Origin of the sequence: Algoriphagus halophilus, from assembly GCF_900129785.1 — a bacterium.
GTDB lineage: Bacteria > Bacteroidota > Bacteroidia > Cytophagales > Cyclobacteriaceae > Algoriphagus > Algoriphagus halophilus.
Genome location: NZ_FSRC01000001.1, coordinates 2,249,190 through 2,306,860 on the forward strand (window position 1 = coordinate 2,249,190; position 57,671 = coordinate 2,306,860).

Annotated in this window: 41 protein-coding genes (2 of these 41 cut by a window edge); 3 read left to right on the forward strand and 38 right to left on the reverse strand. The window is 39.2% G+C overall.

The features are described from left to right. The 15 genes from BUR11_RS09520 to BUR11_RS09590 all read right to left on the reverse strand — a co-directional run. Positions 1-104, reverse strand: the 5' portion of a protein-coding gene (locus tag BUR11_RS09520; protein WP_074224587.1) for a glycosyl hydrolase family 18 protein. Its footprint begins 2,332 nt before the window's first position; the window shows 104 of its 2,436 coding nt (coding positions 1-104); it begins with the start codon at positions 102-104; its stop codon lies beyond the left edge, outside the window. Positions 105-138: 34 nt separating this feature from the next. Next, positions 139-4,395: a contractile injection system tape measure protein gene (locus BUR11_RS20920; RefSeq protein WP_084560910.1), complete on the reverse strand. Its 4,257-nt coding sequence runs from the start codon at positions 4,393-4,395 to the stop codon at positions 139-141. Then, positions 4,396-7,254, reverse strand: a complete 2,859-nt coding sequence (locus tag BUR11_RS09530; protein ID WP_074224588.1) for a hypothetical protein — start codon at positions 7,252-7,254, stop codon at positions 4,396-4,398. Continuing rightward, complete coding sequence (locus BUR11_RS09535; protein WP_084560911.1) at positions 7,255-8,010, reverse strand: hypothetical protein; 756 nt, start codon at positions 8,008-8,010, stop codon at positions 7,255-7,257. 19 nt (positions 8,011-8,029) lie between these two features. Next, positions 8,030-11,605: a hypothetical protein gene (locus BUR11_RS09540; RefSeq protein ID WP_074224589.1), complete on the reverse strand. Its 3,576-nt coding sequence runs from the start codon at positions 11,603-11,605 to the stop codon at positions 8,030-8,032. A gap of 14 nt (positions 11,606-11,619) precedes the next feature. Beyond that, positions 11,620-12,033 (reverse strand): GPW/gp25 family protein, encoded by a 414-nt coding sequence (locus tag BUR11_RS09545; RefSeq protein ID WP_074224590.1) that lies wholly within the window; start codon positions 12,031-12,033, stop codon positions 11,620-11,622. 5 nt (positions 12,034-12,038) lie between these two features. Next, complete coding sequence (locus BUR11_RS09550) at positions 12,039-12,338, reverse strand: PAAR domain-containing protein (protein WP_074224591.1); 300 nt, start codon at positions 12,336-12,338, stop codon at positions 12,039-12,041. 7 nt (positions 12,339-12,345) lie between these two features. After that, positions 12,346-14,139: a phage baseplate assembly protein V gene (locus tag BUR11_RS09555; protein WP_074224592.1), complete on the reverse strand. Its 1,794-nt coding sequence runs from the start codon at positions 14,137-14,139 to the stop codon at positions 12,346-12,348. Between the two features lie 4 nt (positions 14,140-14,143). Beyond that, positions 14,144-14,806, reverse strand: coding sequence for a CIS tube protein (locus tag BUR11_RS09560; protein WP_074224593.1), 663 nt, complete (start codon positions 14,804-14,806; stop codon positions 14,144-14,146). 1 nt (position 14,807) lies between these two features. Continuing rightward, positions 14,808-14,990, reverse strand: coding sequence for a DUF5908 family protein (locus BUR11_RS09565; protein WP_074224594.1), 183 nt, complete (start codon positions 14,988-14,990; stop codon positions 14,808-14,810). A gap of 1 nt (position 14,991) precedes the next feature. Continuing rightward, the gene (locus tag BUR11_RS09570; protein WP_074224595.1) at positions 14,992-15,447 is read right to left on the reverse strand and encodes a phage tail protein; all 456 of its coding nucleotides are present in this window, start codon (positions 15,445-15,447) and stop codon (positions 14,992-14,994) included. A 2-nt stretch (positions 15,448-15,449) separates the two neighbouring features. After that, positions 15,450-15,905 carry a phage tail protein gene (locus tag BUR11_RS09575; RefSeq protein ID WP_074224596.1) on the reverse strand — a complete coding sequence of 152 codons (456 nt, stop codon included), beginning with the start codon at positions 15,903-15,905 and terminating at the stop codon, positions 15,450-15,452. A gap of 40 nt (positions 15,906-15,945) precedes the next feature. Further along, entirely contained in the window at positions 15,946-17,532 is a 1,587-nt protein-coding gene (locus tag BUR11_RS09580) for a phage tail sheath family protein (RefSeq protein WP_074224597.1), read from the reverse strand. 30 nt (positions 17,533-17,562) lie between these two features. After that, positions 17,563-18,423 carry a hypothetical protein gene (locus BUR11_RS09585; protein WP_143185906.1) on the reverse strand — a complete coding sequence of 287 codons (861 nt, stop codon included), beginning with the start codon at positions 18,421-18,423 and terminating at the stop codon, positions 17,563-17,565. A gap of 133 nt (positions 18,424-18,556) precedes the next feature. After that, entirely contained in the window at positions 18,557-19,138 is a 582-nt protein-coding gene (locus BUR11_RS09590; RefSeq protein WP_074224599.1) for a DUF4255 domain-containing protein, read from the reverse strand. 161 nt (positions 19,139-19,299) lie between these two features. Here BUR11_RS09590 and BUR11_RS09595 point away from each other — a divergent pair, with 161 nt between their 5' ends. Then, positions 19,300-19,662: a hypothetical protein gene (locus BUR11_RS09595; RefSeq protein ID WP_074224600.1), complete on the forward strand. Its 363-nt coding sequence runs from the start codon at positions 19,300-19,302 to the stop codon at positions 19,660-19,662. Here BUR11_RS09595 and BUR11_RS09600 read toward each other — a convergent pair. Then, on the reverse strand, positions 19,651-21,009 hold the full coding sequence (locus BUR11_RS09600; protein ID WP_074224601.1) for an ATP-binding protein: 1,359 nt from the start codon (positions 21,007-21,009) through the stop codon (positions 19,651-19,653). The genes BUR11_RS09595 and BUR11_RS09600 overlap by 12 nt on opposite strands. Positions 21,010-21,067: 58 nt before the next feature. Continuing rightward, entirely contained in the window at positions 21,068-22,975 is a 1,908-nt protein-coding gene (locus BUR11_RS20925; RefSeq protein ID WP_084560912.1) for an eCIS core domain-containing protein, read from the reverse strand. 714 nt (positions 22,976-23,689) lie between these two features. Here BUR11_RS20925 and BUR11_RS09610 point away from each other — a divergent pair. Continuing rightward, positions 23,690-24,505, forward strand: a complete 816-nt coding sequence (locus tag BUR11_RS09610) for a PAS domain-containing protein (protein ID WP_074224602.1) — start codon at positions 23,690-23,692, stop codon at positions 24,503-24,505. A 12-nt stretch (positions 24,506-24,517) separates the two neighbouring features. Here the strand turns inward: BUR11_RS09610 and BUR11_RS09615 are convergent, their stop codons facing one another. The 12 genes from BUR11_RS09615 to BUR11_RS09675 all read right to left on the reverse strand — a co-directional run bounded on the left by BUR11_RS09615 (position 24,518) and on the right by BUR11_RS09675 (position 41,451). Further along, positions 24,518-25,024, reverse strand: a complete 507-nt coding sequence (locus BUR11_RS09615) for a PH domain-containing protein (RefSeq protein ID WP_074224603.1) — start codon at positions 25,022-25,024, stop codon at positions 24,518-24,520. Positions 25,025-25,085: 61 nt separating this feature from the next. Next, positions 25,086-25,820: a polysaccharide deacetylase family protein gene (locus tag BUR11_RS09620; protein WP_074224604.1), complete on the reverse strand. Its 735-nt coding sequence runs from the start codon at positions 25,818-25,820 to the stop codon at positions 25,086-25,088. Next, the gene (locus BUR11_RS09625) at positions 25,813-27,600 is read right to left on the reverse strand and encodes a glycoside hydrolase family 9 protein (RefSeq protein WP_074224605.1); all 1,788 of its coding nucleotides are present in this window, start codon (positions 27,598-27,600) and stop codon (positions 25,813-25,815) included. The genes BUR11_RS09620 and BUR11_RS09625 overlap by 8 nt, the downstream gene beginning before the upstream one ends. Before the next feature lie 307 nt (positions 27,601-27,907). Then, positions 27,908-30,166 (reverse strand): glycoside hydrolase family 20 protein, encoded by a 2,259-nt coding sequence (locus tag BUR11_RS09630; RefSeq protein ID WP_074224606.1) that lies wholly within the window; start codon positions 30,164-30,166, stop codon positions 27,908-27,910. Between the two features lie 154 nt (positions 30,167-30,320). Further along, positions 30,321-31,877, reverse strand: a complete 1,557-nt coding sequence (locus tag BUR11_RS09635; RefSeq protein ID WP_074224607.1) for a family 43 glycosylhydrolase — start codon at positions 31,875-31,877, stop codon at positions 30,321-30,323. A 34-nt stretch (positions 31,878-31,911) separates the two neighbouring features. Continuing rightward, entirely contained in the window at positions 31,912-33,252 is a 1,341-nt protein-coding gene (locus BUR11_RS09640; RefSeq protein WP_159439216.1) for a DUF3748 domain-containing protein, read from the reverse strand. A 713-nt stretch (positions 33,253-33,965) separates the two neighbouring features. Next, on the reverse strand, positions 33,966-35,012 hold the full coding sequence (locus tag BUR11_RS09645) for a nucleotidyl transferase AbiEii/AbiGii toxin family protein (protein WP_074224608.1): 1,047 nt from the start codon (positions 35,010-35,012) through the stop codon (positions 33,966-33,968). Next, positions 34,999-35,604 (reverse strand): DUF6088 family protein, encoded by a 606-nt coding sequence (locus BUR11_RS09650; protein WP_143185908.1) that lies wholly within the window; start codon positions 35,602-35,604, stop codon positions 34,999-35,001. Before BUR11_RS09650 ends, BUR11_RS09645 begins: the two co-directional genes overlap by 14 nt. A 428-nt stretch (positions 35,605-36,032) precedes the next feature. Then, positions 36,033-38,000, reverse strand: coding sequence for an FG-GAP repeat domain-containing protein (locus BUR11_RS09655; RefSeq protein ID WP_074224610.1), 1,968 nt, complete (start codon positions 37,998-38,000; stop codon positions 36,033-36,035). Between the two features lie 169 nt (positions 38,001-38,169). After that, on the reverse strand, positions 38,170-39,513 hold the full coding sequence (locus BUR11_RS09660; RefSeq protein ID WP_074224611.1) for a Gfo/Idh/MocA family protein: 1,344 nt from the start codon (positions 39,511-39,513) through the stop codon (positions 38,170-38,172). A gap of 497 nt (positions 39,514-40,010) precedes the next feature. Continuing rightward, a complete protein-coding gene (locus BUR11_RS09670) occupies positions 40,011-40,700 on the reverse strand; it encodes a sugar transferase (protein WP_074224613.1) in 690 nt (229 codons plus the stop codon). Beyond that, positions 40,684-41,451, reverse strand: coding sequence for a WecB/TagA/CpsF family glycosyltransferase (locus BUR11_RS09675; RefSeq protein WP_074224614.1), 768 nt, complete (start codon positions 41,449-41,451; stop codon positions 40,684-40,686). Before BUR11_RS09675 ends, BUR11_RS09670 begins: the two co-directional genes overlap by 17 nt. A gap of 787 nt (positions 41,452-42,238) precedes the next feature. Between BUR11_RS09675 and BUR11_RS09680 the strand changes: the two genes are divergently transcribed. Then, complete coding sequence (locus BUR11_RS09680; RefSeq protein ID WP_074224615.1) at positions 42,239-46,273, forward strand: Ig-like domain-containing protein; 4,035 nt, start codon at positions 42,239-42,241, stop codon at positions 46,271-46,273. Positions 46,274-46,279: 6 nt separating this feature from the next. Here BUR11_RS09680 and BUR11_RS09685 read toward each other — a convergent pair whose 3' ends face one another. The 9 genes in view from BUR11_RS09685 to BUR11_RS09725 are tightly spaced (at most 10 nt apart) and all read right to left on the reverse strand, a layout consistent with a single transcriptional unit that may run on beyond the window. Continuing rightward, positions 46,280-47,443: a glycosyltransferase gene (locus tag BUR11_RS09685; protein WP_074224616.1), complete on the reverse strand. Its 1,164-nt coding sequence runs from the start codon at positions 47,441-47,443 to the stop codon at positions 46,280-46,282. A gap of 3 nt (positions 47,444-47,446) precedes the next feature. Then, the gene (locus BUR11_RS09690; RefSeq protein ID WP_074224617.1) at positions 47,447-48,490 is read right to left on the reverse strand and encodes a glycosyltransferase; all 1,044 of its coding nucleotides are present in this window, start codon (positions 48,488-48,490) and stop codon (positions 47,447-47,449) included. Positions 48,491-48,496: 6 nt separating this feature from the next. Beyond that, complete coding sequence (locus BUR11_RS09695; RefSeq protein WP_074224618.1) at positions 48,497-49,651, reverse strand: glycosyltransferase; 1,155 nt, start codon at positions 49,649-49,651, stop codon at positions 48,497-48,499. Positions 49,652-49,661: 10 nt separating this feature from the next. Beyond that, positions 49,662-51,017 carry a glycosyltransferase family protein gene (locus tag BUR11_RS09700; protein WP_074224619.1) on the reverse strand — a complete coding sequence of 452 codons (1,356 nt, stop codon included), beginning with the start codon at positions 51,015-51,017 and terminating at the stop codon, positions 49,662-49,664. Beyond that, positions 51,004-52,320, reverse strand: coding sequence for a hypothetical protein (locus BUR11_RS09705; RefSeq protein ID WP_074224620.1), 1,317 nt, complete (start codon positions 52,318-52,320; stop codon positions 51,004-51,006). Before BUR11_RS09705 ends, BUR11_RS09700 begins: the two co-directional genes overlap by 14 nt. After that, positions 52,317-53,525, reverse strand: a complete 1,209-nt coding sequence (locus BUR11_RS09710; protein ID WP_074224621.1) for a glycosyltransferase — start codon at positions 53,523-53,525, stop codon at positions 52,317-52,319. Before BUR11_RS09710 ends, BUR11_RS09705 begins: the two co-directional genes overlap by 4 nt. Further along, a complete protein-coding gene (locus tag BUR11_RS09715; RefSeq protein WP_074224622.1) occupies positions 53,522-54,439 on the reverse strand; it encodes an alpha-1,2-fucosyltransferase in 918 nt (305 codons plus the stop codon). The genes BUR11_RS09710 and BUR11_RS09715 overlap by 4 nt, the downstream gene beginning before the upstream one ends. 9 nt (positions 54,440-54,448) lie before the next feature. Beyond that, positions 54,449-55,843 (reverse strand): lipopolysaccharide biosynthesis protein, encoded by a 1,395-nt coding sequence (locus BUR11_RS09720; RefSeq protein WP_074224623.1) that lies wholly within the window; start codon positions 55,841-55,843, stop codon positions 54,449-54,451. 10 nt (positions 55,844-55,853) lie between these two features. Further along, positions 55,854-57,671, reverse strand: the 3' portion of a protein-coding gene (locus BUR11_RS09725) for a GumC family protein (RefSeq protein ID WP_074224624.1). The gene runs 498 nt beyond the window's last position; the window shows 1,818 of its 2,316 coding nt (coding positions 499-2,316); its start codon lies beyond the right edge, outside the window — the gene reads right to left on this strand; it ends in the stop codon at positions 55,854-55,856.

Consider the following 57,671-nt stretch of genomic DNA (forward strand, 5'->3'; position numbering starts at 1 on the left):
ACAATTTTAGATGGTGGGATTTCGGTCTGGGCATAATTCTTCGTCGAAACACAAAAAAACATGATCAAAAACCCAACCCAAAAAATAGAATAGGAGCATTTCATACGATAAAATTTAGCCGTTGCTTTCATAGTAATATCATCTCCAGTTTATCTCGATTCCTTTCTTCATCCAGGGTAGTTTGACCATAGATATTCCCCAAGGAATACTATCCAATAATACATCCACGCTCTTCTTTTCCACTACCAAAATCAGTGAACTAAAGCCATGTTCAAGTCTTCCTTCCCGTTGTAAAAATGTTTCCCTTACTGCATCATGAGACACGTTTTTCATTTTTTCCCAATTACTTTTCATGCCTCCCAACATGGCTTCTCCCATGCTTTTTTCATGCTCCGTTAGTTCAATCTCTGCCTCCAAATGCTCCTCCGGAGAAATCCCGGTCAAAAACTTATTGAGAACGAGTTCGTATTCCGGAAAATCTGTATGCCCATATGCGATGTATTGTAAGAGGTGGCAGGCCCTATGTTGTGCCTCTTGAGAAACAAAGCCTGTATTTTCAAGCCATTCCAATTTGGTGAGGAGCATCGTTAAAAATGGCCAGCAAAGTACCAGTCCACCATTTTTTACAAACATTTGATCCCCTTCTTTTAGGTCAACACTGTTATTTTCTTCCATTAATTCAACCTTTAAAAATTGTTCTACCGAAGTTACCACTAGTGAGTCTACCCTACTTTTAAAAGAATCCTGCTTATAGGCCTGGTGAAGAATTGATTTCCAAGGGTAGCCGGAAAAATTCTTGAGTAAATAATGATAGAATAGCAAATAATACCGGGAATCAATCTGCGAATTACCTGACCTGACCTGAAACCATGCAAATGAATAAACTAACCACCGCCACTTGGCAGGGTTGACATTTTTAATGTAAACAAAAGGAGCCAACTCTAAGAGTTTAAGGATGTATTCCTTTTGCCTGGAATCGGAAAAGAGCGATTCAAAAACTCTTCGATCTCCAAACTTCAAAAGCATTTCACGAAGAGGTTCCAAATATTCATCCCCTGCATCCTGTAAAGTCTCAAATAGATTAGGATTTGTATTTTGATAGGAGTTTACTTCCTCGCCCTTAGAGTATTTTTGGATATCTAAATTCTTCTTTAATTCATTCTTGGAATTACCCTGATCATCGAATGAAGCAATTAACTGCTGAAAACCTGGTATTTCCTGACTGAGCTTTTTGGTACTTTTAAGTAGCAATAGAATTGAGTTCCTCTGTGTCAGCCCTTGTTTTGAAAGTAGGCTTTCCAAGGTCCTTGAGTCCAGTTGATATCCCAATAATTTTCGTTGAGAATCAGTGGCATGATCAACCAGGGAGATATATTCCATTAAAAACACTGAAAGGTTTTTGATGGGGCTCCACCAAGGCAAAAACCCTCTCTCTTTTATAAAACCAAAAGTTTCACTCCATCGAAGTAACTCTGCCACTTTGTTTACTGAAGCGGCATCCTGAATGGACTCTAAATGTTTTAAGAAATGTGACTTAATCCTTGAATCCAATTGACTTGATTGCTCGACTTTTATCTTCAGGTAGGTTTGACTAATCACTTCCTTGTTTTCCCAAATCAATCTATTGACTACTTTCTTGGTGAAAAAATCCAGGTATCCGTCCAAAGAAATCTGATCGGAAAGCGCCCTCCCTTCCCTCAAGAAATCGAGCATTAATTCCTCCAGGTTGGATGGTAGGATAATGTTTGTAGATAAGAAGTCTAAAAAAAATGAATGCACACGAAGTAAGCTGTTAGCCAGCTCCTGCTTAAAAGGTCTGTTTTCCAATAAAGCTGAAACCTGTTCATGAAAAGATAGGGGCCTCTTTTGAGGAATGATGGATGGAGGAGGCAATTCCAAAGACTTCTTTTTTGACTCGAGAAAAAGTCTAGTTTCATTGGGAAAAACAGTGGTCAATTGTTGCCATTCCTTGGGCTTAAGATGGGTGAAAAACACTTCTAAAAGGGCTATACTAATTTTCCCTATGGTCATTTGATCGCCCTGGTTTAGGAGCTGTGCTTCATAAATCAAGGCCCAAATTCTTCTTACCTCTAACCGTACTTTCTGTGAATCAACCATCGAATGCTCACCTTTCTTAACCAAATCAGTAAGATCACCGAGACTCGAATTGATGCGTTTCGAAATGATTGCTCCAAGAACCCCTTTCACCTCTCCATCACTTGCTGCATCTCTCAGAAAAGGATAAAACAAAGCCTGCAACTCAGCCAGATCTTTTCTGGCGGTAAATTTCACCGCTGATAAAAATGGGAGTTTAGCATCCTTGGCAAAAAATGTTTTTGGGTAATTTCTGAAGTTCCTCACCTGTGAAAGAGGAACCAGACTTAAAAATAGTTGCAAATGGAATGTCTTTGATTCCAGTGCATTTTGGGGATGGATTACTTCTAAGATCCGTCTCCACAAAAATTGATTTTGATGATTTCGCTTTGCATGGGAAAGGACTATTTTGTTAATCAAGGTCAATCCTGCCTTGAGCTTTTCCACTGTATGTTCGGAGCTGACTTTATGGAGCTCTCCAAATTCGGAAACCACTAGTTTAAGTTGATCTTCTTTACTGATGGAACGCCCTTGAAACAAAGATTTTAATTCTTCAAAATAACTCCCCATCTGTGGCAAGGAGCGGGATAAGGCCTTTAATAAATCATCCAAATCAACGGTTCCCAGTAAGCCGAGTAACCGTTCTTTTGCCGCTGTAGACTGCGTGTGATAACTGGATAATATTGATGTCACGAACGCATGGTTTGTTGCAACCAATAAATTCATTCCCTGCTGGAGATCAGAGAGACTTAAGTCTTGATGATCGGTCGGTAAAACACCAATTTTTAAATAGCTCTCAATAAGATTTAAATAATTTCTCCATAGGAGTTCATTGGATAAATTCTCTATCTGTTTCCTATTTTCTTGGTGTGGCTTTTGAATATGATTCTGGGGTTCCTCAGGCATCAAAGTGGCTGCTAACAAGATTGTTTCAGGGTTTTTCAGATTTACTTTCTCCGCTATTTTCATTACCTCGCCCCATACCTGAAATGGACTAGATGATACATTGGTGAACGCCTTTGCCAATCCCCCAAACCAGGCTCGGATCGATTCATCATTAATTCTAGTACTAAATGAAATATAGGATCTTATCCCATTGATTATCAATTGGTTTTTACTTTCAATAAAATCAATTCCTTTCAAGGGATGAAGCAGTATGCTATCCAGCAAAAATGACCAAGAGTCGGACTGATCTCCAGCAAGCATAGAAATGATCTGTTGAAGCTGAGTTTCAGAAAGTCGCTCTAAAAAATCAGGATGTGTTGAAATCACATACTTCAATTTAGAGGCATTGGACAAAGCATCCCACCCTTTAAGATCTGTCAAATATGCCAATTGATAGGAATCCAATAATTCAACCCACTCATCTGACACTTGAGTTTCTGGTTTAACAACATCCTCCTGATTAATTGAATTTTTCTTAATTAAGGATACCACCTCCTTCAAGTCTTTGAGCACAAAACTTTGGTCCGCATAGGTTTCTATCGCTGCCTCCAACCTTTTTAATAAAGTGGAAAAACTCAGGTTGTAATGAGCAGCGATCTGTTCTAGCATCTTCTGGGAAAATGCGACTCGGTTCATTTTTGGACCACTGTTCTTTAGGATAAAATTTAAAATAAAGTAGTTAAGTGCCTTCTCAGTGAGATTGATTTGGGTCTCCTCTTTTTCCTCTTTTAATCGAACCTTCCTGATATGGTGCTTATAAGATATAATCCAAGCTCCTTCAACCGGCTCTAAAATCCGGATTAGTTTTTCAACCTGCTCATTATCCATCCCGTAGGCAATCCGTTTCCTTGCATTTTCATTGGAGGCACCCAGATTCAATACAATGGATTTAAGTGATTCTGGTTCCTGCTCAATTAATTGATCTACCAATTCCATCAATTCAAGCTGATTACCCAGCCAGGAAGGGAAATACCCTTTTTGGAGAAATTGGAAAAATGCCTCGAGTAAAAATTCGATATTACTTCCACCGGTACGGTTTATGGATTTGATAGAGGAGGCGTATTTAGAACTCAATATGCCCGATAAGCTTTGTTTTAATGCTTTCTGAATTAGCTCATCCAACGAGTTCTCAAGTTCAAATGGAGTAATCTTTCCTAAATCAATGGATAGTTCATCTAGCTCCAATAAAACTTTTCCGGGCAAAACCTCCTCCAAAACAGTTTCGATGCATTGAGATAATTTGCTGAAAAACACGCTTTCTAAAAACTCATTGGATTTTTTGGCCTGATTCAAGTTGGAATAAGAAAAATCCAACGCTAGGTGTTCGATGATATGAGATGAGGAGTTTTGCATCATTTATCTTTCCTCCTCCCATTTGTGAAGCAATCGAAACAAACTTAAAGAAGTGGAATACAGCTTTTCGCTTTTTTGAATGAGCGCCTCTTTCCAAGCAAAGAATCTTTTTTGAAACTCTTTCATCTCATCCAGGTTTTTCCAATAAACCGATAAATTCAAGTGTGCTGGGATTCTGTTTTTGGCCAAGGTCTCCACATAATGCCTGAAATGAATCTCTTGGAATCTTGCGGGCCAATCTGGTAAAATCAGACTTGTCTTTAGATTGAAAAATGATTCTCCGATAATATCTTTTGAGGGAAGCCTTCTTGCTAAAACCAGTTTGTTCTGCTGCACTCTCCCTTCCTTACTGAGCGTCCCCGTCAATCTGATCTTTTCTACCTCTTTTAACGCTAACACCCCTTGTAACTCCACATCCCCATTCATTAAATAAACCAATCGACGGGTTTCTTCCCATAAATTCTCCACCAATTGATTTTTGGGAAGGGATCCTACCAGCATAGCAGTGGCCAAGGCTTTGCCTTCCTCACTTTTTAGGGTTACTTGAATACCATCGACCTGATAGTTTGAAATGGAAATAGCTGCTTGAAAAAATTCATTTAGCAATTGATTTCTATCTTTTAACGCTTGGTTCCAGTTGGAAGTAAAGGTAACCTCCCCTTTTTCATTGCTCAGATAAAACCCATATTCGGAACCCTTTAGCATCTCTTTCAACAGAATATGATCTACTAAGAAGAGTCCTTCCGAATCCAGATTCATCATCCGGATATGCTGAATGGTAGCTCCAATCCTCCTAAATCCTTCATTCAGTTTTTTGCCTTCCCAGATTCTTACCCAATTAGTAGAAGTCTTTTGGAATAAAATTTCCCAGTTTCTCAACAGTGATTTCTTTTGAGAAATCATATAACTATCCGATTGAAGGGGATTTGCAAAGAGAGTCTTGACTGGTATTTTACCAAAACTCAATCGTTCAGAATTGGAAGGTTCGTTGATCTTCTCCCATTCGTGTTGATTTAAAGAACGATAGGTATTCGTTAATTTGCTCTTATCAAGGTGGGTTTTGGAGGTGGAAAGCTGCTCATCATAGGAAGATGGGTGATGCTTTTCAATCTCTCCTATTAAAGACTCCTGAATTTTACTGATACCAGCCTTCAGGGCAATCAATTTTTCAATCCCATAGGTCTCAGAAGCTTTTTTGCCAGAAAATCTTTGACCAATTCCACGGTAATAATTAAAGCGATCAATTTTTTCCAGTAGGCTTGCTTTGGCGTTTATCAACGATTCCTGAAAACGCTGTTCAGAGGATATCAGGTTTACCTGCCTTGCTACTTTAAAGGGAACTTCACTCAAGTCCTCGCCAAACCTCCCCAGAAAATGATCTAAAATCCTATTCTTCCGGTCATACTTTTGTTGAATTTTCTCTCCTGAAAAATGATTCAAGGATTCGTTGGTCCCTGTCATCTCATCAGGAACACCAGAAGTATCCAGCAATTCTGAAAGGCCAACCACCGAACTTATCTTCTGGGAAAAGTAAGTAGGGCCATCTACGCCTGATTTAGGATCTATTAATTCTGAAAAATTGGATAATTGAGACAGGTAATTGCCCATCAATTGCTCCATCAACAATAAGTATCCTTTCAGCTGATTTGCTTTTGCTTTTCGTTCCTCCGGATCTTGAGAGGACAATCCCTCTTTCCCAATGCCATAGATTCTTGGAAAGTGATGGGATATGGATGTGTAGTTTCCCAAATTCCTAAATCTCCCCTTCAACTTGCTATCAAGGAAACTGTCCTTATACAAATCATGCTGATACTGCCGGAAATTTTTAGACCACAATTCCAATAAAAATTCATCTACCATAGATTGGTTAATCAACTGTGGGTTTTCGTTGACTCGGATTTTCAGTGTATGGTAAATCGCATCAGGATTGGTGATTTTGGTAATCAGATTGAAATATTTCCCTTCCCCAACCTGTTGGGGATCTTCTCCATTTGCAAGTTTTAACTCTAGGTTCCAAGTTTTTTTTACCCCGGCTATCTTTGAAAAAATGCTTTGAAAATTATCTTCGAGTAAGCCTCTCGCTCTAGGTTTCAATTCTTTTGATTTAATAAAACCGCCTTGAAGCTTTGGCCCAGAAAAAATCTCCTTCAAGCTGAGCCCTTCTATCATCAACTCTTCAAAACTGGAATAGGCAACGGTTTGATAGAGGTACTTTTCCAATTCAAAGAGGATTTCTGCCATCACCTTATTGGGCTCAAGCTCCTCTTTAATTTCTATCTCCGCACTCAAGACAAAAGGTTCGGGTTTTAATAAAACCACCTCTTCAAAATACTCTCCCAGATTCCTAACTCCCTCCAAATACGCACGCAGGGATTTTAAAAAACCTTCCTCCCTACTTGGGTTTTGTTCCAGTTCTTTGGAAAATGCCAATGAGGGCATAATCTCCAATTTATAGAGGCCATTTAAGGATTCTGCTTTATACTCCTCTTGAAGAGGAATCAACCAGGCATTTTGAATCTCCTCAAAAGAATCAATGATCAACTTTCTAAAATCTACTAGCGTAACCGGGTGATTACTAAAAACAGCTGAGGGTGAATGGAATGAATTTTTACGGGGGCTAATGAGGCCTTTGGGAGGGGTAGCAAGAATATCCTCGATTGGGAAATTTGTCCGAAAAGCAATATCTGTGAGACCAAAGCATAGTTGCTCTAAAATGGTTACTCCTGGGTCATGGGCGTTATAGTCTGTCCACTCCTCCCCACTTAGTTTTTGGACATAACTTAGCCCCAATTTTTTCAATTCAAAAAAATCTTCAGCAATCGCAAGTTTCTCGTTTTTTAAAAGGGGTTTGCTTTTGGCCATTTAAAAATTAGTTAAAAAATCATCATCCCAAATTTTTGATATCTGATAATATATTTCACAATCGCCCCCATAATTACTAAGGGTTCTGATTTGAAGTCCATAGTCAAAAGTATCCCCCACCCATTTCAGACTGATTTTGTTCCACCAATACCCGTAATAAGCACATGTCTTTGTGATTTTAGGTTTGGACTTCCCATAGGTACTCAAAGCAGTTGCATGAAGTAGTGCATACTTTCCTTGTTGCTTCTTTCCTGCATAGGCCATGATTTCAAATCCTTGGCAACCTGTCAGGCCACTGAGGATCTGATGCCATTTTCCATCGGCTGGGACCCGATCACTTTTGAAACTTCCAACTCTTCCCTTGGAAGCTATTAAGCCGTTGACATCTAATTTTTGGGTTGGAAACATGGTGCCGATTCCTATGTTTCCTTCTTTTTGAAAGTATATAGTGGGAAGATCCGAATCTCCTTCCCGAAGGATCAAGCCCTTGGTTTCTCCCTTTCCATTGGAAATAATCCAACTCGACTTCTTGTCTTTGAGACTATCATAAAAACTGAGTAATTTTTCCTCATTTCCAACTGGAAAAATCATCAATCCATCCTCCTCCGTTTTGTTGATTCCATCATCTACTTTATTGAACATAGAATCAATCAAAATCACAAAATGATTTTCTAAGGGAAGGGCTCCACCTCTAAAATACTTTTTAAGCTGCTCCCGATTATTAATTACTATTCTACCAGAATTTAGTTCTTCCATGGAGGGTTCTTTTTCTTATTTATTTAATAATAAAGTCCGAGTCTATCGTCAAATCACCAATCCCAGCCAATTTGGGCTCTTCCAATCGGTCTTCAGTGATAATTTCAATGAGGTGATCTTCCGCTGAAGTGAGTATGGCGTAAGGAGTAATCGTCCTGAGTAACTCTATTTTGAATTCTGATTTTGCTGTATCTATAATTTTGTGATTCCCCTGAACATCAATAATCTGCAATACCGACAATCTGGTTACAAACTCCACATAGGGTCTATTCTCTATAAATCTCTGGATTTCAGATATATAAATCGAATTGATAAAACCTTTACCACTGATATCCTTGACCGGATCAGGAGCGAGAAATGCAATCAGCTCTTTTTCTAAAAGATCTCTAAAATATCCTGCTCTTAAATCATCTGTAAAGTTTACCGCACACCTTACTTTTAGTTTTTCAAACACTGGATTACATACCTCCACCTTGGAAAATGCGGATAGGAAACCTTTGAGATAGGACTTAATATCCTGAAGTAATCCAAAAGGCACCCTGAGTGATGAAACAATATCCTGAGAAGAATCAAATGAAGCAGGAACCACTACCACCTGCACATTGCTTCCACAAACGATGCTTTCAGGATAATCACTTCGGCCGTAGACCATCACTCTCCCTATTTCGGGAAATTCTTCCAAGATTAACCGTTCCATATCCCAGCCATCAATGGCCCTATTTCGATGTCTAAGCAACTCACTGGTTGAGGCCTTCAGTTGATCTTCTATCAGAAAATCCGAAAGGAACCGAAGGCCAAATGGACCTGAAACTTTATCAATGGCTTTCACACTTGGAATGGCAATTTTGGTCACTTCCCTTTTGACAACTCCCTGCTGTTTAATCAAACCATCGGATTCCTGAATCTTACAAGCATTGATAAAAATTGATTTGATCCGTGCATTCAGGTCTGAATTCCCTTCGTTGGAAATCCTTAGCCAAAATTTTCCCCGGGGTAGTTTTGTATTTTCGGTACTGATTTGGGAAGGAAATTTAATGCGGATGATTCCAGGATGGATCAATCCCTTGGTACTGTCCTCCAACAACATATTCCCTAGTTGATACCATACATTATCCTCCAAATATTCCCAGGTTATTTTTGGGGCTTTGGTAATGGTATGAAGAAAAAAGGCCGGTATGAGGTCTATTCCTATGCTGATTATTTCATTCGGCTGCACATTTGTTAAGCCCAACAGCAAATTCCCTTTCTGGTTTATTTGAGGCAATAAATAGGCGAAATCCTTTTTCTTTCCTGGATACACCTGATCATATCCAAAAGGATAAACATGAAATAATTTAACTGCCTCTTGGGTATTTGGACTATACCGAGCTAAATTTTCTTTGGCTCGATTAGAATAAGAAATATCAAAATGGTCAATTACCGGGGTATAGGGCACATTCGGAATTTCCTTATGCTTTCTAAAAAACAAACCTGTACGAACTGAAGCAGCTGTGTACAATTCCGGATAAATATCATGACCAAATGCCAAGTCTTTAGGTTCGGAAAATTTGAGGTAGAAAGAAGGTTCTAAAAGATTGGTTTGATCTCTTCCTAAGGCCGGAAAAATGGAAGGGTTCAATAAATCCAAATTCACATCCACCTGCTTTTTGGAAACCAGATACAATCCATCTACTTTCTTTTCAGTTTCAAATAAGTTGAAAACCTGTGTTTTTTGATCACTTTTTTTTCCTTTCAAATGGCCATCCACTGAAAGTATTTCTGCCTTAAAACTATCATTTTTGATTTCTCCAGGATATACTTCGTACAGGGTTTCAAAACCTCCTCGGGCAAGCGGCAATCCGGACCAGTAAATAGTAATGGAAAGTTTTTCCAAAAAACTGGATAAAATAAGAGGGCTTTTCACCTTTAGGTAGGAGTCATAAGAAGGTATAGGCCCGAACGGTTGAAATGGATTGCTTGTGTCTAAATTCCCTAATTGGTTAGAAAACTGTACTCCAGAGCTAACCTCCGAACTTTTTGTCAAAACCTCCACTTCTACAACTTCCAACAACTCCAATGGAGTCATGGGAGGCAAAGAAGCTTTGTTATTTACTTTTAATTTAATGCAAGGCCAAATAGGCCCTTTCAGGCCAAAATGGATTTTCGGATCAAAGGGAACTAATTTTTTCTTTTCCCCTTCTGGCTCTACGATCAATTCAAGGGTATTTTCTTCAAAATGAAATAGGAAATAACTGTAATCTAAATCCACCCATCCATCTTTGCCGGTAATAGAAGTGATGAATGCATCATTAATAAAAGCCTGGATAAAAGAATTGATCTCTTGTCTAATCCCTCCCTCAGATTTTTCTTTCTCACTTAATAAGGCCTCCATGATCTCCTCAAATTGAACCAATGAATCAGGAGTGAATTTTATGGAAATATGTATTTTATGTTTTCCATCGGCCAAGTTTAAGACGGGAGATGTAATTACAAAACCTAATTCACTGGGATTCATATTCCTTTCAAACCGACCCAAGTCGTCCTGATCTTCTCCCATCACCAAAGGATATCCCTCCAACCTTCCTGAAAAATCTATCGTTTCTTGCCCCTCCCCAATAAACAAGCAGGAATCATAAATGGAGTTTAATTCGCTGTGGTCATTTAATATATTATCCGAAAAAGGCTGGTAAGAATTTCTATAGATGGTCCAAACTTCTGAAATTTTTGCAGCGCTCAGGTTCACCGGAGTCAAGGTATGGAAGCTCACCGTTTCCTTGTTGGAAAAGGTGAGGTCAACAGGAACTCCCATCTCCAGTTGATCCAATTGTTTGGAACTGATTCCAACATAGGCTGTTGCTGGTTTCTTCTCCTTTTCAGTTTGTCCCAACACCTCCTGGTAATAATAATCAAGGTGCCTTTCCAACAGCTTGTTGAGTTCTTGTTGGGCCAATTGAAAAAGCTTTAGGAAACTCAAAATCAATCCTAAATGAGGTGGATGAAAATTAGGCTCTACTTGACTGAATTCGAATTTTTGGGATGCTTTTTCCTGAACAAACATCAGGTTCTTAAAAAACATTTTAAAGGACTCGTTCAGGTCTATGCTTGGATCATCGATTACTTCTTCGGCAGTCAAATCAAAGTCCTGAGGGGAATAGCGATGCTGTTGAGGAATCAATCTTTTGATTCTGGGGATTAAAAAATTGGAAGCATTGAGTATCTCCTTAAGCAAGGCCCCATGGTATTCTGATTCAATTAACAGTTCTTTCCAAATAAATAAGTTCTTGACCAATGAGAGGGAATTTGCCGTTAACTCTTCCTGAATTGTTTTTCGCTTTTTTGCTCCTGACTCTTTCCTGAGAAACTCTAGTTCTTCATGCTTTTTTTTGTAAAAATTCAAATCCATTTCTGCAATGGAGCCAATGATAAAAACCGAATCACTCATCAACATTGACTTCCAAGTGGCACTTGGAGTATTCATCAGATCAAAGAATTTCACTTTTTCAGCATACTTTAAAGTGAATTGAACCAAATCCAAAAAGGTACGCTCATCCGTCTTTACATAAGACGGATCCAGTACAGTTAATAACCTCCCTTTTTGATTAATTCCTTTCTTCATACACGGATGATTCTTTAAATATTGGTTCCTTCATTAAAATAGAAGGGGTAAACCATGTTGCTTCTGGTATTGGTAATGATGATGGTATAGTCAATAAAGATTTTTAGTATCCCCTCCATAAATTGAGACTTATCAAATTTTATCTCCTTCACTTTTATCCTTGGTTCAAAATATAGCAGTGCATCTGAAATGGTATCCTTTAACATGGTATACAAGGTGGGGTCATTGGATTCAAAGACATAAGAAATCAGATCACACCCGAACTTGGGATACATTACCCGTTCAGTGGGAATGGTGCCTAATATGATCCGAATGCTTTCTTTGATATCCTCTTCCCCGGCCACCATTTTCAACTTCCTGGAGTCTTTGTCAAAAGACGGAGGAAAAGCCCAGCCAACACCTAAAAATGACTTGTCGTTTGAGTCCATATTTTTTACCCTCCTATCATTACCGTGGGACATCCAAGAACTATTGACCCTCCATGAGCGGTGGTATCCCCCATTCTCGCCGCGGGGCTACCTTCTATCATCACGGTCGCCGAACCCATCACAATGGTATCCGGTGGACCTACACATACTAAACTATCTCCCATTTTTGCGGCAGGTAATTTGCCGATTAATACAGTGGGAGCTCCCGGCCCAACAATAGGCCCTCCTACATGGGGTATCGGTGGTAATCCTGGGGTTACCATTGGGCATGTATGCATATCTGTTAATCTAGCTGCTAAAGGCATATTCTTTTTAATTGATCATAACCATTGCTCCCTTAACTGTCGTTTGTCCTGATGCGGAAAGCTCAGCCGAGGCATTCCCAGAAGCTTTAAATCCTGTATCTGCCGACATCTCCACATTCATACCTGAGCCCTTTAAATCTGAGGTGGCAGAAAGATCGATCGTTCCGGTAGCACTCATCTTTATATCCCCTGTGGCTTCTATCGTAATATCTTTTGGACTTGAGAGAGCAATGCCACTTTCGTCCATGGTCATTGTATTCCCATTTACATCAGTCAATTTGATGTTTTTGTCTTGATCCGATAAGACTACTTCATGACCGTCAGGCGTCTTCACCGTCAGGATCTTCTGCTCATCTTCAAATGTGATGGAAATCCCGGACTTGGAATAAATGGATTTGATTTCATTGTTTTCTGAAGGAGTCTCTTTTGGTTTGTTTATACTGGAATACAAACTTCCTGTGATCACTGGGAATCGAGGGTCATTTCCAAGGAAGTTCACCAACACCTCATCTCCAATTTCAGGGAAGAAAAAAAAGCCGGCATCGGCACTTGCATAAGGAAAAGCCAGCCGAGCCCAAATTTTATTCTCACTATTGGAATTATTGAAGGCGGGTAATTGAAGCTCCACCCTAAATTCATTATCAGGATCACTATCAATTTTGGTTACCACCCCTATTTGATACCCAGCGGCAGAAGGGGTTAGTCCGATGGCTTTGTTGTCATCAATATCTGGTAAAGAGGAATGCCACCGGGAATTAGATCCCAAATAAATGGTGGTTGACCATTGGCCATCAATTAATTCTTGAAACACTTTGGAAACAAAACCTTTCCCATTGAACCGGTCAGAAAAATTGGATAATTCAACAAAATCTCCGGCTTTGATACTGGTAGTCCCTACCACTTTGACCTTTCCTTGGATCTTCGACAACACAGATTTGCTAATCCAACTATCGGAATAAGTCTTAAATTCCTCAGACCCCACCTTTCCAGAAGTGTATTTACTCATTTTTGGGATGGACAAGCTCCCCGAAATACTGTTTGCTGTCAAATTTCCCTGGCTCAAGGAATCACTCAAACTTCCTGTTTCCAAGATGACCGCCTGGGTACTTTGATCCCATCCAGTAAATTCAAATTCTGAGAAAAGATTTTCTCCATTCAGGTCTAAATCCACCTCAATGACCACTAGGTCAGCTGAAATAGTAATGTCACTGGCAGTACCAAAATCAAATTTTTTAATCGATATACTGTTTTCGGAGGTGCATACATAGCAATTGCTCACTTCGGAACGAATCACTAAAAAGTCCCAGTCTGTACAATTATGCTGGACTACAGGATAAGGATAGGTAGTGAGCGGATCACTGCTAATAGAAACTCCGGTAGTACTGGCCATCGCGGAAAATAAATCACTATCTGCTTGTTGATCCAGAATGGCATTGGACCGGGTCTTGGTCAATAAAAAAGATTTGTCCTTACATAGAACTTGAATGTAAGAGGAGTTCTTTTTGACGATGAGTCGTTGGCTGACAACCACCCCTTTAAAAGCAAGACTTCTATCATCTGCATATCCCAAATTGATTTCTATCTCTTTTCCTGGAATAAAATTATCCCCATTGCTATTCGCAAAAGGCTCATTGACCAGGCCAAAAGAACCACCATCTGCAATTTTGATGACAGCATTGGTAATTCTGTTGATCTCTTGTTCAACTGTGATGGAAATCACTTCAATGGAACCATCTATGACAGATCCATCAATTTTTATTTCAAAACTTACCGGTTCGGAATTTTCTTCCAGCTGGGCCATGAGTTTACACGATTGGTGGAAAAATTATTTGATCTCCAGGAAGGATGTCCCTAAAGTTGCTGATGCCATTGAACTTGGCCACTTGAATATAATATTTGCTGTCACCATAAATCTTATAGCACATAGCAGGTAAGTGATCCCCGGATTTCACTTCCCGAACATGGGTCAAATCCGCTGAATTCTTATTCTCCAATAAAGCCTTTTTCTTCGCTGTAATGGAATAGATAAACCCGCACTTCACTTCTGCTCTCAGGGGCGTTCCATCTGTATCCATCATGGTATAGTTGGGCTCCCATGATTGTAATCTTCCTTGAAACAAGAATTGGGTCCCCCAAAATATCTTGATGTAATTGGGCTCATGAATATCCCCGTTATAGGTATAAATCAGATCCTTTAAATTTTGGATCTGAAGGTCTACCTTTTCGGAGTTGAGGATTCCCGTCCCATCAAAAAAGAAATCCATCGTAAAAACTTTTGGACCTGCCCCACGGAATTTGGTTGATTCATAGGAAGAACCAATGGGTGACAAAACGGTAGAATACTTAATTTCTGATTTATCCTTGTACTTTTCAGGATTGACCAACACTTCATACTCCCCTATCTGACCGGAAAAATCAGGCTCTTTATAAGCCACCAATTTCATTTTGGTAAGTTTACCTGTATCCATTTCAACGCATCAAATAATTTTCAAGGGCCTCATTCATTTTTTCGAGACATTCCTCTTTAATTTCCTTTTTCATCTCTTCCATGGTTTGTTCTAACCGACTCTCAGAAATTGGGGAGGTAGGTTCAAGGGCCTCCTCATTCAACACCTCTCCTTTGATAGTCAATTGTTTAATAATCAGAGTCATATCAAGAATCTTTTGTGAATTTGGTATACTTTAATGTCAACGTCTCAATGGCGAGCTCATTCTTCGTACTGTTTAATGGAGATAACTCCCAGGAAATAGGAAACGCTTTCTCGACTGTCCAGGACGCCATACTTTCACGGTTTGGGCCCAAAAGGATGATTTGTAAATTCAAGGGTTCAAACTTGAATTTCTCCAAGGCATCTCTACACCAATTCGTAAGTTCCTCATTCGGCAAAAGGCACCTTTTCAGTACCAAATCCTGAAACACGGGAGGGTTGGGGAGATAATGAACATATTCATTATCTCCTCCCTCTTTTTTCTCCGTTACTTTGACAGAAACTTTAAGACCGGAAACCTCCTGAAAACTGCTTTCCATATCGCCATATTTTAAAAATTTGACGCTAAAGTGAAAAGCAGTGGGTGGAGCATACCCATCTTGAAAAAAACCGTAGTCCATTGTTAACTATTTGCAATCACCAAGCCTTCGTGTGATATTTCAATGGTTTCTATGGCTACTTCATTCCCGTCAGATTTCATATCTGTAGAACTGATTTTTGTCGGCCAAGCATTATTCAAAGTCCAAACCATGGTTGGATTTCCTGACTCATCCAAAAGCTTGATCACCACAGTCTGTCTTTCGATGGTATTCATCTTGATTTGATTATACCAGTCCCAGAAGTTGTTGTCTTTCACAAAGACTCCTTTCTTCATGGTCACTTTATTGTTCTTAACGATTCCCGGCATGTTGATCGTTGAAAAAATCGGGCTGTTACCATGTCTATACTCTATAGGTTGTGTCTCGATTTCCAATCCGCTTACCTCTTGGAAAGACATATTCGTATTGCTACTTCCCCAATCTACCGTAAAATAAAATTTCGGTAATGGCCATACATTATCTTGTTTTTCACCTGCCATAATTAGTACTATTTAAAGAATTAAGTTTGTTAAAATTGAATTAGGATTTTTGCATTTGCTGCTCGAAGGTCACCACGATAAATTCTGCTGGTCTGACAATCGCCAGTTTCACGGAAATCAACATTCTACCTTCCAGAATATCCAGGGCAGTCATGGTGGTACCTAATCCTATTTGAACATCAAAAGCATCTTCAGGAGAGGATCCTGCCAATGCACCTTGTTTCCATTTTTCATTCAAAAAGTTGGAAATCATACTTTTTACGGTCACCCAAGTATTCGCATCATTCGGCTCGAAAACATAGCCTCTTAATGCCAACTTGATGGATTGCTCCAACATGATAATCGTTCTTCGAACATTGATGTATCTCCAGTCTAAACTGTTTCCATCCAAGGTTCTACCTCCCCAAACCAGGGTTCCTACTCCAGGGAAAGTTCTGATCGCATTGATGGATTTTCCTGATACCGCATTGACATTCAGATCCTGTTGTTGGTCATGCGTGATGTTCACTGCAGGCTTCACCACATTATTCAAACTCACGTTTGCAGGAGCCTTCCAAACACCTCTGCTATTGTCTACCATGGTATAAATACCAGCAATGGCACCAGCAGTCGGAAGTAAATTCATAATGGCTCTCAACTCATCCAATAATGCTGAATAAGTCGGACTGGTTGCCATCAGTCCAAGGTGTAAATTCGTTTCTTTATTGGATTTATATTGCGGCAAGGCTGCTGCAGCATCTTCATCGGATATATCCGGCTTATCTGCTTTAAGCTTTGCCAAAAATTCATCATCTGTTTTAGGAAAAGTAGAAACCAAATTCTTTGCCTTTTCCTCAGGAAGGATCGCTGAAAGATCTACTGAATCGTCAAAATTCTTGAAAGAAACTTCGGGTTTTTGTACCACATTGGTATTTAACCAGGGATAGTAGGATGCAGAATAACTCAAATTCTCTGAGCCAATATTCTCTCTGAAGAAATTCACATTATCCACATCCATCTCACGTTTGTTATAGCCGTCAAATAAATCCAAAATCGCAAATCGGTTTTGCATTTTGGAACAATGGGCCATCGCTTGCTTATAGATCTCGTAGGCATCAGCTCCAAGTGCTACTGCGTCAGGAATCACAATCATGGTAGGCTCTTGTTCCTTGACCAACTTAGCCAAACCTCCTTCGATCAGTTTGCCATCTTCACCTTTTGAAGTACCCAATAATTGATCTTTGTCGATTTTCAAGCCTTCTTTTCCGCCATAAGTGCCTACGGAAACGATGTAACAGGTACCTCCACCATTGGAATAAAATAACCTGAGGCTATTATAGAGGTAAAAAAGGTTGTCATCTTTGTAAGTGATCGTTTTATCTCCATCACTCAATGAAAAAAGATTTCTATCACCTGGTTTAGGATCTTCTAATGTGAATTTAGGACTAAAACCACCACCAAAAAGCTCTAAATAATCTGCATAAGATGTAATTCTTGTGGGCTCATTCACAAGAGATTTTCCGTTTCTCGATGCCTTTTCCGTATATCCAATAAATGCCGGGATAGCAGTTGCTACCTCGACCACTGAGCCAGGAAAAGCATTTTTTTCAACAATGTAGACTCCGGGAGTCATTAGATTTTGTGCCATAAAATAGAAATAGTTAAAATTTAAAATTGATTATATAAAAATGTGAGAGTAAAGAATCCCCTCTTTGGAAGGGTCCGGATAAATCATGTCGGCATTCGCTTTTGGCAACGTTTTAGTCACAATTTTCCCTGTTTTTTTTTCTGGATTATATTGATCTAAGAGTTGAAATCTGTATTCCTCTTCACTGCTTAGTGGAATGGGTATATCTGACTGCAAGCACGAAAATTTAAGCGTTGGGGAAACCTGCACTTCCGATTTAGAAAATAAAAGTTCTTTCGAATTGAGGTCAAGAATGGTTAAATCGGCGAACTTCTCATAAAACTTCTCAGCCAGGATATACCTCCATACCGTGGATCTTCGTTGAAAATCCGCATGAAATTCCTTCGTCCCATTGGTGACGAAATCCTGATAAATCAGGCCAAGGTTCAGAGAAACGATGATATGTGGTACCCGAAAGCTTCCTTCATTCAAATAGTAGCATGAAATTGCTTTCCCATTGGATTTAAACTCATAAAATCCTTCTTCTAAATCCTCGGGAATACGATCCACATCCTCAAACTCAAAAACCACATTTTTAAAGGAATCCAATAGGGTGATCTTACCAGAGAAGCCCGCTAACTGATTTTTAAGTTTGGGAAAATCAACGATGGGAAAAATATCTTCGGATGTTACTTTCTCGCCTATTTGAAGTGTCTCTTGATTGGGCTTATCCAAAATATTAGATAAGAACAACACCTCATGACCTAATCTAAAACGATCTAAATCTGTATAATTTAGAAATTTAGAGTCTTTGATGCTGAGGTGAAAATTCAGGTTTGTTCTTTCATTTTTTAGGACTTCCAAATCTGAACAGAGCAGATGAAATCCTGCAGGGCTGTTCTTCAATAGCATGGAATAATTAGTTAAAATTTTCGCCGTCCTATTTGAATAGGATAGTTCAAACCCAGTAAATCCAGAGGAGGGGAAATAGCTATGAAAAAACGTAACGGAGGCTATATGGGAAAAAATCTCATTCATTATAGTATCATTCTCTTGAATTTTCCCCTGTAGTACTTACTGCTGGTACAAAACCGGTCATTGGCGAATCATCAATTGCTATTAAACTGATTTTATAAATGGAAGAAGGCAATATCTTGGCCCCTATGGAAGACCAAATATGGCTCATGCTATCAAAGCTCAATGAACAAAGTTCAAAGCTTATTTTTTCTATTTTTTTTGAAACCCCTGCTCCAAAACTACTGGTATCAATTATCCTGTTTTTATTAAAAAAGCTAACTATCTGGGAGAGGTAGTTTAATCCCTCTATGTATTTTTTGTTTCTAAAATTTGCACAGAAAACGACGTGTAGATGGAGGTATAATATGGGGGATTTACTTTGAAATCCAGCCCCGTCAAAAGCTCCTAATCGAGAGGAGTGGTTTTTCAGGGAAGGCTCTTCCCCTAAATTGAGCAGAAACATCACGACTTTATCATCCACTTCTAAAGGAGAACTTCCATCCAGATCAACCAAATTAGAGATAACTACCTTATTTTCAGAAAATCCATGCTGATTCTTAAAATTCTGATTGATAAGATCCCTAACATGAACCATCACCGTGTCGATCATTAACCTAAAATTTAAAACGAAAAATACCCATCCAAAAATGCTGTACCATGGGTTCTATCCTGTTATATTATAAACAAAGAAGGTATAATACAAGGATTTCTCACAAAAGAATTTCATATTTATATATTCCTCAAAATACTTAAATCTGCATATATACCATCATGTATTATTTATTGATTTTTATAATAATAATTTTGCTTTTGGTTTTATTTTTTATTTGGAGATACTATTCAAAAAAGAATGAGTTTTTAGCACAGCAATTATTAAAAAGAGACCAAGAGTTATTTGAATTCAAACATGCATTAGATCAAGAGAAATCACATGGGCGAGAATATTTATTGCAAACAGAAAATTTAAAGATCCAATTGACAGAAAAAACCGATGATATTTTAGAAAAGGAAAAAGAGATCAAATCCTTATATATTTTGATAGAAAACCTGAAACAAAAAAACAGAAAAGAGGAGGATGATATTATCGTAGAATATTTTTCTGAAAAAACTAAATCAAAGGAATCACGCGATTAAACTTTTACCTTCTTTGATTTTTTCGATTTTGATTCCATTTTTTAAATCATGTTGCAGAATCACGCTACTTTTCCTGGCCATACATTTTAGCAAACAAAAATGAAGTACGTTGATGATGGACGCAGCAGAAAGCTCGTATTTCTCGGCGACTCTATCTAAATCGATGGCAGGTTCGTATTCAAATTCATTCCCTAATGCCGTATTCCATAGATGAAGTCGCTGGGAAAAGTCTGGAAGTTCAAAATCCAACACCAATTGAAATCTCCTAAAAAAAGCCTCATCTATGTTATTTTTGAAATTGGTACAAAGAATTACCAATCCTCTGTAATCCTCTATTCTTTGCAATAAAAATGAAACTTCCTGATTGGCATATCGATCATGTGAATCGGAAGTTTGACTTCTTTTCCCAAATAAGGAGTCCGCTTCATCAAAAAATAAAATCCAGTTTTTGTTCTCCGCTAGATCAAATACTTTGGAAAGATTTTTTTCAGTTTCTCCTATATATTTGGACACTACCATGGACAAATCCACTCTATAAACATCCATTTGACAGGATTTACCGAGTAAGCTTGCTGTGAGCGTTTTACCTGTTCCCGGAGGTCCTGTAAAAAGCACTTTAAAACCTGGCTTTATTCTTCTTCCAAAATCGAAAGCACTTTTCAGTTTATACCCATGTTCCAACCAATTTTTAATTTCTATCACGCCTTCCATCACAGATTCATTGACAATTAAATCTGACCATTCCTGTTCTGTTTCCACCTTACAGGCTGGAAACTCCTGGTCAAAATTCGGGGTATAGGTGCCTCCCGTGGTTAAGTAGGTGAGGTATTCTTTGGAAATCCTCAACGTGCCGCTTAAAAAGGGTTCCCCAGGATTAGGAGAATCTATGAACAGGATGTTTTTCCGAAAAAAAAAGTGATCTTTTTCGAACATGGATTGAAGACGGAACCTTTTGTTTAAACCAGTACCTGCCAATAAAAACATGATTGTTTCACCGGTAGGTAATATGCCACGATGTTTTTCGCCTTTGACTCCACCAAATTCGGTGAAGGGCAAATCAAAATTTTGATTTTTTATCTGAAGAATATCTAATTGGGCGGGTTTGATATGAGGTATCAATGCAAGCAACAACACCAACCGTTCCTCCATGGTCATCTCATTTTCCGCAATCAATTTCGCATAATTGCTAGATTCCGGCGGGTATGAAGGAATCGCAAGTTGGTCTAATGCCGATTCCTGTTCCGACAGTTCAAAAGTGATTTTTCCCCGGAGTAACCAAAGCTTTTGAAACCACTCCAGTTCACTTTCCAAACAGGTTGCATTTGCCTCAGAAATCAAATTATCCATTCTAAAAATCAATTGTTCTATAGTTCCTAATGCTTTTTCTCATCATGCTATTGGAAAATCACCCCAGTTTCCCTCCGATTTGAGAGAGGACTGAGGAGGCAATTAACAGACTATTCTCATTATTCAGGTCTACTTTAGCCAAGGTCTCATAAAAAAACTGAGTTTCAGGATAACGGTTACTACTTTCTTTACCTGAAGCATCTTTTGCAATAGAAATGGCTACCCTCAATTTAGCATCAGTGGAATCCGCACTTTTTAACTCTTTACTCATCTTTTTAATCCCTGTAGGGGTCCAGCCCCAAGAAGTAAAATTACTCCAGGATTTCCCCAGCGCTCCTTCAAGCGTATTGACCAGTTGACCCTTCGCTGCCCCAATTTTCTCTTCCTTTTTACCTCTTCCTTCGACAACAGATGACAAGGCCTTTCCTATTGAGCTAAGTCCCTCTGAAATGGTTTGATCTCGAATCAAAGGTTTACTGATTTTAATGTAATCTATGGCCATGCTACATTTCTGGGGGAACCCTTGTTTCGCCTCCTCATTCAAATCAAAAATATAAACTGATCGAGGACCATTAATACTGTTTAATGCATATTCCAATGCCTCTATTTCATCCTTGTATCGAGCCATGTCTGCATTTTCATTGATGGCCTCTTTTAGAAAATCTAATTTCTTTCTTGCGACCAAAAATGCTTGTTTTTGACTATTCATCCGTTTACCAAAGTCATACTCATCTCTCAGTTTACCCACATTTGCTCCTAACACCTCTCCTATATCCCCCGAAGTATCCACGATCTGCTGCTTTGCTTTGGCTATTTCACTTAAAGCTTCCTTTCTAATCTTATATAGCTCATAAAGTGTGTTGATGTCATCGGTAGTCAAGTTTAGTAGAAACCCGGAACTTCCTTGGCTCTTTTCAGCTTCTTCTTTACTTGGCTTCGGTTTTGGTCTTGCTTTGGCTTTTTCTTTTTGCCTGGATCTACTTTTTGAACTGACAACTTCTTCCTCTTGGCTAGGTTCACCCTCTGAATTAAAAGCTAATTCCTTTGCCAATTCCCAACCACTGCTTAAGACAGAACCGAGTGCATTACTTCCTAGCCTGGCAGCTTCTTGCGCCATCTCCAATTTTTCTTCCGTGGACATTCTTGACCACAACTCTTTTAAAGCCGCTTTTCGAATCTCAGCAGGATAATCGGTTTCCTCTCCTTTCAACAAACTTTCTGCCTTCCCTGAAGCTTTTTCCTTCGCGATCTTGCCATATTTTTGCTCCCAATCATTACCCAATGCGCTTAAAACTTTTAGAATCTCTACTGTTTCATCCTTCAATTGGTCAATTCGTTCGTCTGTTTGGGGACGCAATCCTGCATCATTGACCAATTGGGTCACATGGGATACCGCTTTCAATTGAATGGAACTGGTATTCTCAAACTTTGCCTCTAAAGCCTGAGCCCCCATTTTATCCGCTTCCTTTTCCAGTCCTGCATCATCATTGATAGGAACCGAATCTTTTAACTGCATGGTTGGCTTGACTCTTCCCTGCTTTTGCTGCACCACATGCCAGGCTTCATGTGGCAAATGTTGTTCTTGACCGGGTGCTAAATGGATATCCGTACCCTGTGCATAAGCATGTGCCTGAAGCTGTTTGGGTTTATCTGAATTCCGATGGACCTGTACATCATCCATGGATATTCCTGACAGGCTTTCAATTCCAGATTTCAAATGATCCGGTAAACCTGTATTGTTTTTCTTTTGTTGGATCACATGGTTCCCTCCTGTATCCATTGAAGCATGGTCAGTTGGGTTAAAGGAAGGTGGCAACGAATGAGCATTAGCCATGTCTTTCACTTTCCTTTGAGTCTGAGATTCCGGCCTGTTATCTACCTGGGATTTTAAACCCGCCGGAGATTTTTGGGGGGAAATATTTGCTGTTCTTGGCTTGTCCTTTGAAAATAATGCTTGCTTACTCATACATCCAATCGAAAAATTTTAGAAAAAAAACCAACCCCAATGAAGGGAGTATATAAAAGATCACTCATCCTAAATTAGACAAATAAGTTTTAAAATCAATTGTCGCAGAAACCCCTAGTTCTAAAAACGTTATCTCCTCCCCCGAACATTGGGCTTGTCAAAAGTTGAGTTTTCATCCGATTAGCGAAGGAAAGTGAATACTCCAAAGCGTTCAAGACCAAGTCGAGCGGTTAGTTTGGACCAACCGGTCTTGAGCCGTTTTCCGTATTCACTTTTGTCCTGCTTAACGGTTGAAAAGCATAAAAATCTTCATTTTAATGCGTTCAGTTTTCTTGACTTTACTAGCTTCCATAACACGATATCGATTTTCCATTTCCTGCTCCATCGCTGTTTCCATCTATAAAAAGTAGTAGGGTTTACTTCCTTCTCAGGGTAGATTTTTTCTACTTTTTATGCCTTCCCCGTAAGGTTTGATCGAATTGAAAAACTGCGCTTCTGCAAATCCCAATCTTTTCACCATAACAAATTGATAGTTGATCATTACCCTTCGTATTTTAAATGGCTGACTTTTCGGAAAGCCACACGCTCCTTCTGACAACCCAATTTTTCACTGGTAGAAAATGAAAGAATAATTATTTTATTCTAAAGTGGGTTCATAACAAAGTTTATTCAAATATCTTTAAGCGAAAATTACTTCCTTGCCAGGTAAGGGCTATGTCAAAATCTTCTACTATAAATAAACCTTGGACTATTTCACTTATCTATTTAATAGTAGGTATATGCTGGATTTTCTTTAGTGACAAGGCTGCGGAATATTTAGTCAGCAATGATATTAGGGAAATGTCCAGGTATCAATTGGCAAAAGGAATTTTCTTTGTCATCGTCACCAGCCTTTTGCTGTTTATCCTGATTTATCGATTGTACAGTCAAGTCAATCAAAGGAAACAGGAACTTGAGTTACTTTTCACCAATCCCAATCTGGGGATTTTAAAACTGGATGAAATGGGATATGTCACCTATATCAGTGAGAATATCCGCAAAATCACGGGATACAAAGCATCGGAAATAGAAGGAAAACATATAATCCACTTTTCTCCTGTCGAATGGAAGGAAATAGACCTAGAAGAACTGAAGTTAATTTCCAAATCAAAAGGAAATGAAGGATTCACTTTTACCAAGCGGATTTTATGTAAAAATGGAGAGATTATTATTCTTAAAGCATACGGAATGAAAGTCGTAAATGAGCGGATTAAATCCGTCAGTTATATTACCACCTTTCAAAACATCACCGATCAGGTCAAATTCTTAAACAGGCTTGAATCTCAAAACAAGAAATTGAAAGATATCGCTTTTGAACATTCCCATGTGGTCCGGGCTCCTCTAGCAAGAATTATGGGAATCACTGATCTGATCCAGAATCACGAGTTAGACCCTGTTGAAAAAAAAGAGTTGCTCTACAATTTAAAATTATCCAGTGTAGAGTTGGACCAGGCATTGAAGGAAATCAACCTAAAAATGAATGAGGTTTGATATCTCTCTGAATCAGCTTATTTTTTGATTTAAATACTGGGTGAATTGAAGGTTATCCGGTGTGATGATTATCTGCGTCTCGTCCTTCTTTTTAATGAGTACTTTATTCTTTCTTTGGGTAGCAAATAAAATCACCCTCCCTAGTTTAGGAATATAAAACCTTCCAAAATAGCCAAATAATCCCCCTACTCCGAAAGTCCTAATAGTACCTCTGGTCTCTTCCTTTGAAAGCTCTTTCACTTCGATGATTTCAGGAAGGCGTATGTGGACATTTCCAATAATCCTTTTGATGGTAAGTGTTCCATCACCAATCTCATAACCCTGAGGTGAAAAAACCCAGGTGCCGAACAGCACTAGAATTAAAAACACGAGTATAAATACATGGAGATAAAAGCTTGTGGTATCAGTTTCTGAATCCATAATGATGAGGAAACTGCGCTGCCCCAAATAAATGAAAAGTAAAATAATAAACACTGTAATGCCTTTGGCAAGCGTATCTAAAGATGCTTTAAATTTCATTGTTTACGTTTTTTTTCGGTTGAGATGTTTCAAGATGCCAGGTTTTCTAAACCCATTTTAGTTACCTGGATAGTTTTGCAAACTTATATCCTTTACCCTCGAGTCCATTAATTAATCCTTCCAATTGCAGGTAGAATTTATCCTCCCTTTTGGGGTCCGTACCTGGGTGAATTAACAAATGAAATCCGTTCAACCCAGCCTTCGATTCATACTCGTAAACACTTTCAAGAATCGTAGATGAATCGACATAATTGTCCATGTCAGGACTGGTATAATCAGCATTTGACCTTGTCCCTGCGCTGAAATTAATGGTAAGCTGCCCCAACCCTTTCGCAATCTCCACGACTTTCTTATTGTACCATTCGTAGGGAGGCAAGAATATATCAGGATGGACTCCCAGATTCCCCAACTCCTTCAAATTATCCATGATGTCCTGCCTGATCAACTGTTCATCCACTAATAAGCTATCTCGGTTTCCCCAATCACAGTACAATAAGTGTTGATCAGAATGGGCTCCCAGGTAATGCCCCCCTTTCGCTATCTTTTTCACCAGTTCCTGATTAGACCGTACAAATTCTCCCGTAAAAAAGAAGGATCCTTTTATTTCATATTTTGTTAGAACCGAAAGAACATGCTCAAAACCTTCCTGGTAATCATGCCCGGAGAAAATCAGGTAAATGTTTTTCTCCTTTTGGTCTGATCTGGTCAAAGCTCCATAGGCATCATAGGTTACTTGTCCTTGAACAAAAGAAACACTGCAACTAAAACACAGTAAGAGCCCCCAGACTTTATTCATGATTCAAATAAGTAAGAATCATTAGCAGCTCTGCGGATCCATCCAGGGTAGGTTCATTGGTGCTATAATCCATCCAATCATCCATGTATTTAATATGATCCGGCTGCAAATGCGCATATTCATCCGGTTCTGAAAGTTCAATTCCCAACATATTCTCATGAATACTTGACCAGATGGGGCCATCTACCAGGCTTCCTGCAATGGAGGTATCCAACAATCTCCAAAAGGGCATATGCACATCCAAGGGGGAATCCGCATGTTCCGGAAGCCCGGTAATCATGCTGGAACTCCATGGGTTTAATCCCAGCAACCAGTTGACATGATTGACCAAAAGAGGTCGGTATTTGGTTGAACCAGTCATTTCTTCGTACAACATGGCTTGGGTAGCTACTGCCGCTGCCAGGTTATTGGAACACCAAATAAATAAATGCCCCACACCATAGGGATTCTGATCTGCTCGTTTTTTTACCTGCTCCAGGTTTTGTTCGAAGTAGGCCACCATCTGCTTTTTGTCTTCTTCTTTCCCGATTTGCCAAAGTGCGTAATGCCCCATGTTTAAGAACGGATACATTTCGTAATGGCTGGCAGAATCACGTTCCATCCAGGACCATTCTTTGATAATGGATGCATATCTTCTGGCATCCTCCAAATATTCTTTCTCTTTTGAAATTTTAAACAACTCTGCAGCCCCCCACTCCATGTCATCCGCCCAGGTGTTTTCCTCATACCGATAGGGGGCACTAAAACTATTCCCCTGCTGAAAGCCTTCTTGTTTCTTCCCCGTTTGGTAAAGTTCTACGGCTGCCTTCAAGCATTTCTCGGCAAATTCATGAAACTCAGGAAAACTAATGAATACTTGATATCCCAAGGCGAGGGTGGCAGCTGACCTACCCGCAAGGTTCCCAATACCTGTGGCTTCGCTTTTGTATTGAGAAAGTCCTTGTGGTTTGCCAGTTGCAAAATAGACGGGCCTAAAACGATTGGACCCCCATCCATAATCTGCATTGTCCTCATGAGGTAGCTTAAAGCCTCTATGGTCTCGGTCATCAGCCACTTGATGGTATAATTCACTGGGTCCAGGATGTAATTTCAGGATCCATTCCAAGCCCCACTTGGCTTCATCCAAAATATCAGGAAGCTCATTCTTCATCGGAAGACCTTGCTCATTTACTTCATCCATAAACCGCTCAGGCCTCATTTGATAAGTCATCAAGAGTCTGGCAGTGGTATTACTGCTGGTGATCAAATATTTCAGCTGATCTCCGGCATCGTGCCAACCTCCTGTCGCATCCATTCTGGTGGAATCAGACCATATCCCGAAAAAACTCAATCCATCTTCCTGATGACAGTACTCTTCGGTAAAGGGATTAAACCCGCATCTTTGTGTCCTGATGAATGAGACGACCTCCTCTTGCCAGGCAGGATAAGCCCCTATCCGAAAATGCTCACTTTTGACAGTCAATTCCGGCAACTCCAAATAGAACTCTCCTTCCTCCATAAACCCAGAAAAATCAACTTCATAATAGAAGGAAAAAGGACTCCATGGATTGCCCTTTTTTTGAAGTTCCAATCGTTCTTTTGTTTGACCGGCAGACGTTTTTAAATATACTTCTATTGTCCCTAGATCGACTTTGCTCAGCAGCAATGCTGTTTTAGGCATATCTGAAAGATACCCTTGTAGGTTGACTCGAAATTCCACATCCGGGGCAGCCATCAGTTCCGTGGAACGTAGTATAAAAACAAGGACAACCAGAACAATAGGGAGATTTTTGAAATTCATAGGGAACAAATGAAGTGGACCAAGGGTGTTTTAAAAATAGATCTAGCTGAGAAAATACTTCATTCATTACTCATAAAAAAGAGATTCTAACTAAAATACCTTTAGAATTAACATCATTTAATTTTTGGGGGAACCGAATCCCACCAAACCATCCTATTGCAGCATTTAAGCATGATCAATTTCATTTCGGGAGAACGTTTCCTGGATGATCACGAATCCAAACAGCATGGTACATAGTCTCACCAAACCAGACAGACTAAAAAAGGGACCGACATGATCCCCTCTTGAAAATCCCTGATTGAATAGTTTATTGGATGACTAACTCATCCACAAACATAAATCCGGACTGGGTGTTTTTTGCAACCACTTGAACATACCTGGCTCTTTTCCCTTCCAGTGAGCCATCAAAATGATGGAAAATCAAGCCTTTTTCTTCAGGGGAAATGGGATGATTCAACGTCAACACTTTTTCATAGGTTTCCCCATCCCCAGAAATGGAAACTTCTACCGAGCCAGGAAGGAACACGCCCGGTCCTATTACTTGCATAAAAGTGGCGGAGAAAGAAGACAGGTCATGGACTTCTTCCAGGTCTACCACGACATCCAGGTCATTGGTAAATCCCTGCCAAAAACCGTCATTGTAAGAGTCTCCTCCCCTCAATCCATTGGTGAGGCTTCCAGCATCTCCTGCCGGATAAGATGGGTTCCAGGCCTTATGATAAACTACAGGTTTGCCTATGGCTAGATGATAATCCACCTGCTTTCGCAAAATCGGCTCTTTGGCCTTCCCCTCCTCAAATACTGCTGCCACAATGGAAGCACTTCCATTGACAAAAAACTCCCCCTCATACCGGTTCGAAGCAGCGCTTGGCATACTGCCATCGGTGGTATAATAGATGATTGGATCATTCAAGTCCGTTTCAAATGAAACACCGATCCTTTTATTTTCAAGGTCCACATTCATAAAGGGAATCAAGGCATTACTTTGCTTATACTCATAGTTCACCCCCATGTACTCCAGTCGATCCAATTGGCTGGGCAGTCTTCTTTTAAAGGAATCCCAATCCTGAATGGAAGCGGGAGACCAGGCTCTTTCGGCAAGCGCCAATACATTGGGGAATAACATCGCATCAGCCAAGTCCTCGGAAGGAATGGTTTCCGTCCACAGACTTGCTTGCAGACCTTTGATCTGATGGGATAGCTCCTCTGGAAATTTAGCTCCTAAGAGCTTCTTATTGTAGATGTCAAACAGTTTGGAATTGGGACTCGAAAAGTAAAAAGGATCTCCGGGGGTTAAAATCAAATCATTCCCATTCTTTACTACGTTGTCAGGGACTTCAGCCACCCAATTTCTCCAATACATCACATTCAGACTCGCATCAATTCCCCCAGCCAAGGCATCATCCCAAACAACGACTTCTTTCCCTCTTGCTTGGAGAAAGTTGGTTACGCGCTTTACAAAATAGCTTTGAAGCATGTCCACATCTTCGATCCCATTTTCTAGCATGAATTCATTGCATGCTGCAGATTCTTCCCAGGTGGATTTCTCCACTTCGTCTGCACCGATATGAATATATTTGGATGGAAAAATTTCACTTACCTCTGTCAAAACATTTTCCACAAACGTATAGACTTCCTCGTTTACAGGACAAAGTGGCGTGGAAAACACCTCGCCCCATGCTGCCTCCCCATTACAGGCCAACTCCGGAAATACCGAAATTGCAGCCATCATATGACCGGGCATATCTATTTCAGGAATAATTTCCACATGCCTGGTACCGGCATAGGCCACCAAATCCTTCAATTCCTCCTGTGTATAATACCCCCCGTAATGAAGTTGATCATCGATGACTTGGATGTGGTTAGGGTCCAGGGCAAACCTAGGATCTTCCATGGATTTATCTATGCAAATTGAATCTTGATCATTGAAGGTCCTCCAAGCTCCCTGTTCTGTCAATTGGGGGTATTTCTTGATTTCAATTCTCCAACCTTGGTCATCGGTCAGGTGTAAGTGGAGTTTGTTGAGTTTATACAAGGCCAATAGATCCACATACCTTTTTAAATAATCCATGGAAAAGAAGTGCCTGGAAACGTCCAAATGCATTCCCCTCCACTCATAAGTTGGCTGATCGCTGATCTCCAAAACAGGAAGCCTGATCTCCTTTGAGGAATTGGAAGGTGGAATTAACTGGATCAAAGAGACCAACCCGTAAAAAACACCTTTGTTATGACTGGCTTTTAAGGTGATTTTATGTTCCTGGATAGAAAGCGCATAGGATTCTTCCCCTTCAATTTCATTGGACTTTAAAATTTCCAGACTAGTTCTCCCCTCTGAAAAGGAAAGCTCCTCCCCTAATTGTTCTGAGATGTACGATTGGAAAAAATCAATTTCATGTTGGAACCCATCTGCTTCGGAAACGATCAACTGGGTTTCAGCATCCAACACAAATTCCCCTCCGGCTAGGTGGAGATGGGCAGGGGCAGGTATAATGGATACCTGTTCCCTGGCAGGCCGTGAACAAGAAAAAAGAAGGCAGATCCCAAGGAAGTATAACAGGTGTTTCAAAACGAGTAAGCTAATGTGAAACGCCAAAGATAATAGGGGAATTAAAAATAAATCCCTTCCTTCAAAAACCTCCTTGCCAGCTCATCTACTTCAACAAGTATTCAGCCTATTCAACAAAATGGATAGATGATTCATTCTCGGTAGGTTAGCGCATTCAGTAGGTCAATTTAAAATTTTCAAATTCACCCTTACTATTTTCTTCCCCTCTCACAAATAATCCAGCTTTGATGCCCCAAGACCAAAAATCCAAATGATCTCCCTCTACCTGACTTGCCCCGTTTTGATCATTGGTAACCGGACTCCAGGCTTTCCCATCTAGGCTGTATTCAAAATTCAGGCGGTAACCTTGCTCCACGGTCGCTCTTAGCCTCACTCTATCTTCTTGGCCCAAATTTCTTTCATGTAAAATCTCCAAGCTTCCGTCCTTCACTTTCCACAAGACCAGCTCCCCATTTTCCACGCCCAACCCTACACTGTTCTGCTTGGTAGCATACAACGCAATTCCGCTTAATGCATCTGAATTCGCCAAGACTGCTGCTTCCATGGTAAAGTCTGCTGCTTCTGGATTTACGCCAATAAAAGCCCCTGATGGGTTGGAAGGATCCCTGTTTTTGTCAACCATTACCAGTTTCCCCGAATCCGTACTCACTTCCTGCTCGTAATTGGGGATATCATACCTCCAGACAGCCCCTAGTTTTTCTGAATTAAACTCATCCTTGAAATCCTTTTTAAGGTGGGAAGGCTGGGAGCTTTGGTCATTCACTTTAAAATAGGGCCATGCCTCTGCTTCATTCCAAAAAAATTGACTGAGGACCGCAGCCCTCCCCAAATAGGGAAAACCTGCTGTAGGATAAGCATGGTATAGGTAATACCAATCATCCCCGGTTTGAATCGCAGTCCCATGCCCAGGGCACTTCCAGTTTTGATTTCCCGTTAATATGGGGTTTCCAGGATATTTTTCCCATGGACCTTGAAAGCTTTTTGCCCTGGCCACACCTACCATGTAATCGCATGAAGCGCCACAGCAGGCATTGCCAGAATACAATAGGTAGAGGTAACCATCCTTTTCAACAATAGATTGTCCTTCAATGCCACCTTTTTCCCAGTTCCCTGACTCAGCAGTCAGCATTTCAAATACTTCTCCTTTCAACTGCAGGCCGTCTTCTGATAGGGCTGCACCCAACAATTGAATCGGCTTATCCGGGTTTAATCCATAGGCTTTCCAGCTCACATACAGTTCATTTCCTTCCTGAAACACAAATGCATCTATGGACTCATTTCCCCACTCCAGCAACTGTCCATGATCCTCAAACCCAGAAGAAATATCCTCGGTACTGGCAACACCGATCACCGATACCCCATCTTTTCTTTTAGCAGTATAATAACAGTAAAATTTCCCATCCCGATAAAATAATTCGGGAGCCCAAAAACTGGAACTGGTCCATTCAGGAATCTCCTTGAACACGTAATTCACGAATCTCCAGTTCCTGAGATCAGAAGATTCGTAAATGGGATACAATGGCCCCCAATCATTGGAAGAGCCTGTTGCATAAAAGGTACCGTCCACCTCGATCACAGAAGGATCCGGCAACTCCCCCGGAATCACCTGGGTCTGAAAAACTGCTGTTTGGGAGGGCTCATTAGTCTGATCAAGCTTGGTTTTACATGATGCCAGCAGTAAAACCAAGGCAAAAAATGAAAGCAATCGCATGATTTAAAATAGGTTTGTAGGTAGTGAAATTAATTCAAAAAGATACTGTGAAAATCTGAAAATACGGACCTTCTGGACTGATCACTTTTCGATTATAAGCCAATTGATAAGAAGTATTTGCCCAATTGATATTGCAAAGTCCATGGGAGCTGCCTCTTGGAGCAGCCACGATCTGGATGGTCTTTCCATCCTCTACTTTGGTCAAGTAAATGGATTCCTTTACCCCATAAGCCAAATACTTCCCATCAAAACTTAAATCAAAGGAGGTGTCCGCGGAAAAATCATTATGGGTGACCTGAACGATGGTACCATTTGCAGGTGAAACCGAATAGATTTGAACCAGTCCCTTTTCATCTTTTTTGTAAAAATAGATGTTACTGCCATCTGGTGAACTTCTTAACCATTGCCTCGGTCCTTGAACTCCCGGATAGGCATGTGTAGAAGTATAGGTCAACCTCCTTTGTTTCACCCCCTCAGGAATAGCAGGAAGGCTCGTCTTAGTCCCAGTGGTAACCCTAGTTTTCAATTGTTCAAGTTCCTCAGGTATGTCAGAAATAAAGACTTCGGTCGCTTTCTCACCATTTGCCAGCACTACATCTCCCAAATAGGCCAAAGCTCTTGTTTGAACGGTTCCATCTTGCCTTTGGTAACCCGATTTTCCTACCCAGCATTCTTCGTAGGCTTTACTTATTTGATCGGTCCCTTTTTCAGGAGTTGCGGTAACCTCCGCCAATAAGATGGCAAAGCCACTTCCATTGAAATTTTCAGGATTGATGCTTCCATGAATTGAAACTGGATCTTTGGTCAAAATTGCTCCCACAGTTCTTAAATCGACTATTTTTGGGTTTTCCTGAGCCGCTAGGTCCACTACTTCGTCGTTGTAGGTAAAGCTGACCATTTGGCCATCGGAGCTATAGGAGTAGGCATGGGATCCACCTCTTAAGGCTCCCAAAGTAAAAGGTTCCTGAACATCACGTGCATCCAGTGGATTGGCTTTCAAATCATCATCCAAATCAAGCTGCATGCCAAAACGCCTCGTAATTGAATACGGCTTTTTTTCCGAAGCATTCCATAAACCATGAATAAAAACAATCTTGTTTTCTTTGGGGTGAAAGCTCACTGCTCCTGCCCCGGGCCCAAAATTTTGTTGATTTTCAATGGTGTAAACCCTGCTTACTTTTTTCGTGGACAAGTCCAAAAGTTCAATGGAAGCATTCTCTCCTATTTTGGAATCCTCATTTCTATTGTCAAACACCAACAATTGATCATTCGGGGAAAATGCCTGTCTTTGATTTAAAAAATGACCTGTTGGCCCTTCCGTCATTTGAATTTCATGGAGCACCATGGGATGGGTGAATACCTGATCTAAGTCCACATTTTTATTTTTTCGATGACAACTAGCACACAAAAGTACCAGGGCAAGGGTAAACTTTGATAGAAGCCGCAAAAACCTGCATAGGTTATTCTTTATAAAAAAGTCCATACCCCAAATTTAGATAAAGCCAGTTTCCATTTATCACTCACTGCAACGCACCAAAATCATAATAATTTGGCGCCTTTTTCATATCACTCTTTTAATAGAGACAGCCAGTACATTCAATATTTTTAATCTACAATATAATATTTTACACAATTATGTTTTGCTTATTAGTAAATATTGAAATCAAAATTCCTAAAACCACCTATTCTCGAATCAATTTGGTTTGTATTCACCTAAGAATTATTGTCATCAAAAAGTGAGACAAAAAGTGTATACAACACCAATTTCAATTTGTACACAGTTATACATGAGTAAAACTGTAATCCAAAAGAAAACCCAAATCACTCTGTCCCCTAATAACATAGAATACCTACGAGTCATTGTAATGATCCCTATCAGCACACATTCGAAGTTCAAGTCCTCCTGAACTTTATCCCATTACTCATTCAGTTCTTTTTCGGTTCGAAAGACTTTCCCTCCTTCTGCTTCAAAAGTAGATACCAAAAACTCAAAATTCTCTTCAGGGTCAATTTATATCCCCCCACGAAGGATCTTGAATAGTTGAGGAGAAACTTCTTGAAAAATCTATTGGTCAATCATTTGCTTTATTAGTGATTGGGAGAACGAAAGTCAAGTTTATATTCCCAGTACAATGATTGAAGTTCGGTTCTTATCTCTTCCAAATTTTTGATCAATTCCTGAAAGGAGGGCTTATCTCCATCATAGATCATATCCTCTTTCATTTTACTATAATCTTTTTCCCACTCTCTTATCACCTCAGGAGGTGGAATGGGGTTAAGCTTTTTAGGATTGTGACAATTGTAATCCACATCCCCAACTCTTGCAAATTTAAAGCGGTGAGCAACAATAGTTTCATACAACTCTCTGTCATTGATTGCTTTGGCTGCAACTCCTGCTTTAGCCAATTGAAACACATCGTAAATGTGCCTACTTAGCCTTTCCACCCTTCTTTTTTCTACCGGCCTGTGAAATTCCTCATGCAACAAAAATAACTTCTCTAAAAAAGTCCGTTCTGGAATTGCTGTAGGCACTCTAAATAACGGTTTAGCGAATTCCTTACCAGCATACACTTCATCAACCATAGAACCAATTGTCTGAATAGTGAATGGTTCTCTAAGAGAACGGCAGCTAATCTCTATTTGTACCCTTGGTAAAATATAGTCCGAATCTGATGGAATTATATTTGGATAATAGATTTCCAGGACTCTTGGATCCTGATCACTGTCTTTCGCTTCTATTACTTTAAATTCAAGTCCAGATAATCCGTTTTCATGAAATTTTTCTTGTAGTTCTTCAAAGAATATCCCGGTCGTGTAGGCCCCTGCCTCTTTTCTAAGTTTGGTAATTTTAGTCTTTGAAATTTCTCCTTTGAAGCCTTCAAAGAACTCCTTGTCGATAGCTAAATCAATATCCTCCGAAAATCTGTTGATGAGTTTCCACGCTTTGCTTAATGAGGTCCCTCCTTTAAAAACCAAATGTTGGGCAATTGACATCTGAAAAATGATTTCCAAGGTTCTGCTTACCCACCAGTCTTTTTCTACAGCAAATGGTGTCATCCCCTCTTCGTTGGCAATAGCATTGAAAATGGCTTCTTTCTCTGCCTTGTCTATGGTATAGAAATCAATTTTTGCCATCGCCTAATGCCTTTTTCATGATCTTCTGAATCCATATAGGTGCTAAAGCAATATCATGGTTCAGGTCTTTTTGATCCTCTTTTTGTAGCAAAGCCAATATCTTTTGCTCGTCTGTTTCAGTTATTCTATCCTTTCCGATTTCCTTCAATGCTTGGATCACCAAGCGACTGATTTTACCCTTGGCCAATAAGTTCTTGGGAGTAGCTCTTTTAAACTTAATGGAGCGCTTTCCTACCCTGAGTTCTCGGGGTGAACCATCCGTAAGCAAGACAATGTTCATCGGGACTTGGGTACTCAAACCCAGAGCATTCAAAGCATAACTCCCAGTAGGTACGGTTCTGACCCGATCTCTTTTGGCAATGGCTTCTGCCACTTCTTCGGCTGTAGGCGTCAACTTTCCAATGAGAACACTCTCTTTTGGACGAACATAAATTCCTTGTGCTACCCTGAGGATTACCCCTTCCTTTTCTAATCTAAAAAGAGACAACCTTACTGCCTCAGAAGAACCCAAATCACTGAAATCAGCAGGCAGAAACAGCTCTCCTTTAGGGAGGGTCTCAATGCGTTTTAATATTTGATTTTCGATACTCAATACTTTTATTTTGTAACAAATATAATAAATATTTGTTACAAAATAGAAACGAATTGTAACAAAAATTCATCTTTTTTGTTACAAAATTATATCACAAATCTTATCAAAATTTGTGACCGATTGTATTATATAAATCCCAGGAATATCAATAATAATTAAGACCGCCATTCTTTCAATTTCCCTCAAATAACTAGTCCAGAAATCCTCCAGCAGGATCCCTTATTGCAATCTTTGCAGCTATCATTTTCGGAAATACATGGTTTGCTAATTCTTGCATTTTTCTCACTTAGTTTTATTAAAAGAAAAAAAATAGAAAGAGAAAGCTTAAAAACGGAATATAGATTATCAAAATAAGTTAGCCCAGCAAAAAAATAAAAGTAAAAAGACAGGCTGAATGCAAAAAAGTCATAAATCTATTCGAATCCAAACTATCTCTTGAAGTAGTAAAAATGTCCGTCTTCAGCTCCTACTACCAGTTCCCAGATCCCATCTTTGTTCCAATCTACAAATGTGGGGCTGGTAGTATGACCTGCCAGCACTTTATCCGACAAAGGTCCTCGATGTTTAAAAACCACCTTATCAGGTGTTTGGCCAACATTTTCAAAAAGAGACACGTTTACACTATTCACCAATAAGTCCATGTCACCATCCCGATCCCAATCCACCAAACTTATTTTCCTTCTTCCACTTCCCCCATCTTCCGCATGATTCAGCTGCAAAAGACCTCCTTCCTCATTCATTGGAACATCTCGATTGCTGAAAACTGATGCGTTTTCACCATAGAATATTCGTTTTCCTGGTAATACAGCCTGTTGCCCATTTGTTTTCACTCCCTCAAAAAATGCCAAATACCCTTCATGGTCCAACATGATCAAATCCATCACCCCATCCTGATTCCAATCCATCGCATAAGGAGTGGTTCTCCATTGCGTGACCAATTCATCCGGTGCAGATTCCCACCAATTCCATGCAGGATAGGTAGCAGGCTCGTTTCCTCTTTTCACAAGAACGGGCTTGGGAGTCTCTAAGTCATTGCCAGTGTTTCTAATCCACTCTACCCTGCCCCAAATCGAATTGAACAGGATGTCGGGATGGCCATCTCCATCCCAATCTGCTACGGATAACGTGGTATACCCCCATTTAGCTTCTGCTGGCCCCTGAATAGAACCATTGGAACCTGCCTGGATTCGAATGGCCTCCCCTTTTGATTTCAACAAGGCTGGCTCCGCCCAAACTGGATTTTCCCCACCTCCAAGGTTTTCGATGAAGGCAAAATATCCTGCAGAATTTCCTGTAATAAGATCTTCATCTCCATCCTGATCCCAATCCACACTGACGGGGGTGGCAAGTGCACCAAATTTGAGGTTATCCGATTGCTGTCGGAAGTAAACCGGAGATTCGAACAGGGGCAAACCTTGGTGGGTAACACCGGTATTCCTGACCAAAGCCACTCTCCCATCCTCATCGCCAATTACCAGATCCACATACCCGTCTTGATCCCAGTCCACTGCAACCGGAATAATCATTTCCAGATCCATGTTGATTATACCAGTGGCGTTCTCCAGAAATCTCCCTTCAGCATAGATGGGGTTGGACCTATTTCCGATATTCTCGAAATAACTTAACCGGTCTAAAAACTCACCACAAATCAAATCCAAGTCTCCATCTCCATCAAAATCTGCAAAATTAGGAGAGGGGGCTCCATACACATCCAGGATTTTCCCGCCTGCTTTTAGTTCACCCCGGTTTACATAATCCCCATTCACATTTTCCAATAAAAACACATAACCATGCAAAGGGCCATTCGTCCATTCTCCTTGTTGGTTAAATGCATTATCCCAACCATAATCAGCCCAATCGTCTATCCCTACGACTACATCAAGATCACCATCTCCTTCATAATCCACCATCTTCCATTGATTAAACCTGACTTTTTCAAACCCTTTTTTTAATTCATCAGCATCATATAGGTCTCTCTTTTTTCCATCCATATGAATCTTGAAATCCAGCAATTCCGCTCCAGGCACATTCACTTTCATTCCCTCTTCTATATGGGATACCTGCACATTCCGGATGGCATCTCCCAAACGTACCGGAGGTGCAAAATCAGGGAATGATCCTCCCGTAGTGTTCTCAAAAAAATACAGGCCATTAAAGGGTTTATCCGGACAGGATACCAGCATATCCATATCCCCATCTCCGTCATAATCCATTGGTAAGGGCCAGGCCCACAGCCCCACTCCCAAAAAGGAAGTGGTTTTTGGATTGTTATATTTAACAATTTCAAAATCAATACTTTGACCATTATCAAGTAAAGTACTTTCTTGGGCAAAAACCAACCGGTTTCCGAATCCAAAAAAGGTCAAAAGAATTAAGACAAACAATGTATTTTTCATAGGACAAAACAGGAGATCAACGGGAATTCTAAAATAGGTAAGGCCTATGTCCCAAAGGTGCATAGGCCCTTTTAAAGACATGTTAGGTAGCTTGAATGAAACGAAATAGCCGTCAAGGTAATGCCTTGACGGCTTTTGATGCTCGTCCTTGCTTCAAACAAAGACCTGGTTAAACGATATCCGGAACCTCAAATCCCGGTCTATAATTCCTTGTCAGCATTTTGTCTGCCTCAGCATCATTGACGAATTTCTCTGATTGAGGGTCAAAATGTAATACTCTTCCCAATCGATATGCGATATTTCCCAAATGGGCTAATCCTGATGATAAATGTGCGGTTTCCACCGGGCCATTCAAAATAGATCGATCATGCTTTCTAACGGCTTCAATAAAGTTGGCAAAGTGTCCATCTGTTCCACCTGCTCCCCGATCCATTCCGGTGGCTGCTTCTCCTCCATCATCACCGGAAATCCCTGGCGTCCTATCTGGCCCAAGGAATGACTGGAATTTATCATATCCATCCACCACGATGTAGCCTTTGTCTCCATAAAAAATATTTCCAACAGTAGCTCCTCCCTCTGTATTGGTATACCAAGGTCTCACCTCAAATTGGATGATTTTACCTTCTTCAGGGTAATTATAAATAGAAGTCAACACTTCAGGCACTTCTTTACTGTCGTTCCAAAGGTATTTACCACCCATGGAAGTAATCTCAGTAGGGAAACCTACATCCAATCCCCACATGCACAGGTCAGTTTCGTGAATTCCTTGATTCCCCACATCTCCATTTCCGTAATCCCAGTTCCAATGCCAGTTGTAATGCACCAAATTCCGGGTAAAAGGTCGTTTTGGAGCCGGACCTGTCCATAAATCATAATCTAATCCTTCTGGAACCGGTTCAAAACCTTTATCTCCAATATCTCCTCTCATTCTAAACACCAGGCCCCTGGCCATGTAAACACGACCGATGTATCCTTCCCTCATCAATTGAATGGCTTGCTGAACAGCTGGAGAGCTTCTCAATTGAACGCCATGTTGTACGATTCTATCGTATTTATTGGCAGCCTCAATCATTTTTCGACCTTCCCAGATATTATGAGATCCTGGTTTCTCCACATATACATCTTTTCCTGCCTGACAAGCCCAAATAGTTGCCAATGCATGCCAATGATTAGGAGTCGCCAGACTGACCACATCGATATCTTTATTGTCAAAAACTCTTCTTAGATCCTGCTCCACTGCCACATCTTGGTTATATTTCTCTTTAAAAGTTTTTTGACGATCTACCAGCAAATTCATATCAGGATCACATAAAGTAGTTACCTGCACGTCTTTTTGGGCCATAAAACCTTGAATATGCGAGTTTCCTCTCCCATTGATTCCTAAAACCGCAGCATTGATTCTATCGTTTGCACCAAATGCTGAGGCGGGAATGATGGTAGGAGCGATGAGCGCAGCAGAACTTGCAATTGCCGTTTTTTTAATAAACGTTCTTCTAGATGAGTCTTTCTTCATTATTGTTAATTTTTAAGGGTAAGTGTCTTTAGGGACGCCTCTTTGGTTTCTTGAAACAGATCGCATGTACGACACACGAGAACCAGTTCAAGCAAAGAAGCTATTTTGGGCGGTTTGGGAATGAATGTTCAAGCATCAAACAATTTAAATCATGTATTTCAGATGAGATTTCTGCCTTTTCTACCATTCTAAAGGGTCTCCGGAATTTGAGAAAAAAGACATCATCCAATCCTTTCAAAAGAATAAGTCCTCCATTAAAAATACTTGAATAAATTACCTGTTTAAGATAAAAAGCAAACAGCAAATCACCTAATAAATCGCTTTTCTATTATTTGAGCGGTAGCAAACCCCATTTAATCTATCCCCCTCCCAATTCAACTGATCAATCCAAGACAGCGTCATCCATATAAAATTCAGTCCCTAACAATTAGGATAAAAAAAAGAGATGGTTAGAACTTAACCATCTCCCGATTCAAAAAGTAATGATCACAATAGATTCAATACGCATTTTCATTGTTAAAAAAGACACATTTAAAAGTCAGTACTGAGATATATAAATCAAACAACACACTCCATTTTTTGATATAAAAAAGATCATACCTCAACCTGAACCTAATGTCTTTATCATCCTTAATTTCACCTCTATATCCTTTGCATTGTGCTAGCCCCGTAATTCCGGGTTTCACGTAATGCCTACACATGAACCTGGAAATTTGAACAGAATATTCTCTATTCATGGTTAAGGCATGGGGCCTAGGGCCCACAACGGACATTTCACCTAATAAAATATTGAAAACCTGAGGGAGTTCATCCATGCTGGTTCTTCTTAAAAACCTCCCTACCCTTGTAATACGGTCGTCATTTTTCTTTGCCTGGGCAAACTCCTTGGAAGGGTTATATTTCATGGTTCTAAACTTATAACAATAGAAGGGCCTATTGTTTTTACCATGTCTCAACTGTTTAAATATTACCGGACCTTTGGAGTCTATTACGATCAGCAAAGAAATGATGATAAATAACCACCATCCAATGATGGTGATAAATAAAAAGCAAATTGTCAGGTCAAACAATCTCTTAACTGCAATCTGAGAAGAATCAAGATAATTGATAGAATACGAGTTTAAAATAAACTCACGGTCTCTATTTAAATCTTCTATTGCTATGAATTTCTCAAGTGTTAGCGACATGGGTATCCGGTTTAAAAAGTTTAAAAGATCTCACAAACTTATTTAGTGAAATATATTTCACGTAGATCAATCCATATAAAAAGTATCTCTTCCAAAGTCTCTTTGGCTCTTTCATGAATCGACCCAACCATTCCAAGCCATATTTTACCCAAACATCATTTGGCCTTTCTATTGTACCAGAAAAATAATCGAAGACAGCACCTATAGAACAAATATAAGTTGCCTGAATTCTATCTTTATTCTGATGAACCCATTTCTCTTGTTTAGGTGCAGTCATTCCCACAAATAGCACATCCGGATTGAACTCATTGATTTTCTGAACCATCAAATCATTGTCTTCCTCCGTAAAAGAATCTTTAAATGGAGGGGAATAACTTCCACAATTCACATTGGGGAATTTCTCCACAATTTTACTCTTTATGACCTCTAGAGTCTCATTCTTGGAACCTAAATAAAAGCAGCTTCCATAAACACTATTCAAATATTTTAAAATAAATTCATGCAAATCCGCCCCTGCAATTTTATGAATCTCACTACCGCTCAAAAACTTAGCGGATAAGACAATAGAGATCCCATCGGGCAATAATACATCTGACTGCAACAGTGCATTTTTGAAGTTTTTATCCTCTTCTGCCAAACAAAAAGAGTATTGGTTCAGGGTATTTACTATGGTTTTACCTTTAAGTAAAATATCCATCAACTTACCATTATACATGGAATACCCTAAAAATTCGGAATTGACCGTTTCCATATCTATGCTATTAAAAATTAGAAAAATTTATTTTAGACTCATTAAAAGATAATGCAATATACATTTTTTTAGGTTTAAAAACCATTTTTAATCATGTATATAAAAAAAATAAGATTTTATTTCACGTTATTTTTTGTCCAGTTATTTTATTTTGATTTTATCATTTTTTCAAAATAAAATATCACCTATACTACTCTTTTTTAACGTTTACCTAAAAATATTTTATATTTTCTTAAAACTAAATAATACCTATAGATCAATCCACTGATTAATCTTTAAGATGTGGACTCCTAAAACCCCGCTTTCTAATTAAATAAAACGAAAAATGAAGTGAAATATTTAATCACACAGATTCCATTTATTGAAATCAAGATCCAATAAGCACTAAATAAACAGTTACAATTATAGCCTATATATAGATTTAATTCATCACTGTCCCTTAATAATTAAGAGAACTTCCTCATAATTAAATATTCATTATTAATACTTCTATTTTTTAGTAAAACAAACAATTAAACAATTTAAATAAGAAAAATTCCAAGTGACCATTGTATAAAACCAATAAGAAATTTTCACCCCAACTAATAAAATAAAATAATAGGATTTTCCATTGTTACCACAACGGAAAAATACAAGTCAAAATTAAAAATAAACCAAACTTATTTTTTGAATTATAAAAAATATAATTAATTAATTAGGGGGAGGGTTTAGGGAAATTTTACTCATCAAAAATTATTGTCTTATGGAATAAACTTTGACGATAAAAACAAAAATTAATCAGCCTAATATGAGAAAAATTACCTTTACGCCAACCTTTCTCTTTCAAAAGAGCATTTTATTAAAATTATTAATTCTAGTTACTTTATTCTATTCTCAACTTCAAATTGGTTATGCGACTGATTATTATTTCTCCACCTCCTCCGGGAATGATGGTCGGTCTGCCACCCAAGCACAAAGTCCCTCGACTCCTTGGAAAACCATTGACAAACTCAATTCCATTTCTTCCTCACTAAAAAGTGGGGATAGGATCCTTTTTAGGTCTGGAGAAGTCTTTTACGGCACCATCAAAGTTGCGAGTTCTGGAGGCTCTGGGAGCCCCATCGTTTTCACATCTTATGGAAGTGGAGCCAAGCCCATTATTACCTCCATGGTTACCATTTCCAATTTTACCTCCATTGGAAACGGGCTTTATCAAGCGGACCTCAGCAATTACAATTTGCCTAGAATACAAGTTGTCCTGTTAAACAATCAAATCAAAGAAATAGGAAGGTACCCTAACTCCGATGCAAGCAATGGAGGATATTTAAAAATCGGATCCGTCCAAAGCCAGACAGGATTCACCTCGACTACAGGGATCCCCTATAATGGATCAGGAGGGGAAGTGGTGGTAAGAAAAAACAACTGGATTATAGATAGGCACAGAATAAACTATATCTCAGGTAACTTTATTTCTTTTCAGGGAAATGAAAGTCATTATGCACCTCAAGCTGGCTTTGGATATTTCCTTCAAAACCATCCCAGCTTATTGGACCGGGCGGGAGAATGGGCCTATGACCCAGACAGCAAAAAATTCACGATCAATCTCTCGGGATATAATGTTTCCAATGTAAACATCGCTGTTTCCTCTCTTGAAAACCTGGTTACACATAACCCTTACATCAATGATTTGAAATTTTCCAACCTGCATTTTAAAGGTTCAAACGGAAGTATTTTTGAAATTTCCAGAAGTCAAAATTTCACCGTAGAAAACAGCACTTTGGAATTTGCAGGTGAAAATGCCATCAACGCAGCTGACGTCCGAGGGCTTGTAATACAAAACAATCAAATACTTTCCCCCTTCAACAACGGGATCAATATTAGATACGGAGCCCCAGGGGCAATAGTAAGTAATAACGTCATTGACAAAGCCATGCTTTTTCAAGGGATGGCAAAAAGTAGCGATTTGGCAGGGATCGGTATTTTCGTTGCGAGTGATAGTGATAATTCTATCGTTCAAAAAAATAGAATTACGAACATCGGTTTCAATGCTATTCACTTTGGTGGAAACTACACCAAAATAGTAAATAACTACATCGACAATTTTTGCCTTTTCAAGCAAGACGGCGGGGGAGTTTATAATAACTCAGATGGCCTGGTCGGAAGAAATAATATCGGAAGAGAAATTTCGGGCAACATCATTTTGAATGGAAAAGGAACAAAAAACGGGACCATTGAAGAAGTCGATATGGCGGAAGGTATTTACCTTGATGACAACAGTGCGGGGATAAAAATCGCCAACAACACCATTGCATTTATGACCGGAAAGGGGATCTACCTGCATAATGCCAATAATATCGAGGTCTTAAACAACCTATTTTACCGCTCCAAAGTCCAACTACAATTAACCCATGACTATTACGGGGACCCCAATAGAAATATTAGAATCTCCGGAAACCAATATTCCAATGTGGATGAATTGGAAGAAATTTATTCCGCTTATTCAGTAATTGACGATATAGGATCGGTAGGCACCATCAATTCCAATTATTTTTTGGATCCATTCAATCAAGACTTCTTTATTCATACCAGGTCAACCTCCGATCCTGCGGTAGGGATCAATCGAAATTTAGGAAACTGGGCCAGTAGTTTTGGGTATGATACCAATAGCACCAAGCCTTCTTTTGATTTATCCACTACCAAAGTCCTTTCATCTAGCTTAATCAAGCAAAGTAATTTTAATGCAGGAAGCGGAATTATTTCCGGTTTATATAATGCCAGTTCAAGAGTGCTTTCCAGTGGTATTTCAGGGAACACCTTGGTGATTTACCCTAACAGCTCCAGTAGTGCCACCGCCTATATACAAATAGGGGCAGTGAATTCCGGTGAAAAAATATTGATGGAATTTGACATGAAGGGATCTCCGGAAAATAAACCCGTTGAATTATTTCTGGAGGCAACTTTTAATGTGGATAAAGGTAAAGGAAACAAAATCATTGCGACAAAATCCGGAACGACCCATTATAAAGTCTTCTTAGATGCCAAAGCCACAAAATCCACTGAAAGTATGGTGATGAGAATTCCTAGCTCAGCACAAGAGGTGTATCTAGACAACATTGAAATATCCAAGGTTCAAACCGAAGAATTGCCTAAAGAAAATTTCGTATTCTTTGATTACAATGCCAGCTCCTCTCCTGTTTCGGTACCTTTGGACGGAACCTATAAGAACGGGAAAAACCAACAGTTCAGCGGTTCGGTCACGATCCCCGCTTATGGATCGGTGGTGTTGGCAAAAATCTCCAATGAAGGCGGTAGTCCTGAAAACCAATTACCAACGGTCACTTTAACGAGCCCTACCCAAAATCAAGAATTTATTTTAGGTGTAAATACGGTCCAGTTGGCAGCAAATGCATCTGATCCCGAAGGTCAGATCAAAAGTGTTGAGTTTTACAATTGGGGAAATTTGGTCACCACCGTAACTAGCCCCCCCTATGTATTTAACTGGACGAATGCAGAAATTGGGAATTATCAGGTTTATGCGAAAGTTACCGACCAAGCAAACCAGACTGCAGTATCTCAAACCATTAATTTCACGGTGAAAAACCAGCCTGATGATGGCCCTGGATTTAACGCGCAAATGGTCAGTCCGACCAATAATTCGGTTTATGAAAAAGGAGTCAATCCGGTGGTATTAAAAACCAATGCTACCTCTTCTGGTTTGGCCATTCAAAAAGTGGAATATTTCAATTGGGGCTTCCCAATACTTACTGTTACTTCAGCACCTTTTGAATATACCTGGAGTACCATTGAACCTGATAATTACAAAGTATTTGCCCAGATTACAGATCAGTCCGGCAAAGTTTACACGACCAATGAAGTATCATTCAAGGTTACCTCAGGATCTAGTGCTCCCCCAGCTCTTCCTACTGTAAAAATGGATACCCCTTTTAATGGGCAAACTTTTACATTGGGTTCAGACTTGGTTACTTTGAAAGCATTGGTTTCAGATCCAACCCAAGTAAAGTCACTTCAATTTTATAATTGGGGGTTCCCATTAATTGCTGCAAATTCCTATCCTTATCAGTTCGACTGGACTAGAATTGAAGAAGGAAATTATAAGGTCCATGCTGAAATGGTGGATATCAATGGAAACTTGATCAAATCAGACCCTGTTTCATTCAAGGTCATCGCAGGATCTGGGGATACCACACCTACCGTGACCATGGCCCAACCGTATAATGGACAGCAATTTGTCATTGGAAGAGACCTGGTTTCCCTGAAAGCCAATACAAATATTGACGCCGCAAGAGTAGAGTTCTTTAACTGGGGATTCCCATTAATCACCGCTCCGGTGTCCACTAAGCAGTTTGATTGGACAAGAATTGAAGTAGGTGAATACTTGGTATTCGTAAGAATCACGGACAAAAATGGGGTTACCTATGATTCTGAAGCTGTAAGATTTAGGGTAAATTCAACATCTGCAAGAACTTCAGATTCCGAGAACCAACTATCCATCAGCTCGAATTCAACCACAGAAATTCAAAGCTCGGAGGATCCTACCATCAATGAGGTTAAGATTCTTGATCAATCTTCCATTTATGGAATTAAGATGGGACCAAACCCTACAAACGATGAGGTCACCTTATACTTCGAGGATTATCCAAGAGACCTGGACGGTGAAATAAAACTAATTGATACAAGGGGGGTAGAGCTTCAGTCGCAGAAATTCTCCACAAATGATGGAAATGTGGTGTTCAATGTATCATCCTTCCCTGAAGGAGTTTACATCATCAGAGTCGATTTTGGAAACAAAGGGGTTCAAACGAAAAAACTGATCAAAAACTGATCAAGCCTAAGCAAAGTTTAAATAGCTCGCCAATGTCTGTCTGCAGGTATTCTCCCAGCGATATTGCGAGCTATTTTTTATGCCTTCCTGGGAAAGGGACTGAAGGAAAGCGGTGTCATACAAGGCATTCAACACTCTTTCTACCTCCGACTCTTTGATTTCTTCTTGAATAAAAAAAGCAGATCCATTTAAATTTTCACGGAAGACCGGAATATCTGAACATAACACTGGTTTTAAAAAAGCTTGAGACTCCAACACCGGAAGTCCAAATCCTTCATATTCCGAAAGAAGTAAGGTCACATCGTACTTTTCATATATTTCTTGAATGGTAATTGAGGGATCAAACTCCTCAAAAAATACAACATCCTGCAAACCCTCCTTAACTACTAATTCTTTGATTTCTTCATAATACGCAGGGTAAACCACACTTCCCCTGAAAAAAAGTTTAAACGACTTTCCTCTTTGTTGATTGACCAACATTTTCATCAAACCAATCGCCCTTTTATGGCCTTTATGAGGGTAAAAACCCGCGATATAGCCTATTTTTATCTCTGAATGCTCCTCCAAACTGGAGGTATTTTCTTGATCCAATCCCTCAAAAGCAGTGGCAAGCTTGGTGACTTTAATTGTTAGATCCTTCTTGGGAAACCTTCTTTTTAATTCATTGGCAATGGATCCCGAGGGAACCAGTACCATATTTTCTTTTTTGAGTCCACTTTGCATGAACCAACGTAAAACCCTGAATTTTATCTTCTCTTTAAATCCCAGGTACTTGCCCAAGCGTTCATTGCTCAGATAAAAATCAAACATAAAGTCATGCAACGTAAACATGGACTTGGTGTTTGGAAAGATCGGTAATTCCGGAACCACCCGATGTAACACATCAATCTGATGATCCTTCAAAAACCTGGGTAAGGAAATATTCAACCAATAAAACCTGGAGAAAAAGGACTGATTATTGACCACTTGGTAGGCAACGGTCATATTCTTGATTTCCATTTTCTTTAAAAATTCCGGATGCCCAATGACCATCATCTCCACTCCCTCCTCCGTGGAATCTAACAATTGGTCAATCCCTGATATCAAGTTTTTGGAATAGGTTGAAATCCCTCCTCCTGCTCCCCCCAAACCAGGGACAATATTGGTCACATCAATGCAAATTCTAGTCATCCTTTATTTACTTTGAACTTGACTCAAGGTCTCCTCTACTTTATCCACAAAACCCTTTGCCACGACAGAAGCATCAAATGGTTCACTGGACAAAAAGGCATTACCCGCATAATGCTTATACCTGGAAAGTATTTTGACGATACCGGTGGCATAATCCTCAAAATTGAAGCCCACAGGAAAAAGCAATCCATTTTCATCTTGCTTCACAAATTCAGGAATATCTCCTACCGCGGTGCTGATGACCGGTACTCCTACAGAAAATGCCTCCGCGATCACCATGGGAAAACCTTCGAAGCTGGATGCCATTAACAGTATTTTCCTCTCAGAAATAACCTTGATCAAATCCCGATTTTCCAGATTCCCCAAAAAAGTAATATTGCTCTCCAGCCCCAATTTCAAAACCAAGTTTTTCAATCGCTGAAGCTCGGAGCCAGTCCCTGCAATTTCAAAAGGGTTTTGCTCCTGAACCGACTTAGGCAATAAATAGTAAACCTTGATTAATTGGTCTACCCCCTTAGGTTTTTCCAGGCGACCCGCAAAAATGAACCCCTTTCTTTTATCCTCAGCCTGTACCCCAATTTCATGTGATATAGGGTTGACAAACTTAAAAACCCCTTCCCTTTTTTCCCCCACTGAAAATAGCAAGCAGGCTTTTTTTGTAATCACAGCATGAATATGATCAAAGACAAAATTCAAGTACTTCCCAAATTTGAATCTGGATATTGTCATGGGGTTGGTATTCCCATGAAAAACATGGATCAAAGGCTTATGGGTAAAACTTGCTATATAGGAACCCTCGGGGCTATGGGAAATAATAAAATCGAATTTCTTCAGTTTAAAAAAGCTCAATATTAAAAACACCACATACATCAACCGATGTGGCACCCACCTGATCTTTTCAAAACTGGCAGGGAGAAAAAAATAAGTCAGATTGAAATATGAATTTAAATCCTTGTCTAAGTTTCTGACAAATGGACCTATCCCACCATAACTTGTCAAATAGGAATTTGTCAATAATACGGCTGCATTCTTTTTGGCTATTTTCATGTCTTTTCAGGTTAAACAGTTCATCCTTTCAAATAGCAAGGAGCTATACTTTCTATTATCAAAAATTTCCCTGGCAGCAATCCGACCTGCTTTTCCATATTTTTCAATCAAGGACCTATCTTCCAAGACTCTTGAAAAAGCATCAAATAAAGCATCTTCATTTTCCGGGGGAACCAACATCAAATCTCTATCCCCAACCAGTAATTTTCCTACATCCCCTACATCTGAAGCAACTACCGCTTTGCCTGATGCTAAAAATTCCGCCAGTTTGGAAGGGAAGCCCGTATTTGCCGCTAAAGAATTATTTCTTGTTACACAAAAGATATCACAATCACCAAGTGCTGCTAAGTAATCCTCTGAATTTAAAAACCCCAGATACTTAATACTCTTTGAAGCTTCACTATGCTGAATCAGGGTAAAAATCTGGTCAAAGTCCTTTTTGCTTTCTCCTTTCCCAGTCAATATTAACTCCGTGGAAGGATATACTTTATTCAGTTTGTTAAATGCCCCGATCAAATATTCCAACCCATCTTTTTTACCAAAGGAACCTCCATAAAATATCTTGATGGTTTCTTTCTTTCCAGCTTCAAAAACTTTGATTTTTTGGAGATCAACAGTTACCGGTATATAGATCACCTTTGATATATCTTTGACGATGCCACTGAGTTTTTTATGCAAATGATGGGAAATCCCAATCAACAGATCAGCATAGTAAGGGGCCAAATTGACAAAGTATTGACCACTTTTTATTCGCAGCCAATTCCAAAGTCCATCGATACTGGAAGCCACACTATTGTCCTCTACGATGTCTAAAATCACTTTGTAGCCCTTGGACTTGGCATACAGTATTAAGAAAATAGTTTTAAGGTCCGGAGTATCATAGGCGTAAAATAGATTTTTGCTTCCTGCTACCTTTCGGCTTTTGATAAATCGAAATGAATCTCTTAGAAACCTGAAAATGGAGGGAATACTCTTCATGCTCATTTCAACTTCCATCACATGGGCTTCCCCCTTGTTTTGATAATTTCCGGCTTGTTTTGAAAAATATAAATTACTCCATTCAATCTTATCCTCCTGAATCAAAGGATCCAGGAGATTCCTCACCCGGACAGAACCTGCCATCCCCTCAAACAAAGGCACACCTAAAAGTAAAACATGCATAACAAAAAGTTTAAAAATCTATTTTTTGTGCTACTAACTTATCATTCGGTAAATCATTGATATCCAACAATTTTATAAAATCGTTTAAGAACCGATTTCTGATCAATTGACTGTCATGATTCTTCATCGCTAACTTGAGCGCTTTACTGGAATATTCATATTGCAATTCTTGATTGAACAAGAATTCTTTTAATTTCTCCTTGATGTTAGGAACCGCATCATTGTCAATGGAGAAAGCCCAATTTTGACTGCTTCCATATTGGTAAACGGCCGTTTCTTTTGGAGCTAAAAGAATAGTAGGAGTTCCTGATATCATGTATTCCGGTGCTTTGGTAGGCATGGAATACCTTAAAAATTCGATTGATTTCTGAGAAAAATCGCAAGGGAGCAACAGAAAATCAGCTCCTCTGAACAGTTTGGGGAGTTTGGAATAAGCTACCAGCCCCCTGTAATGCGTGAATTCAAAATCATCGATCCAAGATAAAGGCTCCACGGTCTGTATATAAAATTCTATCCCTATTCCCTCCTCTTTGTTTAATTCCTCCACTGCCTGGGCAAAACTCTTTAAGGATGTCCCTATCCCGAAGCCTGTCCTTCCTGCATATAAAACGGTAATCGCATGATCATTGAGAGAGATTTCATCCTGATTTGCGTTCCAAAACGACAGGTCCACAGGATTATGATAGGTCACAAATTTTTTCCCAAACCTCTTGTAATATTCTATCCCCATTAAGTCAGAAATACTCATACAGAGCGTGGATAAATCTACCAACTCTTGAAATTCCTGATTGATCGTCTTTTTCCAGTAATTGCTAAACAGGCCACCAAAACTGATAGAATGAAGCCAGTCATCCATTTGATGTAACACCACCGGTATACCTAATTCCTTTGCAAGTGCTTTTCCAAACAACAAGGAGTCCCGTGTTGAAACTTGGATGTATACGATATCAGGGTTAAACTCTTTTACCCAATCCATCAAATTGTCTGTCAGGTGTATTCTTGAAAGCACATGAAACAACCCGGTCCACATCAGGAATGGATAAAATAATTGATTGATGATCCGCGATCTGATATTTGGCTTTTGAGAAACTACTTCCTGTTTCTTGGAAAATTGCTGAACATCGATCCTCCCTGAAGGAATATTCCTCTGAAAGAAATTGAATGGAAAAATCCAGCTATTTTCTTTATTTCCAATGAAAAAGTAATTGTCGCAATACGAAAAATTGATATTATTGATCGCATGGCTTGTTACTATGACAGCCAGGTCCTCTTTATTCCAATCGTGAAATAAATTAGACAATGTAACTCCTCCTCCGGTATTGGAGTTGAAGGACTGACCAAAAATCAAAACCTTAGGCTTTTTCACGATGATTAAACTTTAATTCCATGTTTAAATATTTTTTTAAGACTTTATCATCCAAGTTTCTGAATGAACCATTGTAACAAATTGAAACCATGAGCCAAATGCTGACATGGAACACTGAAAAAGTAAATCCATTGGATGGATATAGAAATACCAACCAGATTAAAATCCAGCAAGCTGCAGATTTACAAAACAGATTTTTTGAATAAAACATACCAAGGACGGCCGCAGGAATCATCAGAAACAAGATCATGGCTAAATTCAAGATCCCTCCGGTCAAAATAAATTGTAAGTAATCCGTTTCTATTACTCTCCTTACTCCATGTTTAAATATTGATTCGTCTATACCTGGGCAAAAATATCCGGCATTATATCCTTTCCCGATCACCCAGTCCATGGTAGACATGCTATTAAAAAAACAATTCTCAACATAGGTTCTGGTGTTCACCAAGCCTTTGTCAAACAAGCTGGAAAACAATGGAATATCTGTAGCTGAAAATTCAATTAGAACTAATTGATAGACAAATACCAAGAGGTAAACTCCTACCAAAATCCAAGGGATTTTATTTGATGTCCGCCATAAATTCAGGATGATGGAGATTCCTAAAACGAAGCCCCCCATCAACAAAATTCCTCTCCTTGCTTTGATGGCACCCAAGGTCATGAACAACACGAATATGATTAAAGACAATGCCTTATTCCGGTTTGATTGATAAGGTGAAGTCAGCAGGAAAAACATGGTAGGAAATGCCAAGAACTTAAATGAGGATTCAACCAGCTCTCTGGAAAACGTATCCAACATATCCCCTTGAATCATTTGAGGTAGAAAAAACAGGGTATATCCAAGGTAAATGAAAGAGCTAATCACTAGTACTTTCATAAACTTTTTCAAATGGATCAGATTCGGCTTGATCAAAGAAATCAATGGGACAAACAAGCAAAATATGCCATAGTTAGCATCAAAAAACATGGATTTAGTATCTTCATAATCCATAAAGGCATAATCACCTCTGATGAGCAATAGCACTTGCCAAATAGAGAGGAGGCCTACAAAAAACAGAAAATATCTATTGGTGTCCTTTAGCTTGATTAAGTGGACCAACGAGAAAAAGAATGCCAAAATGGAAATGATCTGGATTCCCTGAAAAATCGCAGCCATGGAGTATAAGCTGGAGGACATCACATAGCAAATAGAAAACAATAGTATGCTAATCCAGAATATATTAATCATCTTAATATAGGAGGTACTAATCGTTCCTATGTTGAACTCGACTCTTTTTCTATATGGAAAAGTGATTTCGCTCATGCTTCTTTTAAAAATGACAAATGCTTATCTAGGACATATTCAGGTTGAAAATTATCCAGCTTAAATCCTCTTAGTTTATTCTCCAGACAATATTTGATCCCCTCAGCTAGGTCCTTATAGTCTACAGGTTCTGCTAAATACCCATTCTCTTTATGTAGGATCATATCAGGAATACCTCCGATTTTAAATCCCACCACCGGAACCCCACATGATAAACTTTCAATGATAATAGTGGGCTGGTTTTCCATCACGGAAGGAATAACAAAAAGATCAGACGCCTGCAAAGCATTCGCCATGTCTTCTTCTTCCTTCAAATAACCCAAGCGGTGGATTTTATAGGGAATTGATGATAATTCTCCCAGCTCACCTTCCCCGATCACCTGAATCTCCACATTAGGGTTGGGGTATATTTGCGGTAAATATTCCAAGGCTTTCACCAGGTAAATGAATCCCTTGTAAACGCTGAAAATATTTGCTGCTGCAAATGATATTATTTTGGGTTTGGACTCTTCTTCGGAAGGTTCAAGTTCTCTCAGCTCGCCTGAAGGTGTAAAACATTTAATATCAAAGTAATTCGGAATGTACCTGACATCACAACCTTTGGCTACATAAGATTCCTTTGTACGATCTGCTAGCCATCTACTGGGAGAAATGAAACTTACATTGGATTGAGCATAGATCCATTTCTTTTTTTCAACCTGAGACTTAATCACGGATTTCTGATTATCGAAAATGGGACAGTTTTCACATCCTGTAATATACTGGTTACAGTCCATGGCATTGTGACAACCACCTGTGATACCCCACATATCATGAAGAACAAAAACTATTTTTTTCCCGGATTTTACAATCCGTACCAGTTCATTCAGAGTCAATACACCTAATTGAACCCAATGAATATATATGATGGAAGCCTTCTTAAAGCTCGGATGGTTGCAAATAGACGTACCTAATATAGGATTGGAAAACATCCCATACTTCTCTTTATCGTATCTGAAAAGTAGCTTTTCAAGCTTATTATTTACTTTTGATTTAAAAAGTGAAAAGCTCGGCAAATAAGTGATTCCCTCCTTGGGTTCATCATCTCTATACAAAGATATAATCTCACTGGAGCAGCCTGGAATGCTATTGAACATAGTATGTAATCTCCAAGCCGAAGAACCAGCGGATTTTGTTGAAAACTGTATTTGCAAAATATTCTTCATACTTCTATAAATTCAATGTCCTGAGAGCTTACTGGAACTACTTTCCATCCCTCTGGATAAACGGTTCGATTGGGACACTTGGCCTCCCATGTATCAGGAGAAACCACAATTTTGTTTTCATTTTTGGATAGCCAAGCGGGCCACCAACTGAAAGAACTGTTTGCAATAATGAAATGCTTACAAATACTCATTAAATACATATCCAAATAACTATTGGCCCCTGTATTATGAGAGACATAAAACACATTATCTCCTTTTATATTGGTTCTCACCCATTCAGGGTCATCAGAGAAAATGTAAAAAACAGGATTAGACACATGTTCATTGATATATTGAAATGCATTTTTATAGTAATCTGTTTCATCCAATAATACCCTGTTTTGATTTTGGCTGGGATCAGAATAATTCCCTCTTCTAATATGTACGGCAACAGAATTACAAGACTGAATTTTTCTTGATATAGATAAATTCACATCATCTACTGGCTTTTTAAAATTAAAAACCTCTTGGATCAAGCTTTTATGTGAATCAAAATATAAAGTTGATTTCCAACCACCTATTAAATAACAATTATCTAATTGATATACTTGTTCATCAAAACAAAACTCATCTTTTTCATAATATATCTTATCGCTAAAACGGAATACATTTTTAGCAATCTTTTTAAACCAATTTAATTTAGAGTGAACCAATAAAGGCCTTAAAAATTTAGAAACATAAATCACTCTAAATCGATCGTCAAAACAAATAGGAATATCAAATGCTTTAATCAATTCAAAACCCTGGTAATGCTCATGCAAAATATAATCATTAACAGATATTTTAGTAGGCTTACCAATTGAATCCATTGCAATTGCTAATGCAAACTGAAACATTTGATTTCCTAACCCTCCGAAAATAACAACCTTATTCATAGCTTTATATTAATACCAAATTGGATTTTTTGATTTTTCAACCAAAACTTTATATACCTGAATGGGCGCTATAAAATAACCATACACATTACTTAAAATAGAAGCAAATATGATGGACCAAACTCCAAATTCGAACGTTTTAATAAATAAAAATGACAACCCTAAAAATAAAATAGAAGTAATGATGGAAGAGATAAACTGAACTTTCAATGTACCCATTCCATTTACAACATTTACAAAAACACTGGAAAACATAGATATAACAACTGATAAAAAACAGAAAAATGAAATAGTAAAATCAATCTTAAAATAGGATGCTCCCAACCAAAATTTGTAAAAGACATCAGAGAACAACAGCATCAAGATTCCCAGAATAAAGAAGGGGATGATCAATAATAAATATTTTTTAATCACACGGATAATCCAATCAAACTCCTTCATGAAATAAGCCTCTGTGGTACTACTCCACAGGGGAGAAATAAAAATCATAAAGATGGTCTGCAATGCAACAAAATATCTAAAAGCGATATTATAGGACGTCACTGACTCTGGATTAAAGAAATGCGCAATTAGAAATAAGGAAGTGCTATACTGGATCATCGCAGCCAGCTGAAGTACAAAAAACTTCCCTCCCATGGACATCAATTCTTTGGAATGCTTCTTATCTACATAAGCCAGGGAAGGTCTATAATCATAATAGTCATGACTGAAGAAGTAAATGTTGGCAATGATTAAAATCAGCACGGGGATGCATCCCATGGCTAACCCCAGATAGATCAATGATCCCTGAGTGAATTTGGTCAACAGGAATACTGCAACCAATACCAATACTTGCCCTATTAAATCAATCAAAGAAGCTAAGGCAGGTTTCTGATCAGAAGTAATGACTGTTTTGACGATTTGAAAAATAAACTGAAGACAGAAATAAGAAATAATGATGGCAATCAAGCCTACGATTTCCTCATTTCCTTCTTTTGGAATATTGATAAAACTATACCAATCGATAAACTTACTGCCGATAAACATCAGCACACCTGCCACCAAGAAGATGATCGCTACATAGTAATAAGTCGTGCTCACAAAAGTTCTTGCTAGCTGCTTATTACCAGTGGCTTTTGCCTCTGCAAACTTATTCCTCAATCCCTGTGTCAGGCCTACGTCAAATAAGGCAACCCAGGCCACCATGGAAGTCAGCGTAAGCCAAACACCATATTGACTTGGATTGATGTAATTAATGGTGATCGGAACTAAGACAAAGGAGATCAGCATATTCATCGCCTTGATTAAAAAGGAGCCGATGATATTTTTCTTGGCTACAACAGAACGCTTTTCACCCCGTTGAATCAAATTCTTAACCCAATCAATCTTTAGATCAAATTCCCTACGTATACTAATAAGCCACATTTCTAAAAATTTAATTGTATTCGTAATTACCGTAAGAATAACCTTGTCCTGCCCTACTTCCGTTGAGCACCAACATTGGATTATTTATTTTTGCTTCTGCTTTAAGCTGGTGGAAGAACTCAATATCATGCTTGGAAGTCCAATTGTATCTCATCATATAAATGGTAGCGTCTACCAAAGGAATTAATGAGAAGGAATCGGAAACCTGGCCCACAGGAGCACTGTCCAGCACAATGAATTCAAAATGCTTTCTCATTTCATTGATCAGCTCTTGATTCCTTGGGCTGAGCAGGATTTCAGCAGGGTTATTTGGTAATTTACCGGTGTGAAACAAGGTAACGCCTTGGTATTCCAGTCCAGAATCCAAAAACTGCTTAAATGAAATATCCTTGTTATTAATGAATTCTGAGATTCCAATGCTCCCCTTTTCAAACAGATGGGCATATTCCAAAGGCTTTCTCAAGTCATAAAACAATACGGCAGTCTTCTTCCCTATCATGCTCATGGACTTGGCAAAGTTCAAGGCAAAAAATGTCTTCCCTTCACCTGATACTGTACTGGTAACCAGGGTCACCTGAGACTCTTTCCCAAAATCATTCATACAATAACTTGTCCTGACGTACCTCAGTTGTTCAGCAATTGGTGTTTTGGAATTTTGATCAATTATTGGCCCATTTGGCTTTTTATCGATCTGGGACAACTCTCCCAAAACGCTACTGGAAGAAGGAATGATAATTTGACTTCTGTCTTCCAATTTCCCCTGAAAAGTTCTTTTTACAAATAAGTAGGAGAAGGGCGCAGCAAATGCGACAAATAAGCCTATCAAGCCTAAAATCGGCTTATTTGGACTTACCGGAACAGGACTGAAATATGCCTTTTCGATCGTCTTGGAATGCGTGGAAGAGACAGAGGCTAAGTAAAGTGAAGTCTCTTCCCGCTTCTCTATTAAATTGATATAATGAGCTTTCTTAAAGTCCAAGTCTCTTGTTAATGCTTCATATTGCCTTTGGATCATAGGACCTGAATGGTACTTACTACTATAGGTCTCAGATGCTTTTTCCAGGTTTCTGGTAGAAATTTCAAGTGCATCTATCCTATTCTCCAAATGTCCCACAATCTTGTTTCTAAAATTGGAAATGCGCTCTGTTGTATTTACATACACCGGGTTCTCAGGTAGAATAGCCCCCTTCAAGCGTTCGAGCTTATCTACTTCAGTATTGAAATCCTGGATCATGAGCAATAAGGCAGGATCATCATTTGACAAAGGGCCAAGAGTGATACTTTGCTGTGTGCCCGATAACACCTCACTTCTAAGATTTCTAAGTATTTCTAACTGACTTCGATTGATCGATAATTGCTTCGAATTATCCAGCGCATTTTGTTGGTAAAACTTGGAATCATTTTCTACATCGACGACATCTTTGCTATACTTAAAGGATTCAATATTGGATTGCATCCCACTCAACTCTGCCGACAAAATGGATAACTGTGTGTCCAAAAACTCCAGGGAATTTAATGCCACTTCCTTCTTCTCAGCTACCGCATTTTCATTGTAAGTATTTACTAACTCATTGACCACCTGCACTCCCAAGTCGGGAAACTCCGTTTTCAGGGAAACATACAGAATACTACTGTTTTTATCCTTTGGCTCCACTTTAAGACTGCTTGACATCATACTTGCCAATTGTGCGTTATTAAACAAATTCACTATGAGCGGATAGCCATTAAACTCCTTCACTTCTTTATTCCTGTGAATTTTCAGGATGGCAAATTCATTTTGAAATGTTTCCCCAAACTTAATTTCGTTGACAGTTTCACCGTTGGAATA

What these genes read in the sequence shown, in the direction of transcription:
- BUR11_RS20920 (WP_084560910.1), bottom strand. Translation starts at nt 4,395, where the DNA reads ATGATGCAAAACTCCTCATCTCATATCATCGAACACCTAGCGTTGGAT.
- BUR11_RS09530 (WP_074224588.1), bottom strand. Translation starts at nt 7,254, where the DNA reads ATGGCCAAAAGCAAACCCCTTTTAAAAAACGAGAAACTTGCGATTGCT.
- BUR11_RS09535 (WP_084560911.1), bottom strand. Translation starts at nt 8,010, where the DNA reads ATGGAAGAACTAAATTCTGGTAGAATAGTAATTAATAATCGGGAGCAG.
- BUR11_RS09540 (WP_074224589.1), bottom strand. Translation starts at nt 11,605, where the DNA reads ATGAAGAAAGGAATTAATCAAAAAGGGAGGTTATTAACTGTACTGGAT.
- BUR11_RS09545 (WP_074224590.1), bottom strand. Translation starts at nt 12,033, where the DNA reads ATGGACTCAAACGACAAGTCATTTTTAGGTGTTGGCTGGGCTTTTCCT.
- BUR11_RS09550 (WP_074224591.1), bottom strand. Translation starts at nt 12,338, where the DNA reads ATGCCTTTAGCAGCTAGATTAACAGATATGCATACATGCCCAATGGTA.
- BUR11_RS09555 (WP_074224592.1), bottom strand. Translation starts at nt 14,139, where the DNA reads ATGGCCCAGCTGGAAGAAAATTCCGAACCGGTAAGTTTTGAAATAAAA.
- BUR11_RS09560 (WP_074224593.1), bottom strand. Translation starts at nt 14,806, where the DNA reads ATGGATACAGGTAAACTTACCAAAATGAAATTGGTGGCTTATAAAGAG.
- BUR11_RS09565 (WP_074224594.1), bottom strand. Translation starts at nt 14,990, where the DNA reads ATGACTCTGATTATTAAACAATTGACTATCAAAGGAGAGGTGTTGAAT.
- BUR11_RS09570 (WP_074224595.1), bottom strand. Translation starts at nt 15,447, where the DNA reads ATGGACTACGGTTTTTTTCAAGATGGGTATGCTCCACCCACTGCTTTT.
- BUR11_RS09575 (WP_074224596.1), bottom strand. Translation starts at nt 15,905, where the DNA reads ATGGCAGGTGAAAAACAAGATAATGTATGGCCATTACCGAAATTTTAT.
- BUR11_RS09580 (WP_074224597.1), bottom strand. Translation starts at nt 17,532, where the DNA reads ATGGCACAAAATCTAATGACTCCCGGAGTCTACATTGTTGAAAAAAAT.
- BUR11_RS09585 (WP_143185906.1), bottom strand. Translation starts at nt 18,423, where the DNA reads ATGCTATTGAAGAACAGCCCTGCAGGATTTCATCTGCTCTGTTCAGAT.
- BUR11_RS09590 (WP_074224599.1), bottom strand. Translation starts at nt 19,138, where the DNA reads ATGATCGACACGGTGATGGTTCATGTTAGGGATCTTATCAATCAGAAT.
- BUR11_RS09595 (WP_074224600.1), top strand. Translation starts at nt 19,300, where the DNA reads ATGTATTATTTATTGATTTTTATAATAATAATTTTGCTTTTGGTTTTA.
- BUR11_RS09600 (WP_074224601.1), bottom strand. Translation starts at nt 21,009, where the DNA reads ATGGATAATTTGATTTCTGAGGCAAATGCAACCTGTTTGGAAAGTGAA.
- BUR11_RS20925 (WP_084560912.1), bottom strand. Translation starts at nt 22,975, where the DNA reads ATGAGTAAGCAAGCATTATTTTCAAAGGACAAGCCAAGAACAGCAAAT.
- BUR11_RS09610 (WP_074224602.1), top strand. Translation starts at nt 23,690, where the DNA reads ATGTCAAAATCTTCTACTATAAATAAACCTTGGACTATTTCACTTATC.
- BUR11_RS09615 (WP_074224603.1), bottom strand. Translation starts at nt 25,024, where the DNA reads ATGAAATTTAAAGCATCTTTAGATACGCTTGCCAAAGGCATTACAGTG.
- BUR11_RS09620 (WP_074224604.1), bottom strand. Translation starts at nt 25,820, where the DNA reads ATGAATAAAGTCTGGGGGCTCTTACTGTGTTTTAGTTGCAGTGTTTCT.
- BUR11_RS09625 (WP_074224605.1), bottom strand. Translation starts at nt 27,600, where the DNA reads ATGAATTTCAAAAATCTCCCTATTGTTCTGGTTGTCCTTGTTTTTATA.
- BUR11_RS09635 (WP_074224607.1), bottom strand. Translation starts at nt 31,877, where the DNA reads ATGCGATTGCTTTCATTTTTTGCCTTGGTTTTACTGCTGGCATCATGT.
- BUR11_RS09645 (WP_074224608.1), bottom strand. Translation starts at nt 35,012, where the DNA reads ATGGCAAAAATTGATTTCTATACCATAGACAAGGCAGAGAAAGAAGCC.
- BUR11_RS09655 (WP_074224610.1), bottom strand. Translation starts at nt 38,000, where the DNA reads ATGAAAAATACATTGTTTGTCTTAATTCTTTTGACCTTTTTTGGATTC.
- BUR11_RS09660 (WP_074224611.1), bottom strand. Translation starts at nt 39,513, where the DNA reads ATGAAGAAAGACTCATCTAGAAGAACGTTTATTAAAAAAACGGCAATT.
- BUR11_RS09670 (WP_074224613.1), bottom strand. Translation starts at nt 40,700, where the DNA reads ATGTCGCTAACACTTGAGAAATTCATAGCAATAGAAGATTTAAATAGA.
- BUR11_RS09675 (WP_074224614.1), bottom strand. Translation starts at nt 41,451, where the DNA reads ATGGAAACGGTCAATTCCGAATTTTTAGGGTATTCCATGTATAATGGT.
- BUR11_RS09680 (WP_074224615.1), top strand. Translation starts at nt 42,239, where the DNA reads ATGAGAAAAATTACCTTTACGCCAACCTTTCTCTTTCAAAAGAGCATT.
- BUR11_RS09685 (WP_074224616.1), bottom strand. Translation starts at nt 47,443, where the DNA reads ATGACTAGAATTTGCATTGATGTGACCAATATTGTCCCTGGTTTGGGG.
- BUR11_RS09690 (WP_074224617.1), bottom strand. Translation starts at nt 48,490, where the DNA reads ATGAAAATAGCCAAAAAGAATGCAGCCGTATTATTGACAAATTCCTAT.
- BUR11_RS09695 (WP_074224618.1), bottom strand. Translation starts at nt 49,651, where the DNA reads ATGCATGTTTTACTTTTAGGTGTGCCTTTGTTTGAGGGGATGGCAGGT.
- BUR11_RS09705 (WP_074224620.1), bottom strand. Translation starts at nt 52,320, where the DNA reads ATGAGCGAAATCACTTTTCCATATAGAAAAAGAGTCGAGTTCAACATA.
- BUR11_RS09710 (WP_074224621.1), bottom strand. Translation starts at nt 53,525, where the DNA reads ATGAAGAATATTTTGCAAATACAGTTTTCAACAAAATCCGCTGGTTCT.
- BUR11_RS09715 (WP_074224622.1), bottom strand. Translation starts at nt 54,439, where the DNA reads ATGAATAAGGTTGTTATTTTCGGAGGGTTAGGAAATCAAATGTTTCAG.
- BUR11_RS09720 (WP_074224623.1), bottom strand. Translation starts at nt 55,843, where the DNA reads ATGTGGCTTATTAGTATACGTAGGGAATTTGATCTAAAGATTGATTGG.